The 53,167-nt window shown below is 39.7% G+C and carries 45 protein-coding genes and 3 tRNA genes; 39 read left to right on the forward strand and 9 right to left on the reverse strand.

Annotation, left to right across the window (positions count from 1 at the left end):
• Nucleotides 1–374 precede the first annotated feature (374 nt).
• The 16 genes from KKD20_02725 (at nt 375) to radA (ending at nt 19,293) form a co-directional block, all read left to right on the forward strand.
• Entirely contained in the window at nt 375–3,500 is a 3,126-nt protein-coding gene (locus KKD20_02725) for a hypothetical protein (protein MBU4332010.1), read from the forward strand.
• A 79-nt stretch (nt 3,501–3,579) separates the two neighbouring features.
• A complete protein-coding gene (locus KKD20_02730; GenBank protein ID MBU4332011.1) occupies nt 3,580–5,148 on the forward strand; it encodes a hypothetical protein in 1,569 nt (522 codons plus the stop codon).
• A 248-nt stretch (nt 5,149–5,396) separates the two neighbouring features.
• Entirely contained in the window at nt 5,397–5,834 is a 438-nt protein-coding gene (locus KKD20_02735; protein ID MBU4332012.1) for a PrgI family protein, read from the forward strand.
• Nucleotides 5,835–6,009: 175 nt separating this feature from the next.
• The gene (locus KKD20_02740; protein ID MBU4332013.1) at nt 6,010–6,684 is read left to right on the forward strand and encodes a TraC family protein; all 675 of its coding nucleotides are present in this window, start codon (nt 6,010–6,012) and stop codon (nt 6,682–6,684) included.
• Between the two features lie 304 nt (nt 6,685–6,988).
• Complete coding sequence (locus KKD20_02745) at nt 6,989–8,908, forward strand: ATP-binding protein (protein MBU4332014.1); 1,920 nt, start codon at nt 6,989–6,991, stop codon at nt 8,906–8,908.
• Between the two features lie 29 nt (nt 8,909–8,937).
• Nucleotides 8,938–9,372 carry a four helix bundle protein gene (locus KKD20_02750; GenBank protein ID MBU4332015.1) on the forward strand — a complete coding sequence of 145 codons (435 nt, stop codon included), beginning with the start codon at nt 8,938–8,940 and terminating at the stop codon, nt 9,370–9,372.
• A gap of 50 nt (nt 9,373–9,422) precedes the next feature.
• Nucleotides 9,423–10,022, forward strand: coding sequence for a hypothetical protein (locus KKD20_02755; GenBank protein ID MBU4332016.1), 600 nt, complete (start codon nt 9,423–9,425; stop codon nt 10,020–10,022).
• 81 nt (nt 10,023–10,103) lie between these two features.
• Nucleotides 10,104–10,736: a hypothetical protein gene (locus KKD20_02760; GenBank protein ID MBU4332017.1), complete on the forward strand. Its 633-nt coding sequence runs from the start codon at nt 10,104–10,106 to the stop codon at nt 10,734–10,736.
• A 280-nt stretch (nt 10,737–11,016) separates the two neighbouring features.
• Nucleotides 11,017–11,514: an NYN domain-containing protein gene (locus tag KKD20_02765; protein ID MBU4332018.1), complete on the forward strand. Its 498-nt coding sequence runs from the start codon at nt 11,017–11,019 to the stop codon at nt 11,512–11,514.
• Nucleotides 11,515–11,710: 196 nt separating this feature from the next.
• A complete protein-coding gene (locus KKD20_02770; protein ID MBU4332019.1) occupies nt 11,711–13,006 on the forward strand; it encodes a pilin in 1,296 nt (431 codons plus the stop codon).
• A gap of 367 nt (nt 13,007–13,373) precedes the next feature.
• A complete protein-coding gene (locus tag KKD20_02775; protein MBU4332020.1) occupies nt 13,374–13,883 on the forward strand; it encodes an NYN domain-containing protein in 510 nt (169 codons plus the stop codon).
• A gap of 458 nt (nt 13,884–14,341) precedes the next feature.
• Nucleotides 14,342–14,710, forward strand: coding sequence for a hypothetical protein (locus KKD20_02780; GenBank protein ID MBU4332021.1), 369 nt, complete (start codon nt 14,342–14,344; stop codon nt 14,708–14,710).
• A gap of 63 nt (nt 14,711–14,773) precedes the next feature.
• Nucleotides 14,774–15,838 carry a Fic family protein gene (locus KKD20_02785; GenBank protein ID MBU4332022.1) on the forward strand — a complete coding sequence of 355 codons (1,065 nt, stop codon included), beginning with the start codon at nt 14,774–14,776 and terminating at the stop codon, nt 15,836–15,838.
• 195 nt (nt 15,839–16,033) lie between these two features.
• Nucleotides 16,034–16,549, forward strand: coding sequence for an ORF6N domain-containing protein (locus tag KKD20_02790; GenBank protein MBU4332023.1), 516 nt, complete (start codon nt 16,034–16,036; stop codon nt 16,547–16,549).
• An 11-nt stretch (nt 16,550–16,560) separates the two neighbouring features.
• Nucleotides 16,561–17,793 (forward strand): hypothetical protein, encoded by a 1,233-nt coding sequence (locus KKD20_02795; protein MBU4332024.1) that lies wholly within the window; start codon nt 16,561–16,563, stop codon nt 17,791–17,793.
• 153 nt (nt 17,794–17,946) lie between these two features.
• A complete protein-coding gene (gene radA, locus KKD20_02800; protein MBU4332025.1) occupies nt 17,947–19,293 on the forward strand; it encodes a DNA repair protein RadA in 1,347 nt (448 codons plus the stop codon).
• A 3-nt stretch (nt 19,294–19,296) separates the two neighbouring features.
• On the opposite strand, the gene recG is transcribed toward radA, so the two are convergent.
• On the reverse strand, nt 19,297–21,543 hold the full coding sequence (recG, locus tag KKD20_02805) for an ATP-dependent DNA helicase RecG (GenBank protein ID MBU4332026.1): 2,247 nt from the start codon (nt 21,541–21,543) through the stop codon (nt 19,297–19,299).
• 16 nt (nt 21,544–21,559) lie between these two features.
• On the opposite strand from recG, the gene KKD20_02810 reads away from it, so the two are divergent.
• Entirely contained in the window at nt 21,560–21,700 is a 141-nt protein-coding gene (locus KKD20_02810) for a hypothetical protein (protein MBU4332027.1), read from the forward strand.
• Between the two features lie 60 nt (nt 21,701–21,760).
• On the opposite strand, the gene KKD20_02815 is transcribed toward KKD20_02810, so the two are convergent.
• From KKD20_02815 to KKD20_02825, 3 genes are all read right to left on the reverse strand, one after another.
• A complete protein-coding gene (locus KKD20_02815; protein ID MBU4332028.1) occupies nt 21,761–22,066 on the reverse strand; it encodes a hypothetical protein in 306 nt (101 codons plus the stop codon).
• A 147-nt stretch (nt 22,067–22,213) separates the two neighbouring features.
• Nucleotides 22,214–22,289: transfer RNA gene (locus KKD20_02820), tRNA-Arg, on the reverse strand.
• Between the two features lie 146 nt (nt 22,290–22,435).
• Nucleotides 22,436–22,939 carry a hypothetical protein gene (locus KKD20_02825; GenBank protein ID MBU4332029.1) on the reverse strand — a complete coding sequence of 168 codons (504 nt, stop codon included), beginning with the start codon at nt 22,937–22,939 and terminating at the stop codon, nt 22,436–22,438.
• Between the two features lie 130 nt (nt 22,940–23,069).
• Here KKD20_02825 and KKD20_02830 point away from each other — a divergent pair.
• From KKD20_02830 to KKD20_02870, 9 genes are all read left to right on the forward strand, one after another.
• Nucleotides 23,070–23,159, forward strand: a tRNA-Ser gene (locus tag KKD20_02830).
• A 48-nt stretch (nt 23,160–23,207) separates the two neighbouring features.
• A tRNA-Ser gene (locus KKD20_02835) sits at nt 23,208–23,297 on the forward strand.
• 48 nt (nt 23,298–23,345) lie between these two features.
• Nucleotides 23,346–23,663 (forward strand): hypothetical protein, encoded by a 318-nt coding sequence (locus tag KKD20_02840; GenBank protein ID MBU4332030.1) that lies wholly within the window; start codon nt 23,346–23,348, stop codon nt 23,661–23,663.
• Between the two features lie 149 nt (nt 23,664–23,812).
• Nucleotides 23,813–24,025, forward strand: coding sequence for a helix-turn-helix domain-containing protein (locus KKD20_02845; protein MBU4332031.1), 213 nt, complete (start codon nt 23,813–23,815; stop codon nt 24,023–24,025).
• Between the two features lie 4 nt (nt 24,026–24,029).
• The gene (locus KKD20_02850) at nt 24,030–26,003 is read left to right on the forward strand and encodes a site-specific DNA-methyltransferase (GenBank protein MBU4332032.1); all 1,974 of its coding nucleotides are present in this window, start codon (nt 24,030–24,032) and stop codon (nt 26,001–26,003) included.
• 4 nt (nt 26,004–26,007) lie between these two features.
• Nucleotides 26,008–28,896: a DEAD/DEAH box helicase family protein gene (locus KKD20_02855; GenBank protein MBU4332033.1), complete on the forward strand. Its 2,889-nt coding sequence runs from the start codon at nt 26,008–26,010 to the stop codon at nt 28,894–28,896.
• An 84-nt stretch (nt 28,897–28,980) separates the two neighbouring features.
• Complete coding sequence (locus KKD20_02860; protein ID MBU4332034.1) at nt 28,981–29,394, forward strand: sensor histidine kinase; 414 nt, start codon at nt 28,981–28,983, stop codon at nt 29,392–29,394.
• A gap of 87 nt (nt 29,395–29,481) precedes the next feature.
• Nucleotides 29,482–30,366 (forward strand): SdiA-regulated domain-containing protein, encoded by an 885-nt coding sequence (locus tag KKD20_02865; protein ID MBU4332035.1) that lies wholly within the window; start codon nt 29,482–29,484, stop codon nt 30,364–30,366.
• Nucleotides 30,367–30,393: 27 nt separating this feature from the next.
• On the forward strand, nt 30,394–30,906 hold the full coding sequence (locus KKD20_02870) for a lamin tail domain-containing protein (protein ID MBU4332036.1): 513 nt from the start codon (nt 30,394–30,396) through the stop codon (nt 30,904–30,906).
• 126 nt (nt 30,907–31,032) lie between these two features.
• Here the strand turns inward: KKD20_02870 and KKD20_02875 are convergent, their stop codons facing one another.
• The 5 genes from KKD20_02875 to KKD20_02895 all read right to left on the reverse strand — a co-directional run bounded on the left by KKD20_02875 (nt 31,033) and on the right by KKD20_02895 (nt 37,822).
• On the reverse strand, nt 31,033–31,812 hold the full coding sequence (locus KKD20_02875; GenBank protein ID MBU4332037.1) for a hypothetical protein: 780 nt from the start codon (nt 31,810–31,812) through the stop codon (nt 31,033–31,035).
• Between the two features lie 496 nt (nt 31,813–32,308).
• Entirely contained in the window at nt 32,309–34,975 is a 2,667-nt protein-coding gene (locus KKD20_02880) for an ATP-dependent Clp protease ATP-binding subunit (protein MBU4332038.1), read from the reverse strand.
• 140 nt (nt 34,976–35,115) lie between these two features.
• The gene (locus tag KKD20_02885) at nt 35,116–36,018 is read right to left on the reverse strand and encodes a hypothetical protein (protein MBU4332039.1); all 903 of its coding nucleotides are present in this window, start codon (nt 36,016–36,018) and stop codon (nt 35,116–35,118) included.
• Between the two features lie 273 nt (nt 36,019–36,291).
• Nucleotides 36,292–37,188 (reverse strand): M48 family metallopeptidase, encoded by an 897-nt coding sequence (locus tag KKD20_02890; GenBank protein ID MBU4332040.1) that lies wholly within the window; start codon nt 37,186–37,188, stop codon nt 36,292–36,294.
• A gap of 76 nt (nt 37,189–37,264) precedes the next feature.
• Complete coding sequence (locus KKD20_02895; GenBank protein MBU4332041.1) at nt 37,265–37,822, reverse strand: LemA family protein; 558 nt, start codon at nt 37,820–37,822, stop codon at nt 37,265–37,267.
• A 350-nt stretch (nt 37,823–38,172) separates the two neighbouring features.
• Between KKD20_02895 and pilM the strand changes: the two genes are divergently transcribed.
• The 13 genes from pilM to KKD20_02960 form a co-directional block, all read left to right on the forward strand.
• Nucleotides 38,173–39,399: a pilus assembly protein PilM gene (gene pilM / locus KKD20_02900; protein MBU4332042.1), complete on the forward strand. Its 1,227-nt coding sequence runs from the start codon at nt 38,173–38,175 to the stop codon at nt 39,397–39,399.
• Nucleotides 39,400–39,654: 255 nt separating this feature from the next.
• The gene (locus KKD20_02905) at nt 39,655–40,887 is read left to right on the forward strand and encodes a hypothetical protein (protein MBU4332043.1); all 1,233 of its coding nucleotides are present in this window, start codon (nt 39,655–39,657) and stop codon (nt 40,885–40,887) included.
• An 18-nt stretch (nt 40,888–40,905) separates the two neighbouring features.
• On the forward strand, nt 40,906–41,577 hold the full coding sequence (pilO, locus tag KKD20_02910; protein ID MBU4332044.1) for a type 4a pilus biogenesis protein PilO: 672 nt from the start codon (nt 40,906–40,908) through the stop codon (nt 41,575–41,577).
• 202 nt (nt 41,578–41,779) lie between these two features.
• Nucleotides 41,780–42,133 (forward strand): hypothetical protein, encoded by a 354-nt coding sequence (locus KKD20_02915; protein MBU4332045.1) that lies wholly within the window; start codon nt 41,780–41,782, stop codon nt 42,131–42,133.
• Between the two features lie 285 nt (nt 42,134–42,418).
• Nucleotides 42,419–44,143, forward strand: a complete 1,725-nt coding sequence (locus KKD20_02920) for a GspE/PulE family protein (protein ID MBU4332046.1) — start codon at nt 42,419–42,421, stop codon at nt 44,141–44,143.
• 108 nt (nt 44,144–44,251) lie between these two features.
• Complete coding sequence (locus KKD20_02925) at nt 44,252–44,632, forward strand: response regulator (GenBank protein ID MBU4332047.1); 381 nt, start codon at nt 44,252–44,254, stop codon at nt 44,630–44,632.
• 210 nt (nt 44,633–44,842) lie between these two features.
• On the forward strand, nt 44,843–45,913 hold the full coding sequence (gene tadA / locus KKD20_02930; GenBank protein ID MBU4332048.1) for a Flp pilus assembly complex ATPase component TadA: 1,071 nt from the start codon (nt 44,843–44,845) through the stop codon (nt 45,911–45,913).
• 96 nt (nt 45,914–46,009) lie between these two features.
• Nucleotides 46,010–47,215, forward strand: coding sequence for a type II secretion system F family protein (locus KKD20_02935; GenBank protein ID MBU4332049.1), 1,206 nt, complete (start codon nt 46,010–46,012; stop codon nt 47,213–47,215).
• A gap of 166 nt (nt 47,216–47,381) precedes the next feature.
• Complete coding sequence (locus KKD20_02940; protein MBU4332050.1) at nt 47,382–50,912, forward strand: right-handed parallel beta-helix repeat-containing protein; 3,531 nt, start codon at nt 47,382–47,384, stop codon at nt 50,910–50,912.
• A 183-nt stretch (nt 50,913–51,095) separates the two neighbouring features.
• Entirely contained in the window at nt 51,096–51,338 is a 243-nt protein-coding gene (locus KKD20_02945; protein MBU4332051.1) for a hypothetical protein, read from the forward strand.
• Nucleotides 51,316–51,588, forward strand: a complete 273-nt coding sequence (locus tag KKD20_02950; GenBank protein MBU4332052.1) for a type II toxin-antitoxin system mRNA interferase toxin, RelE/StbE family — start codon at nt 51,316–51,318, stop codon at nt 51,586–51,588. The genes KKD20_02945 and KKD20_02950 overlap by 23 nt, the downstream gene beginning before the upstream one ends.
• Nucleotides 51,589–51,692: 104 nt before the next feature.
• A complete protein-coding gene (locus tag KKD20_02955) occupies nt 51,693–51,848 on the forward strand; it encodes a hypothetical protein (GenBank protein ID MBU4332053.1) in 156 nt (51 codons plus the stop codon).
• Between the two features lie 164 nt (nt 51,849–52,012).
• Nucleotides 52,013–53,167 (forward strand): ATP-binding protein (locus KKD20_02960; protein ID MBU4332054.1); only part of this gene is annotated, 1,155 nt, incomplete at its 3' end.

Consider the following 53,167-nt stretch of genomic DNA (forward strand, 5'->3'; position numbering starts at 1 on the left):
TTAATGCTTTTTTGCTTTAATGCTTTAATGCTTTTTTGTTTTAATGCTTTAATGCTTTAATGCTTTTTTGCTTTAATGCTTTTTTGCTTTAATGCTTTTTTGTTTTAATGCTTTAATGAAGTCTGTGGATAGTTTTTTTGTAGCTTTTATGGTATAATTTATACAGGACAATTTATAATTGTAAATGGCTAAAGTCGGTGTATTCATGACTAGTATTATTATTTTAACTCCGCCTTGTTTTTGCGGTAAGTTTTGGATATAGAAATAAAGTAGAAATAGAGAAATTAAGAAATTAAGAAATTAGAAATAAAGGGTAGGGTTGATGGTTAGAAATAAATTTTCTCAATTTCTCAATTCCTCAATTTCTAAACCCCATGCACATAGAAGTCCGAAAAAAAGCAATCAACTTTCTTAAAATCCGTCGTCCCTGGTTAGCAACGGTTGTCTTTTTTTCGGTTTTTTGTTTGGCCCTTCTGATTAGCCAGCCAGCTTTTGCCTTTAATCTTCCGTGGGAGAGCCAGATTTTAGGTTTTTTCGGTACCATCCTCTTATTCCTTATTGGTCTTTTGGGTAAACTTTTAATGGTGGTGATTGACATTTTGATTAAGATTGCCGCTTATGGTGATTTTGTTAATTCCGGGGCCGTGGCTAAGGGTTGGGTAGTTTTGCGGGATGTTTGCAATATGTTTTTTATTGTGATTTTGTTGGTTACGGCTTTTTCCACGGTTTTAAGTATTGAGAGATATTCGTACAAACGTCTTTTGCCCATGCTTTTGATTATGGCGGTTTTGATAAATTTTAGCAAAACCATTGCCGGGGTTTTTATTGATATGGCCCAGGTAGTGATGATGACTTTTGTTAATGGTTTTAAGTATGCCGCGGCTGGTAATTTAACCACTGCGTTTGGTTTACAGGGTTTATTAAAATATAAAGACAATGTAGAAGACGTCGACCTTTCTGGTACACTTGCCTCTTTAGTTTTAGCTTTAATTATGCTTCTTATCGCCGTAATTGTTACAGCTGTGATTGCGGCGGTGTTGATTATTAGAATTATTGCTTTGTGGATTTTGGTTGTGGTTTCGCCCATTGCCTATTTAGCCGCTGCCGCGCCAGGCGGCCAGAAATATTCTGGCATGTGGTGGAGTAATTTTACTAAATATGTAACCATCGGCCCAATTTTAGCGTTTTTCTTGTGGCTTTCTTTTGCCATTATGGGAGACTCTAATGATATCGATACTATAAAGACTAAGTATGGAGGCGGCAAGGATGCGAAAGGAAACGAAACAAGCATTTCTGCGGCTGCTTCCGAGGCCAGTAGTTCGGAAAATATGCTGGGTTTTGCCATTGCCATTGCGATGTTAATGGGTTCTTTAATGGCAGCCCAACAGTTAGGCGGCGTGGCTGGCAGTATGGCTGGTAAGTGGCAAGGGAAGATTTCCGGGGCAGGGAAGGCGGCGTTGGGGGGGTTTGGAGCGGCTAGATATGCAAAAAGGAAAGCATGGGAGGGTACAAAGGCTGTGGCGGGATCTGGTTGGAAAGCGACAAATATTCCGGCAGCTGCCTCTGCTTTAAAAGAGTGGGGTTTAGGGAAGGTTAAAATGGATACAAAGTCAAGAGAAAAAAGAGCTAAAGCAGACGAATTGCGTCGAGCTAAATGGCAACAAAGAGTTGGGGTAGATACCCATGCAGTAGCAAGGGTTAAGGCCAGGCAAATAGAAGAAGGAGCTGACGAGAAGAAAAAGGCAGGGGTGAATACTTTGTCTTCAGTAGACAAGGAACTTAAAAAAGCTACTGGTATTGACAGAGAGATGCTGATAGTATTAAAAGCAAAATTACAAGGGTTTAAAGATGAAAGAGAAATAGAGGAGGCTGTTGGTGGTGATAAAGTATTGGATGCATTAGTAAGAGCACAACTTAAAGATGAGGATCTTAAAAGGCCGCAGTATGATGAAGATGATAATTATATTAATAAACACGAGAAAGTTAGAGAGGATATGAAAGGCAAGAGCCAAACTGATGTTGCTCGAATAGTTAGTAAGGTAACTAAGGGTGTAATGGTTGACAGTGAAGGGCATATTGGTTCATCGTATATTGCTAATCAATTGCAAGGGATGACTGATGATCAATATGATAGGTTAGATGCTCAAAGTCAGGAAGACGTTTTGAAGTCTTTAGCGTTTTTGGCTACTAATAAGAAGGCTCAAGAAGCTCATGATGTGAGTGGCGATGAGATGAAAAAAATGTATGAAAAAAGATTACACCAAAGTCAGACAGTCACAGATAGAGATGGTAGGATTAAATTTGATAGATTTGGTGTGGAAATGCAAAGAGTAACTAATGGCGAGGATTTAGGCGTAAGCGTTTTAGGGAGCGAAATAGAGAAGGAACAGGAAGAAAGGAACAGAAAAGATATCGTGAAAAAGCAAGCGCGGGAACGAAAAGAGGCAGTTAAAGTGGCCGGTGAATCTGGCAGAACGGTTAATATAAGGCAGGAAGAAAGGAAGATGAGTGATATGGATAAAGCAATGATGCGGATTGCTGATAAAGCAGGAGCAGACAAGGGAAAAATTTTTGAAGAATTAGCAGAAGCGGTGAGCAGAGACGATATTGACATTAAAGAAGTGGAGAAAAAATTAGAAGAAGCAGAGAGGATTCTTTTAAAAAATGCCAACGGGGAGGAGGGTTCGGCCGGGGTTTTGGACGAGAATGGCAAAGCTCTTTCAGAAAGGAATTTAGTTGATAGGCATATAAATCAGGTTCGGAAAATTATAGGTAAAACCAAGAAGTCAGCTGAAGAAGGAAAAACAAAAGGAGAGGAAGAAATTGAGAAAGAAATAAAAGAATTGGAAGGAGAATTAGAAGAAGTTAAATTGTACAGCGATTATGGAACTACTGGCAGTGATTCAACGAAAAAGGCAATAGAGTTGGAAGCTAACATAAAAGAGAAAAAACAGGCTGCGGTTTCTATAGGGCAGACTTCAGCAAGGGAGAGAGGAATACCAATTAAAGAAGAGACTAAAAGGGCAGTTCAGAATTTTAGTAAAATATATAGTTCAAAGCAGGAGAGAATCGCGGATTTAGAGCAAGGCATTTATGATAGATCAATCAGGCCAGAAATTGAAGAAGGTCTGTCTGGCGTCAGAACTAATATGGAGTCGTTAGGCAAGAAAGTTATGAGCACTCAAGAAAGGACTGAGGTGATAAAAAAAGAAAGATTGGCTTTGGACAATATCGTTAGCAAGCTTTCAACAACAAATTTTGATTTTGGTATTCCAACCAGATACCCAGAGCTTTTAGATAAGAACAGAAAATTAGGAAAAGCCATGAAAGGGTTGATGGAAAAATTTGATAGAGTTACATTAGGGGAGATTTTAGAAAGAATTAAAGAATTTGAGAATGATGTTGCATCAGGCAGTTATAATGATTATGAGCGGCTGGGCACTTTAGAGTCGCCGCTGGAGGAGATAAAGCGGACGTTTAAGAAAAAGAACACCAATTAAAAATATATGAATATGGCGATGGCGGTATAATGGTTGGGTTTTTTGGAAATAGTGGAAATTTATTAAGTGTTATAGTATTATGAATTATTCAAAAGAAAAAATTGAAGAATTTTTAACTTCTAACAGGACCCAAATGGAGGTTAAAAATTTGATTACTAAATTTAGTTTAAATGAAGATTCCGATAAGATTCTATTTTTTATTAGAGAGGTTTCCCAAGGAAAGCGGAAGTTTAATTTAATGCCTTTGTTTTTGAATACAGAATTAGATATTGAATTTCGCAGGGCAGTGGATATCGGCTATGAATTTATTCAACAAATTTTTAAGCCTATAGAAAAGGATTTAGAAAATTATTTTGCCGGCCAGAAAAGCCAGAAAAGAAAAGTACAGGATATACAAAAAATAAGCGGAAAAACTTCTACAGATAAAGACCAAGCCCAGGCAGAAACCCAAGAAATAGACCAATTAAAAACCAGTATGCCGCGGACAGCAGGGGGTGCTCTTAATCATGAACAAATTGCAAGCCAAATTTTTGAAAAATTAAAATTTTCCACTCAAAACAAGGTTCTGGAATCCCGTTTTAAAAATGTTATTATTGCTTTTCTTAAAGATATCCGCGGCGCCATAGAGACCCGCGAAACCTTAATTCGTTCGCAAAAGGTAGGCGGATTGGGATTTAAAGAGCCACAAGCTGATAAGATAATGGCTACTCTAAAACAGGAGGCGAAAAAAATAGCCAGCAAGGCGGAGTTAAGGAGCCAAGTTAGGTCAGCGGATAGACACTTGGTGTCTCGGAAGACACCAAGTGTCTTGGGGAGCGAATTGGCTCAGCTAATCGTTGGCGGAAGGGCAATACCGCCAGCCAGGCCGGAGACAGAAAAAATAGCCAAGGGAAAAGTTACGGAAAAGTTTAGAAAAGAATTTGAACAAGTAACCGAGATTGCTAAAAATCATTATCCGTTAAAAATGGAACCAGGGCGAACCCTGGAGGTGCCAGAACAACTTAAGTCTGGACACAAAATAGAGGCACCAGAAGGGCCGCAAAAGCACAAAATACCACAAAAACACGAAGTGCCGCAAAAGGCTGGGTTAGAGACGAAACCAGAGATGGCTAAGCCGCGGCGGATTATTTCGGATTTATCAAAAAGACAAGGAACCCAAACTCCAGCGGTCAAACCAGAGCCAAAAGAACCGCAGCCAGTCATACCCAAACAACAGCCAGCACCGACAACAGAGAGACCAAAGCCAACTATTAAGCCATTCAAACCCAGATTTGATAACCTAGTTCCTTCAGATCAAACTTCAGACTGGCAACCAAAGTCAAAATTAGTAGGTCCGATTGAAGAAATTCGAGGCTTGACCTTGGCGGATTTTAGACGATGGTCAGAAGATCCGGAAAAATCAGCCGAGCGTTTAAAGGAAAAAATAGAACTCTTGGCTGAAGAATCTTTAGAAAAGCAGGCTTTAGGTGTCAGGGCTTGGCGGGCCTCGGAAATTTATAGTCTTTATTTAGAGATTGGTCAAGAAAGTATGGAGCAGGGAAAATCAGTAGAACAAATAATTAATGAGAGTAAAGCCGAAGGCAAGGAGCCTTTGAGCCGGGCGGAATTTGAAGCGATTGCGGACTTGAACAGGGAGTTGCGGTTTTAGACGAGAACAGCGTATTTTTTTAATCATAGTTGGTAGCGGTTTTCGGTGTTTATTGTAACTCGTTGTAACTAGCTCGTCTCGCTGCGGCTCGCCTCGCGTAATACAATAGTAATACAGTGGTAACTCAATTGTATTACTATCGTATTACAACTGTATTACAATTGAGTTACAACGAGTTACTACGAGTTACCCTAAGATTAAAAAATAGAAAAATTTGGTAATCCACTTAAATATAATAACATCCACGCATGCAGCAATTCACCGTTCCCCAATTTATAGAAAGAGAAACCCAAGTGATTGGCAAGATTAGCGTTAGGCAATTTTTATTGCTGATGGTCGGCGGCGGTTTTATTTTTTTGAGTTTTAAGCTGTCAGATTTGCCGTTATTCTTTGTGCAAGCTATAATTATTATAGGCCTCACGGTTCTTTTTGCTTTTGTTAGGATTAATGGCCAGCCCTTTCATTATTTTTTACTAAATTTTTTGGAGACCCTTAAACGACCAAACTCCAGGGTCTGGAACAAGGCAAAATTTGGGGCCCAGGAAAGCGCAATGGTAAAAGAATCCGAAGACAAAGACCAGACCAAAGATCAAAAAAGGCGGAGCAAGGGTCCGTTATCTGTCTCGCAACTCTCCCGACTTTCTTTAATCGTTGATACCGGGGGGGCTTATCGGGAAGAGGAATAACATTTAAACATTTTAATATTTAAACATGAAAACAAGGGAACAAAATTGTTAAATTGCTACATTGTTGATTACATTGCTAAATTGTTATACCGTCACGATTTGACCGAAAGCAATTTAACAATTTAACAATATAGCGAGTATTGTATTTAATGTATAATAGCGTTGGTAGTATCTTATGCCTAAATTAGCCAAATCAAAACCAAAACATTCCACTCAGCAGTTCCTTGATATTGCAGAAATTCGTGATGATGTGGTGATAATGAAAGACGGGAGCTTGCGAGCGGTGATATTGGTTTCCTCTATCAATTTTGCCCTAAAAAGCGAGGAAGAACAGAATGCCATTGTGGGCGCTTATGTAGGCTTTTTGAATTCAATAGATTCCCCTTTGCAAATTGTGATTCAATCGCGGAAATTAGATATTGATGCCTATCTGGAGGACTTGCAGCGAGTGGGGAAGGAGCAGAGCAATGAATTGCTCAAAATGCAAACCCAAGAATATGTCCAGTATGTTAAAGAGTTAGTAGAGATGAGTGAGATTATGACAAAACATTTTTACGCAGTGGTAAGTTATAATCCTCTGGCGGACAAGCATCAAGGGTTTTTCACTCGCCTGTTCGGAGTTTTTGCGCAAGCCAGAAAGATTAAATTAAGCCAGAAAAAGTTTGCAAAAGACCGGGAAGAATTATCCAAGAGAACAGGTTTTATTATTAATTCGCTTACTAATATGGGCCTTGGCGCGGCCCCGCTGGATTCCCAGAGTTTAATTGAGCTTTATTATAAAACATATAATCCCGAGATCAGTGAAGACCAGAAGATGGTGGACGTTGATAAGCTTAGACTAGGGGAGTAACGTAGGTTAATAGAGTTAATAAAGGCAAGCGCGAAATAATTGATAATTAATAATTGATAATTGTTGATAGTTGGCAGATTAGATGTTAATAGAGTTAATAAATAGTTAATAAAAGTTAATAACGAAGAAATTAAGAAATTAAGGGATAACGAGAACATTGTTAATAAAGTTAATAAAAAGACGGAATGTTTCACAAATTTATTAACTCTATTAACCCTATTAACAATTTATTAACCATATTTTATTAGCCACATCATTTTTAAGATGATAAATAAAAATATGAAAGATGAACATATAATAAATTATGGCTTTTAAACCAACAACAGAACAACCTATAAAAGTAGGGGAAAAACAGGAGATCACGACTACCGAAAAATTGAGAAAGGAACAGGAGGGGGTGCAAGTGGAAAAAGAAACCCTTAAAGCAGAACAGGCTTATCTTCAGGGAACAGCTGTAGTAAGGGATTTGATTGCCCCGACCTCTATGCAGATTACCCCGCATCATTTAGAGTTAAATGATAAGTTTGTGCGTACTATATTTGTAGTCACCTATCCGCGATATGTAGCGGTTGGCTGGTTTGCGCCAATCATCAATTTGAGCGCGCCTTTGGATATCTCTATGTTTTTTTATAAAATTGAGAGTTCGTATATTCTTAAAAAATTAAGAAATAAGGTCGGGCAGATCGAAGCTGATTTGGCTGCAGATTTGGATAAAGGGGCCCCAAGAGACCCGGTCAAAGAGACAGCCCTAAGGGATGTTGAAGATTTACGGGATTCTTTGACTCAAGGCACCGAATATTTTTTCCGGTTTGGACTATATGTTACTATTTATGCCAATACCAAAGAAGAGTTAAACACCCTTAGCCGACGGGTTGAAGAGGCCCTGGGCTCCAAACTAATTTTTACTAAGCGGGCTTTGTTTCAAGTAGAGCAGGGTTTTAACTCCACCTTGCCATTGGCTAACGACGAGTTGCAGATTGGTTTTAATATGAATACTTCGCCTTGCGCGGCTTCGTTTCCTTTTGTTTCCAGCGATCTTTCCAGTGATAACGGCATTTTATATGGCATAAATCGCCATAATAACAGCCTGATTCTTTTTGACCGTTTTTCCTTGCAGAACGCCAACGCAGTAGTGTTGGCCACTTCTGGCGCGGGTAAAAGTTACGCAGTTAAGTTAGAGGTTTTAAGAAGCATGATGTTGGGTACTGAAGTGATTATTATTGATCCAGAAATGGAATATAAACATTTATCAGATGCGGTTGGCGGCGCTTATATCAACATTTCTTTGAATTCCGATTCCAAATTAAATCCCTTTGATCTGCCCAGACCGACTGGCGGAAAGATTGATACAGCCAGTATCCTACGTTCAGCAGTAATCACCTTGAAGGGTTTGTTAAAAATAATGATTGGTGTGCGTGATGAAAATGGCCGTCCTGATTTTACGCCATCCGAGGATGCTTTATTAGACAGGGCCCTTTTAGAAGCATATGCCAAGGTTGACATTACGGCTCAGACCAACCTCAACCAGGAGGTTAATCCGCCTGTGATGTCGGATTTACTGGATGTTTTAGAGAGTATGTCTGGCGGTGATGATTTGGCGGCCCGGCTTAAAAAATATACTGAAGGCACATTTTCTGGCTTGCTTAATAGTCCAACGAATATTGATGCTCATAATCAGCTAGTTGTTTTTTCGGTGCGGGATTTAGAGGACGAGTTGCGGCCAATGGCAATTTATACGATTGTCAATTACATTTGGAACATTGTTCGCAGTGAGACAAAAAAGAGAATTTTAACTATTGATGAAGCTTGGTGGTTAATGCAACATGAAGATAGCGCTAAATTTATTTTCGCGTTGATAAAACGTTGTCGGAAATATTATTTGGGTGTTACCACTATTACCCAAGATATTAATGATTTTTTAAGGTCCCCTTATGGCCAGGCCATTGTTAATAATTCGGCAATGCAGTTATTGCTGAAGCAATCCGCCTCGGGCATTGATTTGATTGCTGAGACATTTAAATTGACTCAAGGTGAGCGGTATTTATTATTAGAATCTGGCGTGGGGGAAGGCATTTTCTTTGCCGGCGCTAAGCATGCGGCCATCAAAGTCGTTGCTTCTTATACGGAAGACCAGTTGATTACTTCTGATCCGCGGCAGTTGCTAGAGATTGAAATTGCGAAAAAAGAGTTTGAGGAGGAGATGGGGGCGGCAGGTGGTACATAAGCATAGTTTTGGCTTGGTAATTTTATAATTTGGATTTAAGATTAAAAGTTAATAGAGTTAATACAGTGGTTAATAAAGTTAATAAAAGAAAAGAAACGCCTTACAAGTTTTATCAATTGGATATTTGGAAAGATGGTTACAAATTAGCAATGGAGGTATATGATATAACCGACAAATATCCTTCAGAAGAAAAATATGCACTTACCAGCCAATCAAGAAAGTCAGTCAATTCCGTGATTGCTAATATTGCCGAAGCTCATGGTCGCTACCGCTATGCTGACAAAATGAGAGTCCTATATATTGCAAGGGGAGAGGTTCAAGAAACCCAAAGTCACTTAGCGGTTGCTTGGGGAAGGAAATATATTGATATTAAAACTTTTCAAAATCTAAGTCGTCGTTATGAGAAATTAAAAATAGGAATTAACAATTACATCAATTCCATACAGAGAAAACAAAAACAATAAATAATGGATTTATTAACCTTATTAACTTTATTCACCCTATTAACAACATCATGTCTAAACGAACCAAAATAATTCTAACTATCATCATCACAATCCTTCTGGTATTGTTGGTATTTATAATTTACCTGAATTACGAGAATATATTAGAGCTGTTTGAGAATCAGCCAGTTGTTTTAACCAACCAAGAGAAAGAGATGCCAGAGGAATCACCGGGTTTGCCGGAAGAAGGGGCGCCCATAATGCCACCGCCAATAGCTGTCAGCCCAGAAGAAGTCAAACGAGGTCAACTCGCTCAATTTTCCTCATCATTTGCCGAAAAGTTTGGCAGCTATTCTAGCCAAAATAATTATCAGAATTTTAAAGAATTAAAAGTATTTATGACGCCTCAAATGTGGTCTTGGGTTGAAAATAATCTTATTATTTCCGGGGAAGGTGATAAAGATATTTATTATGGCCAAACCACCAAAGCCCTTTCCACGCAAGAGAATAGTTATGATGCGGTTGGCGGCAACGCAGAGTTTTTAGTTAAATGCCAGCGGCAGGAAGCCGGGGACAATTTTGTAAACCCCCGCGTGTATTATCAAGACATTACCATTGAGCTCGAGCGATATGGCGATAATTGGCTGGTAGCTGCTGCTTACTGGCAGTGATCACCACTAGAGCATGAAAGCACTAGAGCATTAAAGCAAAATTGCTTTCATGCTTTCATGTTTTAATGTTTTAATGAATATATGGCAAATGAAGAAAAGCAAATTAGACCAGAGCAAGAGCCAGATGTAAAGCGGAAATTAGAATGGCAAAAAAGGCAAGCAGGTTCTATCCAGCCCATAGGCGACATACCTTCGAGGGAGGCAGAACAGGGAGGGGGAAAACAGGAAAGAGAAGCTCAAGAAAAGAGTTTAGACCAAGAACAGCCAGAATTAAAATCTACTGGCGAGCGGCATTTGGCCCAGATTTTAAAAAATCAGCGCGAAAAGGCTTTGCATTCGCAGAAAGCTAAGCAGGCGCAGCAAAAATTGGAAAGCATTGAAGGTGTAGAGAAAACATATAAAGGGATTAAGAATATTATTCGCGTAATAAAAATGGTTACCGGCGGGCTTGGTTCAATTGGTGAGATTTTTGCCTCTGCTCCCTCGTTTATTTTGATCGCACATCTGGAATGGCTGTATTCGTTCTTTAATAAAAAATATAAAATTGCCTGGTGGGAAAAAGCTTTTGTTCTGATTGCTGATTGCATTATTGGTTTGATTTTCTTGTTTGTTGTTTTACTGGTGGCAATCCTGGCTTATGTTTTTGCAAATCCCATAGAGACAGTTAAAGAAATAGGGCTTGGGGGCCTTAAGGAAATAATAGGAGGGGAGTGATGCAGAAAATATTGTTACATTGTTACATTGTTACATTGTTAAATTGCTTTCGGTCAAATCGTGACGGTATAACAATTTAGCAATTTAGCAATTTAGCAATGTAATCAACAATGTAAAAATTTAACAATTTTGTTCCCTTGCTTTAATGTTTTTATGCTTTCATGTTTTTATGTTCAAAGACAAACTTTCTAAAATTTCAGAGCTCCTTAAAAATAAAAAAGTCGGGGTTTTTTGTGATGACTCTAATCTTTATCATGCTTATCAAAAATATGGCTGACGCATTGATTTTGGGAAGTTTAGAAAGTTATTAGAAGATAGCTGTGATTTAAAATTTATTCATTATCACCTTGCAATTCCTGATAAAAGCGATAATGTATTTTTAGGAACAAAAAGATTCTTGGCTAAAATAGGGCGGTTCGTCACCTTGAAGAAGAAGCCAATAAAATATACGCCAATTGCCGGCAAGGTGATGAAAAAAGCCGATGTTGATGTTGAGATTACTATAGATGTTGTTAGGAATGTTGACGATTTAGATGTAGTTATAGTGGTTAGTGGAGATAGTGATTTTGTTGAGCTCAAAAATTATGTTGTTTATGATAAAAAGAAAGGCATTTTATTTATTGGCTATGAAGAAAATATGGCTTGGGAATTACGGCAGTGCTGGCACCTTTATTTAAATAGGATTAAAAATGAGGTGATTTTGAGACAAAAAAACAAGCCCCGGGTTTTATCCCGGGGTAGCGTTGCTGTTCCTTGGTCAAAAGGCCAAGGAAAGTGATATCAATATCACTATTACAAGTATAGCAGGTTTATAAAAAAAGTCAAGCTTTAGATGTGGATAACTGACGAACATTAAAATACGAGAACACCAGAACATTAAAACACGAGAACATGAAGTCATTAAAGCAATTTGTTTTAATATTTTAATGTTTTAATGATTTCTTGCTTTAATGTTTTAATGCTTTTATGCTTTTATGTTCAAAGACAAACTTTCCAAAACCTTTTTACTAATTATTATTTTACTGGTTGTTGTCCAAGCAGGGATTTTGTTGTTGGTTAATACTGTTTATGCGGCAGATGAGAATGCGGGGTTGTGGTGGACAAAAGAGGAGTGTGCCAAAAAATGCGGAGAACTTTTAGCTAAAGAGGGCAAATCACCCGTTGATAATCATAATTTTTTCTCAGAGGGTGGTTGTATTGATAAAGATATTGGAGATACAAATCAAGGCGTAATTTGTCTTGTGCCCCCCCCAGAAGTTAAATTAAGCGTTCCTCTAAATAGCCTTGAAACCCAAACAGTTCGAGGTATTGGCGATTATATTGCAAAGCTTATTGAATGGTCTATTATCACACTTTCTATTTTAGCCGTGGTAATGATTATGGTGGCTGGGTTTCAATGGATTGCCGCGGCTGGCAATTCCGCTACTATTGGTAAAGCAAAGTCTCGGATAATGAATGCGATTATTGGCTTGGTTTTGGCTTTGGGGAGTTTTGTTTTGTTAAATACTATTAATCCTAAATTGGTTGAGTTTGAGGGGGTGAAGGTTAAGATGATACCGACGATACATCAGAGTGCGATGTGGTGTAAGGACTTGAGTTTGACGGAGAGCTTAACCTTAAAATGTAAAACCGAGGGAGCTTGTGATCTTCCCCAAATTACTATTAAGAAGGATGACAATAAACACGATGATATAGGGTCATGTGGGAAAGAATATGTGTCTACATATGCAATAGAAGAAACTAGAAATATAACCTGTTTAGGTAACGATTGCCAACCAACTGGCGAAAAATGCCTTGCCAAGCAGGAAGATGAGGATTATGCTTGTGTGCAGGTCACCATTTATGGGGATTTGAAAGGAAATAAGAAAGTACGGGAAATTTGGGCTTATGCAGAATGCGAAGAAGAAATAAAAGTACTGGGTGTAGAGGGGATGGTTTTAGGAAATGGGTCATCCTATGCTTTCGGACTTAATGTGATTGATTTGGAAGAGTATTGTTGTAAAGCACGGGGGTTAGAACATTGCGGAGGCGACTCCATGGCAAAGGGTTTTTTCTTGGGTGTATTGATGGAGGATAACTGGGATACTGATGATTGGATTGCTATTGATGCGGATGGGAATGCTTTTCTGAATGAGAAGGGTGAGAATGTAATACCAGCCTATGTTTCAGAACACTGGCGTGATGAGTGGATTGGTTTATTTCTTTTAGAAGGACAGATAGATGTTGGCGTGAAAGTAGATATTGATACTACGGATATTAAAAATAGATAAATTTTTTAGCCGACATGCGGTTACGCAACGGCAGCGCAAAATAAAACGACTTACGGCATACACACAACGGCTCCACGTAGAACATGGAGCCAGCAAGCAGCAAGTTAATATAGATAGTTTTTAATGGTGCAAATAGTCTTCCAAGTAAACTCTAGTTAATGGTGCAAATGGTGTAAATGCACCATTAGAGCTTTTCCGCCCCCCGCTGGCTCTTGGTTCTACCCCGCTGGCTCTTGCCCCCGCTGGCTCTTGGTTCTACCCCCGCTGACATCCCCGCTGGCTCTTGGTTCCACCAAGAGCCGATATGTGGAGAAGGACAGGAATTAGTGTTTTAAAGAATTTCATTTTAAAACAAAGTTTAAAAAACATGATTTCAAAATATATCAAAGGAAAAGTTTATGTTTTTATAGATGTTGAGAATGTTTTTTATTCACAGGATACATTGGGCTGGAAAATTTCTTATGAAAAACTGATTAAATATTTTAAATCAGAGTGTGGGGATAATACAAAATGTTTTGCTTATACTGGAGTTGACAAAAATAATTCCGGACAGAAAAAATTTCTTGATATGCTTGATATTAATGGATACATTTTGAGAACAAAAGAGATAAAAAAGATTAACACAGGGCATGAAAGATATAAATGGAAAAGTAATTTAGATGTAGAGATTGCTTTAGAAATAGTGGAGTTAAGGGAGAGTTACGATACTGCCATTTTAATGAGCGGTGATAGTGATTTTGCCGCGCCCATAGATAAAATAAAAAAAGATAGAAAAAGAATTATTGTGATGTCCACTAGAGGTAGGGTAGCAAGAGAACTCATAGAAAGAGCTAAATTTGTTGATTTAAGGAAATTAAAAACAATAATTAGCCAGTAGTTAGAGAAACTCATCATAAATAAAAAAATCTGGAGCTATCCCCTTGCGGGGATACTCCAGAGTGTTATCACATTAAACAGTATAGCATACCCATATTTTTTGTCAACCCCCACTATGTGGATAACCTCCCGCTGGCTCTTGGTTCCACCAAGAGCCGACATGCGGTTACGCAACGACTGTGCAAAACGGAACGACTAACGGCATACGCATAACGGCTCCAAGTAGAACTTGGAGCCAGCAGCCCAGCAACCAAACACCCACACTAACAATCAATGACCATAAAAAATATGCCATCACCCAGAATTCATATTAACGATAAACGGTTAGTACATTTTATGACAATAACTGTAATTGAATGGATAGACATTTTTACTTCGGATAAATATTTCAAAGTACTATCCAACAGTTTAAATTATTGTGTAAAAAATAAAGGATTGATTGTGTATGCATTTGTTTTTATGACCAACCATACACACCTTATTGTTGCGGCTCAAGATGATTTAACTGTGTCGATTAGAGATTTTAAACATTACACAACAACAGAAGTTAAGAAATTACTTAAGTTAGATAATCGTCATTATATTTTAAGATTGCTGGAGCATTCGTATTCAAGGAAAAAAGGAAGTGAATTTCAAATTTGGCAGCGGGAAAATTATCCGGAAACAATAACAACTGATAAGTTTTTAGTTGAAAAAGTTGATTATCTTCATAATAATCCGGTTGTGAAGGGCTATGTATTAAAACCAGAATGGTGGCACTATTCTTCAGCAGGTTTTTATGTGGGACAGAGGGCATGCCCGGTTAATCTGACCTATGTGTTTGATTAATTTGTACTATTAATACATAATGGTGTATTTTATAAACCATATTTATAAAAATACTAAACCAACATGTTCAAGCCCAAATATACAATTACCCATCCTATTCTTAATAATTTTTTGGACATCGCCGAGGTGCGGTCATTGGTTTTACATACTTTGATATTACCTCGCGAGGAAGCCAGGTTAAGGCGAGAGGCCTTGGTGCGGATGATTCATTCTTCAACGAGCATTGAAGGAAATATTTTAAATCGTTATGAAGTGGAAAAAGTGTTGGCCGGTAAAAAAGTGGATGCGCCCAAGCGAGATGTTTTTGAAGTCAAAAATTATCGCGATGCTTTGCATTATGTTTTCCAATTCATCCAAAAGAAAAAGCCAATTACAATCCAGACAATTCTAGAAATTCATCGATTAGTTACCAAAAATACCCTTACTCAAGATAAATGTGGAAAATTCAGAAAAGACAAAGTTTATGTGGTGAGCCGTCGAGGCAGTAAAATTATTAAAGTATCATATACTGGCCCTGACGCTAAACAGGTTCCAAAATTAATTAAAGATTTAGTGGTTTGGCTTAAGAAAACTAAACAAGATAATATTTGCCCGATAATTGTCGCTGGATTAGCCCATTCAGAAATCGCGGCTATTCATCCTTTTGCTGATGGCAATGGCCGGACAGCGAGAATTTTAGCTACTTTGATTCTTTATCAGCGAGGTTATGACTTTCGGAAACTATTTGCTTTAGAAGATTATTATAATCAAGATAGGCCGGCCTATTATAAAGCCATTCATCTGGGTAAAAATTATCAGGAACGTCTACAAGCTGATTCAACCAACTGGCTGGAATATTTTATCAGTGGTTTTAATTTTGAGATGCGGAAAATAAAAGATAAAATAATTCCCTTGAGTTTGGATGTAAAAATGCGCAAAAAACTTGGCGGTCCGGTTTATTTGGATAAGAAGCAAATCAAGATTGTTGACTTTATGATGACAATGGGTCGAATTGACAGTAATGATGTGGTGGATATTTTTAATATTGATAAAAGAACGGCTCAACGTTATATCAACGAAATTCTCAAGACAAAATTAATAAGAAAAGAAGGTCAGGGACCAGCCAGTTTTTACACATTAAATATTTGATGTCGCGATTTTTGTCGCGATTTTGTCGCTTTTGCAAAATTAACTTCTGATGCTTAATGAGCCGCATTTGAGCCAGTAATTATTTGTTTTAAATATTTGATTGCGGGATTTTCTGCGGGATAATTGCGGGATTGTAGATGTCCGTTATTTGTCCGTATAGCGAACCAACTGTTCAAAAATAAAACAACAAAAATTATGTCCACGAAAATTATTATTCCCAGTGAAAGAGTAACCAATAAAATTATTTTTATTCGCGGCAGAAAAGTGATGCTTGATCAGGACTTAGCCGAGCTTTATGGCGTTGAGACAAAAGAACTTAAAAGGGCCGCAAGAAGAAACACCTCCCGTTTCCCGGTTGATTTTATGTTTGAGTTAACACTGGAGGAGTATCAATTTTTAAGGAGCCAATTTGGCACCTTAAAAAGAGGCGAGCATGCAAAATATTTACCGTATGCATTTACCGAACAAGGAGTGGCTATGCTTTCCAGCGTTTTGAACAGCGAGAGAGCAATTCAGGTTAACATTCAAATTATTAGGATTTTCATAAAACTAAGAGAGATGCTCTCAACTCACAAAGAATTACGGGAGAAGATTGAGAAAATGGAGAAGAAATATGATAAACAATTCAGAGTAGTATTTGAGGCGATAAAGCGATTGTTGGATAAGAAGTCAGAGCCAACAAAAGAAATAGGATTTAAAGAAAAAAAATAGATAATATTTTTATGACTTTCAACTACAAAAAATTTTTCATCCTGCTTGGCTTCATACTGATAGTTCTTGCTCTGGGCTATGGGATTTATTATGCGTTTTTTAGAAAGCCAGTACCTGGACCATTGGTCAATGTGAATGAAGAGTACCCAGGAATGCTGCCGAATATCGGGCCATATGTTAATCAGCCGCCGTATGTAGAAGTTAATGAAGGATTGCCGCCGGTTACAGAAGTGCCAATTAAAGAAGAAGAGCCGTCAGAAATTGCTCAAGGAGGATTGACCGAGGTTAAAGAGGTGACAGCTGTGCGGGCCGAAGGAGCAATGGCGCAGGCTGATGGAACAATAGCTTATTATAATCGCGATGAAAGCAAATTTTATCGAATTGGTCCGGATGGCGAGCCAATGCCTTTGACTGACAAATTGTTCCATCAAGTGAGCAAAGTTAATTGGGCGCCCAATGCCAGCCGGGCGGTTTTAGAATATCCCGATGGTTCCAAAATAATGTATGATTTTGACAATGAAAAACAATATACTCTGCCGAAACAATGGGAAGATTTTTCTTTTGCTCCTTCTTCTGACGAGATTGTTTTTAAACATCTGGCCCAGGATAAAGAGAATCGCTGGTTAGCCGTGGCTAAAGCTGATGGCAGCGGGGCGGAAGCTATTGAACCTTTGGGCGAAAACGGCGATAAAGTTCAGGTTACCTGGTCGCCAACCGGACAAGTAGTAGCAACCTTTTGGGAATCAATGGATGCGGAGCGCCAGGAAATATTTTTAATCGGCCTGCACGGCGAGAATTTTAAATCAATGATTACGCACGGCCGGGGTTTTGAATCTCAATGGACTCCGCAGGGAGATAAATTAGTCTACAGCGTTTATAATTCCGAAGCCGGGTTCAGGCCAACCTTGTGGGTAGCAGATGCTCAAGGGGACAGCATTGGCATGAACAGGAAATATTTAGGGGTGGATACTTGGATTGATAAGTGCACCATTGGTCGTGATAATCAGACTGCTTATTGCGCCGTGCCGAGCTATTTGCCTGAAGGCGCCGGGCTTTATCCTGATTTAGCCAATGACATTCCTGATTATTTCTATAAAGTTAATTTAAAAACCGGCACTAAAAGTTTATTAGCCCAACCTAATGGCGACTACACCGCCGAGTCAGTCTTTTTATCGCCGGATGAGGGATATTTATATTTTACGGATATTAATACCGGGGCGTTGAGTAAGATTAGGTTGAAATAGAAGTAGAAGTTAATAGAGTTAATACAATGGTTAATAAAGTTAATAATAAACAATGAGTTTATTAACCTTATTAACTTTATTAACAATTTATTAACCCGTCATAAAGCTAAACCGTCTGGACTCCCAGACCTTTTTTTGTTAAACTTGATTAATATGGCTATCAAATCAAACACAATCTATGAGTGCTCCAAATGCGGGGCTCAATATCCCAAATGGCAGGGGCGATGCAGTGAGTGCGGCGCTTGGAGCACAATCGGAGAGTCGGTGGCTGCGGTGATCAGCGAACAAGCCGTTTTGGCTAAGCCGGCTCAAGTAGTAGATTTCTCACAGGTGGAGGCCAAAGACGTTGAACGGATTACTACGGGCATTAATGAATTTGACCGAGTGCTTGGCGGAGGCATTGTGCCGGGCAGTTTAGTTTTGCTTGGGGGTGAGCCGGGCATTGGCAAATCAACCCTTGTTTTACAAGTTATTTCTCGTTTGCTTGAAGGTGAGATTTCTGCCTTGCCGGCAGGCGGGCGTGAATCTCGCCTTCAGAATGTGGTGTATGTTTCTGGCGAAGAATCAGCCGAACAAATAAAATTGCGGTTTGATCGTCTTGGGCTCAAAGCGAAAAATCTAAAATTTTTAAATGAAACAGAGATTGAGATTGTTTGCGCTACGATTAGAAAAGAAAAGCCTCAAGTAGCCATTATTGATTCCATTCAAACAATGTATTCCGGTGAACTGCCTTCAGAGTCCGGCAGCGTTAATCAAATTCGTGCTTGCACGGCTAAATTAATGAAAGTAGCCAAGGAAAATAAAATTTCAATTTTTGTCATTGGCCACGTTACTAAAGAGGGAGTGGTGGCCGGACCTAAAACTTTAGAGCATCTGGTGGACACGGTATTATATTTAGAAGGCGACCGGTATCATGATTTGCGGATTTTGCGCACTGTAAAAAATCGTTTTGGCCCCACTAACGAAATCGGGGTTTTTGAGATGACTTCTCAAGGCTTAGCAGAAGTGAAAAACCCTAGTCAAATATTCATAGACAAAGCTAAGCCCGCGCGTCCGGGCGTAGCAACCACTTGTGTGATTGAGGGGAGCCGCCCCTTTTTAATAGAAGTTCAAGCATTAGTAAGCAAGACCGCCTTTGGCTATCCCCAGAGAAAAGCCTCGGGTTTTGGCCTGAATCGTTTGCAACTGTTTTTAGCGGTTTTAGAAAAGAGATATGGTTATCGGTTTGGGGATCAAGATGTTTTTATTAATGTTTCCGGAGGCTTAAAAATAAAAGAGCCAGCTTGCGATCTGGCGGTTTGTATCGCTTTAATTTCTGCCCTGAAAAATACAACCATAAAATCAGGCACAGTTATTTTTGGAGAGGTCAGCCTTTCGGGCGAAGTGCGTAAAGCTAGCCAGCAAGAAAGGCGCGTGAGCGAGGCCAAGGGTCTGGGGTATGATAATGTAGTGAGTGATGTTGATGATATCAGCAAGGCGGCTGTTGCCGCCTTAAGTTAGAGGCTATTCCAAGTGCACTGATTGTTCAAAATTTTCAACTTTTTCTTTAAGCCCCGGATATTGCAAAAGCTCCGGGTTTTTTTTAATAATTTTTTCTGCTTGTTCGCGGGCTTGTTTGATAATATCGTAATCAGTTAACTTAGCAATTTTTAAACTGGAAAGGAATCCCGATTGATTGGTGCCGTAGATTTCTCCGGGTCCGCGGATTTCCAAATCTTTTTCCGCCAGCTCAAAACCATTTTTGGCCTGAATAAGCGCATCTAACCGTTTTTTTGTTTTTAAGGAAGCGGATTCTGTAAATAAAAAACAATATGATTGATGATCGCTTCTGCCAACCCGGCCGCGAAATTGGTGGAGCTGGGCCAGGCCAAAACGGTCAGCGCCTTCAATCATCATTACTGTGGCATTAGGCACATCAATCCCCACCTCAATTACGGAAGTGGCTACCAGAATGTCAAGTTTTCCTTTCCAAAAATCTTGACGAATTTGCTCTTTTTCTTTGGTTTTAAGTTTACCGTGCAAAAGTCCGACGCGCAGGTGAGGAAAAATTTGCTTATCTATTTTTTCATGCTCGGCTGTTGCCGCTTTAACTCCAAGCTTATCAGATTCCTCAATCAGCGGACATATCACAAACACTTGCCGGCTGGCTTTGATTTGTTCCTGGATAAAATCATAAGCCTTTTGCCTATTAGTTGGGTCCACAATTTTAGTGGTAATGGGCTTGCGGCCAGTTGGCATTTGGTCAATCACTGAAAGGTCAAGGTCGCCGTAAAGCGTCAGGGCGAGAGAGCGGGGGATGGGCGTGGCGGTCATTGAGAGGAAGTGGGGGGTTATTGAAGTCTGATGGGATTGATTTTGTTGGGGTGGGATTTTATTACCTGAAGATTTTAATTCATTGTTCGATTGTTCTATTGTTCGATTGTTAAGGTCTGATTGTTGTTTTAACTTCTTGCGTTGCTCTACGCCAAAGCGGTGTTGTTCATCAACGATAACTAGATCCAGTTTTTCAAATTTTACATCCTCTTGGATTAAGGCATGAGTGCCGATTATGAAATCTGACTTCAATAAGCCATCTTTCTTTTTTACGCTCTTTTCCGTTCTTGTGTAAATATCAACTTTAATTCGTTTATCATTCTTTCTTGCCTTATCCATTCTTCCGACTTCATTTTGTCCCACTTCATTATTTTTGGAATTTGGAATTTGGAATTTATTTGTATCTTGTATCTTGTTAATTATTGTTTCTTGTTTTAGAATTTTTTTAATGTTCTCATAATGCTGTTTAGCTAAAATCTCTGTGGGCGCCATAAGGATTGTCTGAAACCCGCTCCAGATTACATTAAGCGCGGCAATCACGGCTACCATGGTTTTACCGCTGCCAACTTCGCCTTCCAGCAAGCGATTCATTGGAGTATTTTTTTCTAAATCCTTAATAATTTCCCAGGCGGCTTTTCGTTGGGCATCTGTAAGTTTGAATGGCAAAGAATCAACAAATTTTTTAGTTTTTTCTTTGTGAAACTGGATGGCAGATGCTTTTAATTTTTGGAGCTCTTGTCTGGTGCGCTCGCTTTGAAGTTGGATTAAAAAGAGTTCGTCAAATTTGAGCCGGGTCTGAGCTTTTTTAAGCATGGCTTGAGAGGCCGGGAAGTGGATTTGTGAAAGAGCCTGGGATAGGTCTATAAGTTGTAATTCTTTTTTTGTTTCAGCTGGCAGAAAATCAGCCACCTGCTTAGTGAGCGGCAATGCGGTTTTTGTTAAAAAGCGAATTTGCTTTTGGGTGAGATGTTCCGTAACCGAATAAATCGGCACCAGTCTTGCTGTGTGTGTTGTTTCTTTTTTCCAGGCTTCAATTTTTTCATACGAAGGATTTATGAACTGAATGCCCCAGTTATCATAATCAACTTTGCCGGCAATATAGACTTGGTCGCCGGGTTTTAGAACTTTAGTGAGGTAAGCTTGGTTAAACCAAATAACTTTGATTTGTTCGGATTCGTCAGCCACAATTGCTTCGGTAATAATTTTTCTTTTGACAGGGCTGCGTTTATTTTGGATGATTTCAATCCTGCCTTTGATGGTGGCGGTTTGCTCGGGCTGAAGCTCGGCAATGGGTAAAATTTTACTAAAATCATCATAGCGAAAAGGGTAGTAAAATAATAAATCCCGGGCAGTTTCAAGGCCGAGTTTTTTGAGACGAGAGGCAGTTGTTTTGCCCACGCGAGTGAGCTCGCTGACTGGGGTGGTTAGAGATAGCATAATTTTAGTTGTTGTTGTGAGCAAGGCCGCAACTTTGTCATTGCAAGGCGGGCAAAGGAGCGACCAAAGCAATCCCATCTTCAACGTTGTCAATGACATTGATTGTTATGTCGTCCGCAATGACAGGAATGATTATAGTTTAGCAGAAATTTTGTAATAAAAAAAGAGCGAAGGGACCAAGCCCAACGCTCTAGTTTTTAAAAGATCGAGATTTTCTTCATGAGATGTGGACTGTGGTCAGCTGGCCATCTTTTTTTTGAACAATGACATCGCCGGTGAAAATGTACCCCGCTTTTTCGGGATAGAATTTTCGTTTACCCTCCAGGCCGCTAAGATAGATAAAGAAACCCTCTTCATCTTGGCGTAACGGGACCGCCTCTCCCTTATGTTCCTCATATTCATATAATTCAATTTCTTCATCCACTTGTTCTACAGCGCAAACCCCTCTAAAGAAACCCTGCTGAGACAACTCTCTAACAATTTCCGATTCAGCAGGACCTCTCATATTGCCTAAATACGCCATGGTAATGCCCTCCTTTTGTTTTGGGGTTGATGCGGTGGTGAGACATCTTTCTCCTAAGTGTTATTCTAATACTATATTATTTTGAAAATAACACAAGTGGATAATTTTTTATGCTTGATGCCAACATTTTTAATGCCAAATAATAACTGGCGTGCCTGGCAGGATTTGAACCTGCGACCCCCAGCTCCGCAAGCTGATGCTCTATCCCCTGAGCTACAGGCACATAAGTTAAGATACAAGGATGCAAGACACAAGTTACAAAAAAATTTCAAGAAACAAATCTCAAATTTCAAGCAGCCCAGTTTATATCTTGAAATTTGTAATTTGGAATTTTTTTGTATCCTTGTTTTTTGTATCTTGGATCCTTGTTTATAATTTCAACCGTCGACTCAAAACATCAGCGAACGGTTCCTCTTCTTTAGTTAAATCTTCATCAAGAAAGTCCAAAAGAACCTTTCGCACATCAAGGGGGTTTTGTTTTTCTAGGGGAATTCGTAAGTCCGGTTTAACAGAAGACTTAAATGAGATATAAAGATTTTTTACTTCTGGCGGTTCGTAAATAAGCCAGAAATTTTTGAGCGATTTGTAATTATAAAATTTTTCACCAATTTGCAGGCCGTCTTCAGTGACTTCAAGGCGAATATCTAGCGGCTGGCGTCGGGAGTGCAGATACATAATTACAGCGCTCATAATAATAATGATAGCGAAAAGAAGATTGAGCGTGAAAAAACAGTAAACCAAGAGGCCGGCCATCACCAAGCCAATCCAAAAATACCAACTCTTGCTTCGTTCATATTGAGTGAATTCTGGAAAATTCCAAGAGAGCAAGATTTTGCCGTGAGGAGACTTTTTTGTTTGTTCTTGATTTGGCATAGGAGGGGTGTATAAGTTATTGGTTATAGGTTATTTAGTTATGGCTTATGGTTACAGTATAGCTTAAAATCAGCATAAAGGCAAATCCGTGATTGACAAGGGACGGTTTTAGGGTTATTATGTATAAAGTGGAGAGGTGCCTGAGTGGTTGAAAGGGGCACCCTGCTAAGGTGTTAGCCGCGCAAGTGGCTCGTGGGTTCGAATCCCACCCTCTCCGCCACACGAAGCTCTGCATTAGCAGAGCGAAGTGTGGCGATTTTAAGATAATGGAGAGGTGGCAGAGTGGTCGAATGCGACAGTCTTGAAAACTGTTGGGCCTTCACGGGTCTCGTGGGTTCGAATCCCACCCTCTCCGCCATGCCGAAGCCCGAAGGGCATAGGGTGGCGAAAAGGGACGCTCAGCGTCTTGCCAACTCAAAACAAACGTGGCGACCCGGTAACAAAACGCTCCAACAAAATTGGCGCGTTTTTTTGTCTCAATTTACTCTTGGCACGAAAAATACAAGCAGGAAAAATTCCCTGCCTGCCGGTAAAGCTGACACAGCTAAGCAAAAGTTCAGCCTATCTCTGTGTAGGCAGGCTTTCCCTCAACCCTCATTTTTACCCGTCCGTAGTTTTAACGAAGGATGGCCTTTTTGCTTTTTTGTTTCAACGCTCGCAGGGCGGGCGCGGCGGCTTTAGAGAAAGAGAAAAAAAAGAGTCGCCCTTGCCTGCCCGCTCATAGCGTCGCGAAGGCGGGACCCAGCCAATCCATTCGCGGGCAACGCTAAGAACCCCCTTTATTTTTGTTGCCAGAAATTAAAATATTTGGTATCATAGCAATAGATTACCGAAGATACATCGCTATTACTTTAATTATAGTAATATATTACAATGAAGTCAAACAATAAATCCATAATAGCGGAAAATATAAAGAAATACCGTAACAAGTTAGGTGTTTCCCAAGATCGGCTCTCAAAATTAGCCGATGTGACCTATAACACGATTATTAAAATTGAGTCTGGCGCAAATAAAAATCCGACAATAGAAACTTTGTCTAAAATTGCCAAAGCTCTTAGTGTTGGCGTTGATGATTTAATAAAGTAAAATTATGAACAATAACGGCATACATCGTAAAAAGGATTCGGCGCGGATTGTCTGGGACTCAAAGCCCCACCGCGCGCCGAACCCCAAAGACATTGAATTTCAAACCGCGGAGGTGGTGCTTCCTAATCCCGAGACTGCCGGGCAGTTGCCGATGTCTTTCCGCGATAATCTTCTCGGCGAAGAAGAACTGGACAAGCAGAAAATGAACCGCCTTATTTGGGGCGACAATCTGCTGGCGATGCAAGCGCTTTTGAATCAGGGCTATGAGGGCAAAATAAATCTTATCTACATTGACCCGCCGTTTGATTCTAAAGCGGACTATTCGCATAAAATAAAACTCCCCGCCTCCGCAAATGCTACGGCGGGCAAGGGCGATTTCGAATTTACAAAAGAGCCGAGCGTAATTGAACGGCTCGCCTACAAGGACACTTGGGCCGGCGGCACGGACAGCTATTTGGATATGCTCTACCCGCGCCTGCAACTGATGAAGCGCCTTCTCGCGCCGGACGGTTCAATTTATGTGCATCTTGATTGGCATATCGGGCATTATGTAAAAGTGATGATGGATGAGATTTTTGGGAAAGATAATTTTATAAATGAGGTTGTTTGGAAAAAATATTCTGGGGTAAAGAATCAGGCTAGTCAAAAATTTACCACCCAAACTGACAGTATATTTCTGTATTCAAAAACGGATAAACACATTTTCAATCAACTATACCGAGAAATGACTGAAGGGTATATTAAAGGCGAGTATAAATATACCGACGAAACAGGCAGGAAATATGCACTTTTGCGAGGCCGAGGATACCAACAGTCAGGGCAAAATAAACGAAAATATTTAGATGAAGCAAAAGGTGCGCCCATAACAAGTTTGTGGGACGATGATGATTTGCAATTAAATACATCCAGCGCGGAACGTACCGATTATGATACTCAAAAGCCAATTTCTTTACTCGAAAGAATAATAAAAACATCAACCGATGAGAATAATCTTGTCGCAGATTTTTTCATTGGTTCCGGCACCACTCTTGCTGTTGCCGAAAAACTCAACCGCCGATGGATTGGATGCGAACTTGGCAAAGTTGGTATACAGGTTGCGCGCGGGCGGCTTGTTGAGCAAAAATCAAAACCATTTCTGATTGAAAATATCGGCAACTATCAGCGCGAGATGATTTATCTTGGCGGGGCGCGGATTTACGAAATGCAGAAAATCATTTTGAAACTATACGGCGCAGAGCCAATGGCAAACCGCAAGGATTTGGGCGTAAGAAAAACCGAAGATGGAACATTGGAACTGGTTTATTGCGGCTATCCGGACAGAGCAGTCGCGGCGCATAAGATTGAGGATTTGGCGATGGAAGCGCAGACACTTGACGGCGCGGGATATAAACGGCTCGTAGTGTTGGCGTGGGATTATGAATATAATTTTGACGAATTACTCTCGGCGCGCGTTAAAGCTGCAGGCAAGGATATAAAAACGGAAATTGTCAGTCGCCAAATCCCGCCAGACATTTATGAGTATTTGAAACAGGCAAAATCCGAACAAGACATTGAACGGCTCTCGGACAAAGTGAAGTTTTTGGAAAAGCCGTATTTGAAATTAAAAAAGCCGGAGGTGAAAGGCAATTCGGTCGCCATTGGCATTGAAAAGTATGTGCTATACGATTTTCCGCTCGGAAACGGGAAGAAAGCAGATGAAGATCGCGAGGAATTGATGCGCCTTGTTAAAGATAATTTTGCTATATTGATTGACTATTGGGCCGTGGATTGGGATTACGACGGACTCACTTTCAAAAGCCAATGGCAAGATTTGCGCGGTTTGGGACGAAAGACAAAAGTGGTGACGACGAAAAAAGAGCATACCTATCCCTCGACTGCGCTCGGGACAGGCGAAAAAGCGGGAAAACATACTATTGCTGTGCGCGTAGTGGATATTTTCGGCAACGACGCAACAGCAACGATTGATATTAAGACATAATTATATGGCAAAGAAAATCAAAAATAATCCGCTCAACGAATTGCCGCTTGCCGCCGCGCTTGAGGGTGAAGTCCGCGCTTGGGCGGATCAGGGCTGGCAGGGCGTAACGCAAACTACCTACGAACTTTTGGCGTATTGGTTTAATCGCGGGGAAGAAACTGATGAAAAATTTCACGATTGCCAGCGCCGAGCAGTAGAGACGATTATTTACTGCCACGAGGTTTTGGGTATTGAGACGCTGAAGCAGGCATTTGAAAAATTTGCTCCCGAAGCGCTGGCGGCAAGCGCGGCTCTTTCGGAAGAAGTAGAGAGTCTGCCATTTGCGAAATACTGCCTCAAGATGGCAACTGGAACCGGCAAGACCTGGGTTTTGGCCGCGCTTTTGGTGTGGCAATATTTCAATGCATTGAATAACGAACGGCCGGGCAAACTTGCCCGCCGTAGCCTCGGCGCAGGCGGGTACTCCGCGCATTTTTTGCTTGTCGCGCCTGGACATGAAGTATTGAACCGATTGCTGGATATGTTTTTGGGTAAGCACGACCCGAAAACCGGCAACCGCGATAAATCAAAATCGGATTTTGAACGGCCGCTTTTTATGCCCGAAGGCGAGCGTTTTCGCAATCGTTTCCACTTGCAGATTTTGGAACCAGCGGATATTCGGCCAAATTTTACACCGCCGGACGAGCCGTTTGCGTATATTACAAATTGGCAGCAGTTTCGTTTGAACGAATCCAGCAATTTATGGGACCAACTAACTGGCGCTGATGTGGAGGAACAACCGCGCGGCGAGATTATTGCCGATTTCCTCTCCGAGTATTCGGATTTGATAATTTTTAATGACGAAGCGCACCATGTCCACGGGGCTAAAACCGCCAAGGGCGAGGAATTAGTGTGGCGAAAATTTCTAACCGTTTTGTATAGCCGAATGGCGGAAAAACGCGGCGGCGAGAAAGGCGCATTTTTACAAATTGATTTTTCCGCCACCCCTTTTTACGGAAGCGCGGAGAAAAAAGAGTATTTCCCCCATATTGTTTATGATTTTAATTTGGTGGAAGCAATGAAGGCAATGCTCGTCAAGCAGATATTTTTGGAAGAACGGCAGTCGCTTGCTGGCGCTGGATTGAAAGCGCTTAAACCAACGGCCGAAAGAGAGCAACCGGACGATGACCACACGCGCGGGAAAATTGTTGGTTTATCCGAAGAACAAAAACTACTTTTGGATATCGGCAGAAAGAAATTAGAGCAAATCGCTGTTGAGTTTCGCAGAAAAGAATTGGATAAAAAACCTGTGCTTTTCGTGTTGGCAGAAAATACCGAAGTTGCGGATTTGGTGGCAGAGCATTTGGCGAATTTAACCGACGAGCGCGGCAGAAACTATCGTAATCAGATTCTCGTGATACATTCCAAAGTGAAAAAGGGCGGCGGGACAGAACTAACCGATAAAGAATGGGAGGAATATCGGCTGCCGCTTGAGACATTAGATGAACCGGAAGAAATAAATCCCGTTAGAGTGGTGGTAAGCGTTTTGATGTTGCGCGAGGGTTTTGATACTCAAAATGTCGCGGTTATTGTTGTTTTAAGAAGCGAAAATATGGTTAATTTGCTTTTGGAGCAAATCGTTGGTCGCGGTGTTCGGCTGATGTTTCCAAAATATAAATATCCAGAACTTGCGGATTTGAAGCGAGAAGCGCGGGAGGATGTGATAAATAAGCGTGTGCCCAAAAACTCTTTTGATTTTCTGTTTGTTGTTGAACACCCAGAATTCAGAAAGTTTTACGAAGAACTACAGAAACAAGGATACGCGATCGGTATCGGCGATTCTTCGGGCACGGGAACAACCGGGGATTTGGTTTTGTCGGAAGCTACGCCGGAGAGAATTAAAAAATATGACCTCTCTTGGCCGATACAAGTGTATGAGCAATCGCCCAAATTTGATTTTTCCGCTATAGATATTTCAAAACTGCCAAAATATTCAATCCCGTTTGAAACACTTAAAAAACAACTTTCCCAAATCGCCGTTACTGAAACGAACGCCGAGACCGGAGGAAAAATCAAAACATGGAAACTAGATAACAAGTATTTCGATTATGCCCATTTCTTACGCCAAGCAACGATGGCGGTAGCTTCCGAGCGTGGCGCGCATATTCTCACGAGCAAAATGGCGGATATTACCGGAATTATTGATGAGTATGTGAGTAAATACATATTCGGTGGCGAAATCGATTTTCAAAAATCAGAAAATTATACGGTTCTCAATTATGCGCCACTTTTTGATTTCGTCGTTGGGAGCGTCAAAAGGATTTTGCTTGACGGACTCGGCGCGATTCAATACGAAGTAAAGGCGGGGAAAGTCGGCAGGTTAAACGATGTAAAAAAGATATATGTGCGCGAGTCGCTCTCTGTTCCTGTGGAGCGTTGTATTTATCCGCTTTCCGCATATTCACGATTAGGAGAAGGTTTTGAGAAAAAATTTATGGAAGAAACTTTGGACAAGTCCGCCGAGGTAGAGGCGTTTGGTAAAATTCAGCAGAGAAAACATCCGCTTAATATTTCCTATCGTGATAAAGACGGGATCAAGCGCGACTATTTTCCAGATTTTATTATCAAGACGAAAGATAAAATGTATATTGTGGAAACAAAAGCTGAAGATGAAATACAGAAAGCGGAAGGCAGCGAAAAAAACTTGATCGTTTTGAAGGCGCGCGCGGCGGTGAGTTGGTGCAAAACGGCAAGCCAAGTAGCGTTGCCAGACCAGCCGCAAGATTGGGAATATTTTATGCTTTCCGAAAAAACATTCAACGAAAACCGACAACTGGGTTTTGACTCGTTGGCAGGATTGGGGAGATTAGATTTGGAACGACTTTTGTTGAGTGAGGCAGGGAAATTGTTTTAGGCGGCGCGCCAGCTTTGCGGGCGCTCTTGGTGTTACTCTTGATGATTTAATCTAAGCAAACTAACTGGCAATCAAATAAAATCAATGAAACCTTACGCAAAAAGTAAAGAAGTTGTTCTTGAAAAAAGCGTTAAAGGTGAACTCTATATAAACGGAAGTAAAGCTAACCTCAAACGCCTACTAATCAATCTTATTCATAACGCCATTGATTACAACAAGCCGCGAGGAAAAGCGACAGTGTCTTTGCGGGCAAGTGGAAATCAAATTGAATTAAAAATTGTGGACACAGGCATTGGCATTAAAAAAGAGGATTTAAAAAATATTTTTGACCGTTTTTATAAAGCAGATCAAGCGAGAATTAAGCAATCAGGCGGAGCCGGACTTGGCCTTTCCATTGTAAAGGAAATTGTTGAATTACATAATGGAACAATCGAAATAAAAAGCGAAACAAATGTGGGCACTGAAATTACTGTTATGCTGCCGTTGGTTTATTCATAGAATCTTCATTTTAATATTTTATACTAAAAACAAAGTTGATTTTTTTATTTGAAAAAAATTTTATAAAAGATCGCAAAGTAAGAATATATGCTAAAACAACTGACTAAATCAAAGAGAGTGTTAATTTTAATCATAATTTTTGCTGTTTTATTTTTGTCTTATTTTGGATACACAAAAATATATCAAAAAAGAAATATTCTAACTCTGCCAAGCACTTTGCACGAAATTTCCGGCATATCATATTTTGATAAAAATATAATTATTTGCGAGCAGGATGAGCTGGGCGATATATTTTTTTATGACTTGAAGAAAAAGGAGATTATTAACAGGATTAATGTTGCCTCGCCGGGGGACCTTGAAGACATCACACTAGCGAATAATGATTTTTACCTACTCCGTAGTGATGGTCTGTTATACGAACTCACAAATTATCCGTCGAAGCCTACAACTACTTTATATAATTTAGACCTTGGAGCAAATAATAGCGAGGGGCTGACCTTTGATAGAAAAATTAATAGTTTGCTCATTTCAACCAAAAGCAATGTTGGCAACACTAAAACTGAAAAAAAATCTAACAAAGATGAACGTTGGATTTATGCCTTTGATTTAGCCACTAAAAAGTTAAAGGAAAATCCGTTTTTGATTGTCAATGTCAATGATATTATAAGTTTTATGCAGAATTCAAGCAGGGATATAGCCACTAATAATAAAGGCAAAATTAAAATTCATTTTAGACCATCAGGCCTCGAGGTTAATCCAGAATCTGGCAATATTTATATCCTCTCCAGCATTGATAATTTACTGGCAATTTTTGACCGTCAAGGTAAAGTTTTGTCAATTGAACAATTAGACCCGGACATATTCAATCAGCCGGAAGGGATCACCTTTGACAGCAATGGGGATTTGTTGATTTCCAATGAGGGCGGTAAGGGCGAGCCAAGTTTAGTCAGGCTGAAACCAAAGGAATTTTAAAATATTTTTATACCTATCTAAAAATTTATGAGAATAATAAGCGGGGCCATTTTTCTATTTTTAGGATTATTTTTTATAACCGGTTGCAGCCAAAATCGTCCTAATAAACTATATATAAATGAGTTTATGGCCAGCAATAGTTCATTTTCTACAGATGAATTCAACGAGAATGACGATTGGATTGAAATTTATAACCCGAATTCTCATCCAGTTGATATTGGAGGAATGTATATTTCAGATAGCAAAAATAATCTAACAAAACAGCAAATTCCTACAACTGCATCTGAGCTAACCACAATTGAACCCAATAATTTTTTGGTTCTTTGGGCTGATGGGCAAACCGAACAAGGTGCTTTGCATCTTGGCATAAAACTTTCTAATTTGGGAGAGGATTTGATTTTAACGGCGCCAAATGGCTTTATTGTTGATTCTTATAATTACAATTCTCAAAAGGCAAATGTTTCTATGGGACGCAAACCTGATGGCAGTAATAATTGGGTGACTTTTGAAACACCTACGCCCAGTGCTTCAAATAATTGATTTTTCCATTACGGTATTTTTTATTTTTCACGATTATGTTGACAATATCGTGAAAACCGGATTTTCGTCAAAAAAATACCGCCAGTTTAAAAAACTTCTAAAACTTTTCAAACTCTTCAAACATTTTCAATCCCTTGCCAAACAAAATACCCAAACCTCTTTCACTCCAGCTATTTTCAAAGCTTTCGCCGCCGCATTAGTAGTTGCTCCGGTAGTCAACACATCATCAATCAGGACAACAGTCCTGTTTTTTATTTGTATGTCATTATTCAATTCGGCCGCATCGTCATTCGTAGCATTTGCCTGCCCGCCATCAAGTTCGCTCGCAGGCGAAGTTGGGCGGGTAGATTCGGATATAATTCGCCTGCCCTGCTCTCGAGAGCCTCCCTTCGGTCTTGAGCTCAGGGTCGAAAGACGACCCTCATGGAGAGGAGCGGAGTCGAAGGGTAGATTCGGATTAGTATTAATTTCAAAGGCGTTTTTTATATTGGCTTCCCGGTCCTTGCTTTTTAGCTTCATCTGGGCGCTGGTATATCTTTTACGAATTAAAACATTAGCGGCCACTGGCCAGCCAAGGTATTTTCCCAATCCACGGGCCAAAATTTCAGCTTGATTAAAACCCCGTTCGCGCAGGCGTTTGGAGTGAAGAGGAACAGGGATGAGGAGAGGCGTATTGTTTTTGGAATATGACGCGAACAAAAATCCCGGCGCCATTTTCAGGAGCATCAAATTATACGGACTCAAGCCTTTTTTTAAAATTGATTTTGGCAGGATATGATTTTGAAGTTGTTTTAAAAATTTTGCCATCAACCAAGCCAGGGGTGGACCTAAACCAGTAATAAATTTGTATTTAAAAACATGAATCGCTTGTTGGATTAAATCGTCTTCATAAGAAGCAGCGCACATAGCGCCGTTAATATAGGTTTTACCCAAGCACTCTTTATGGGTTTTGCCAAAAATCGTTGGTTTGCCGCAGACTATACAGGGAAAATCGGTTTTCGTGGTGATTGCCATTAAACAATCATTACAAAGCCAAAAGCCTTGTTTGCCGCAGCCCAGACATTCAATCGGGAACAGGCAGTCCATCGAGGATTTTATTATCCATTTAATTACATTCATGATTAACGATTTAAAAAAAGTTAGCCGAAGCTAACTTTTAAATTTATCATTTGCCATTTTTCATTTATCATTTTTGGTGATTGATTAATAGGGTTGTTAATAAAGTTAATAGAGTTAATAATTCAATTTTTTTATCAATTTTATTAACTATTATATTAACCTTATTAACAACATATTAATTCCATCAGATGATAAATGATAATATGCCAAATGGATAAATTTTTTGAGTACCCAGTCAGAGCAGTCAAGACTGCCTAACCACTGTCAAAACAGCGTCGAAATATTAATCTTTCTCCAACACCAGCTTCTTCCCTTTATAATCCACCTTGACTATATCACCTTTGTTAAACTCATCCTTAAGCAATTTTTCGGCCAAAGGATTTTCAATTAAATCCGAGACGGTTTTTCTGATAGCCCGGGCGCCTTGGTCCGGGCTAAAACTATATTGGGCAATAAATTTTTTAGCCGAAGTTGAAATATTGATGCCCAAATGGCGCTCGGTTAATTTTTCGGCCAGGTCATTTATTTGGAGCTCAACAATTTTTTGCAAGTCAGAGAGTCCGAGCGGTTTAAAAAAGATGGTTTTATCAATGCGGTTTAAAAATTCTAGATTAAATTTTTTCTTGAGTTCGGTTGAGATTTTTTCTTTAAGATTTTCAAAATCAACAGTTTCTTGGGAGCCAACCGAGGAAAACCCAATGGCTTGTTGGCGATTAAATTCGTTCAAGCCGACATTGGAAGTCATAACAATAATAGTGTTTTTGAAATTTATTTCTTTACCCGTGGCATCAGTCAAGCGGCCATCTTCTAAAATTTGTAAGAGCAAGTTATGAATTTCAGGATGAGCTTTTTCAATTTCATCAAAAAGAATAAGAGAATAAGGCTTGTTTTTTACAGCCTCGGTTAATTTGCCGCTTTCGCGATAACCTACATAACCAGCCGGCGCGCCAATGAGTTTGGAGATACTAAAGCCTTCGGCAAATTCGGACATGTCAAACCTGATCAGAGCATGCGGGTCGTCAAAAACCGTTCTTGCCAAAGTCAAAGCTAATTCGGTTTTACCGACACCAGAGGGCCCCAAGAATATAAAAGAACCTAAAGGCCTTTTAGGGTCAGCCAGGCCAATAAGATGTTTGCGGATGGAGCTTGAGACCTGGGAAATAGCTTCGGTCTGGCCAATAATTTTCTTTTTTAATTCTTTTTCTAATGATATAAATTTTTGTTTGTCGCCCAAGGAAAGAACACTAAGCGGCAGGTTGGTAATTTGAGCGACTATTTTAACGACATTTTTTTCGGTGATTTTGCCGATCATTTTTGTCTGGCTTTTTTTGATTTTTTCTTTAAGTTCAAGAATACCTCGGGTGATTTCGTTTTCCCTTTTTTTAAAGAAGAGCGCTTGGTCAAAATTTTCTTCTTTAATAGCCAACTGCTTGTTTTCTATCAATTTCTTTTTAATATCTTCAAATTTGGCAAGTTTTTTTAATAGAGGATCAGCCCCGGATTTAACTTTGACTTGGGAGGAGGCTTCATCAAGCAGGTCAAGGGCTTTGTCGGGAAAGAACTTATTTTTAATATAACGTTCACTCAAATGGACCGCGCTTTCAATGGCTTCGTTAGTAATGTGTACCCGGTGGTATTTTTCGTAATTTTTTTTGACCCCGCCCAAAAGCTCAATGGTTTCTTCAATTGAGGGTTCGTTCACAAAAATAGTTTGAAACCTTCGCTCCAAAGCAGAGTCTAGTTCAATAAATTTTTTGTATTCAGCCGGAGTGGTGGCGCCGATTAAGCGAATTTCACCTTTGGATAAAGCGGGTTTTAAGAGGTTGGCGGCATCAAGGGTGCCACTGCTGGAGCCAGCGCCAACGATATTGTGGACCTCATCAATAAACAGAATAATTTGGGGATTAGCTTTGACTTCTTCAATAACCTGTTTAAGTCGATTCTCAAATTCACCGCGATAGATTGAGCCGGCTAAGAGTAGGCCCATATCTAGGGTAATAATTTTTTTGCGGGCCAAGATCGCGGGCACTTCGCCTTGGGTAATTTTTTTTGCCAGGCCTTCAACAATCGCTGTCTTCCCAACGCCGGGGTCGCCAATGAGCAAGGGATTATTTTTAGTCCGGCGGGCTAAAATATTAATCAAGCGGTCAACTTCTTGCTCCCGGCCGATTAAAGGGTCAATATTTTGTTGAATTTTTTCATCAGTTAAATCGCAGGAAAAGAATTTTAGAATTGAGCGATCAGGCACAGCTTCGGGTTCTTTGGCCGCTACATTTTGTCCGGCGCTTGATTTTGAAAAAGGGTCGGTTATTTCGGAAAACTTAGAAGTGGTTTCAAGAATATTTTTTAAGTGGCGCGTTAATTGGCTGGGAGCAATGTTGCTTTTTGATAGTATCTGGCTAACAAAATCATCATTTAATTCTAAAACTCCAAAAAGCAGGTGCTCGGTACCAATATATTTATGTTTAAAAGAAGCGGCACAGCTAATTGCTTTTTGGATAATTTTTTTTAAGTGCGGTGATAATTTGATATCAATCAATTTTGTCGCCTTTTCGTTTTTTTTGTTGATTTCCGTTGAGTTGAATTCAAATAAAGGATTTTTAATGATGGTGGTTAACCTATCATCAGGGCAGTGATTTTTTCGATCTAAAGCTGACGATTGCTGTGCCGGGCGATTATTATTTTTGGGCGGAGCCAGCTCCTGATTGATAATTTTTTTAAAATTTTCGTCCAAACCATTTTTTTCCAGAATTACTTGTTTGATACTAGTGAGTTTAATTCCTGTTTTCTCCAGAATCTTGGCGCTTAAACTGCCTTTTTGCTCAATCAAGGAAATTAAAACATGCACAGGCTCAACTGTTGAGCCGTTTAGTCTGTTAGCTAAAAATTGAGCTCGAGAAAGAGTTCGGAGAGAGTTGGTAGTGAAAATTTGGAGGATAGGGTTTGTCATGGCTTTTAAAAATACAAGAATAAACTGCTATATTGTTCTATTGTCCGATTGTTCTATTGTTTAACTGTCAACAATTGAGCAATCGAACAATCGAGCAATGAAGTGTTAAGACAATTTAACAATGTTTGTTTATTTTTATATTATTTTATTTTTATATTTTTAACAAGCCTAAGATTTTCGTAAACCAAGAAAGTAAATAAGGCGGCTAGAGGAGGAACAATGAAAAGCGCGACCAGTGGCCCTAAAAGCGGTATTATATTAACTAATATCGCAGCCAAAGATAAAAGCAGGAAAAAGATAACTAGTTTGGAAAAAATAGCGAACCAATAACCGCGAGTTAAGCGCCAGCTATTTTCCAATGCTTGGATAATTTTTTGATTTTCAATAAGCACTAAGTACGGCGCAGGAAATAATTTTATACTCATCCAAAATAGGCAACCTAATGATAAAAGAGTCAGAACCCCCAAAGCGATTACGGCAGTTTCATTAGTTAAAACTTCCCTGGGGGTCGCCAGGGCGTAAAGCAGGCCAAGGGCGATAAGAGGCAGGCTGGCTATCAGTCCAGTTAAAATTTTAACTAGCATAAAGGGCAATAATTTTTTGAAAGCTTTAAGAATGATATCTTTTAAAGATAGCTTTGTTCCCAAATTATAGATTTTTAGAATGAGAGAAGCTTGGAATAAAAGCTTAGTAATGATTTGAGCTAAGATAAATATCACATAAGTGATAATTAACGGTAATCCGATGCTTATAAAAGAGGAAAATTTTTGATTTACTTCCTGGATGCTTGATGAATCCCAAACAGTTACGAGAGAGATGCCAATGGCAATGATACTGAAAATAAAGAAGGCAGCCACAAAAATTGTCGTGAGGAGTATTAAACTTTTAGCATTTTGTTTAAATAGATTTAAACAAGTGGAGAGCAGCCAGGCAAGGGTTTTGAATTTTGGCCGTGAATATAGGGGCGGAACAAGGGGTGGGTTAGGGGATTGCGTGGGAGGCGGGTAAGCGTTTGTTTGATTTTGTTGTTGGTTTTCGAACATTTTAAGGAAATTAAGAAATTAGAAATTAAGAAATTGGGAGCTCTAATCATCTCTAATGAGCTCGAATATCTCGAATAGTAGTCGGAGTGACAAAACGGGCCGCCTTTCGGCCCCGAGCTCTCCTCGAGTCTGCCGTTCGAGGCTCTGAGGAGCCCTCAGGCTCTCGAAGAGAGTCTCGGAGTCGAAGACAAGGCCGAGGGGCAGTGAGTTTTGTTATTACTGGAGACTATGATAACGAAGCTCGCAAACTCGCTTCGTCAGTCCATTAGTTTTTCATGCCATCCGCCTCAACGCCCTCACTCTTTCCTCAATCGGCGGATGCGTGGAAAAAAGTTTAGCCATACCCTTGCTCGCCTTGGCGCCAAAGGGGCTGGCAATATACAGATGAGCTGTGGCATTGTTGGCGCGGAGCAGGGGTTGTCCAGAGGAAGAAATTTTTTCTAAAGCCCGGGCTAGGCCTTCTGGATAGCGGGTGAGCAAAGATGCGGAAGCATCAGCTAAAAATTCTCTTTTTCGCGAGATAGCCAATTTTATCAGTTGAGCGATGAGGGGAGAGAGAATCATCAAAATAATTCCCACAATCATTAAAATCATTCCCAATTGACCGCCCGAACGGCTGTTACGACGTCGTCCCCCGCCAAAAAACTGGATGCGCCAGAACCAATTTGCCAGCAAAGCAATAATCCCAACCAGAACAACAACCAGAGTCATTAGCCTCATGTCGTAGTTTTTAATATGCGAAAGCTCATGAGCAATCACTCCTTCCAGCTCTTCGTTTTCTAGACGTTCTATGATTCCAGTAGTCAGAGCAACAGAGGCATGTTTGGGGTCGCGGCCAGCGGCAAAAGCATTGGGAGCCGGGTCGTTGATTATGTAGATCTTGGGTACTGGCAAGCCAGCAGTAATACAGAGGTTTTCCACCATTCGGTACACATAAGGATTGTCTTGTTTAGCAAGGGGTTTAGCGCCGGCAGTCCAAAGAGCAATCTTGTCGCCCTGGTAATAGCCTACAAGAGCCATGAGAACAGAAATTATCAGAGCTAAAACTAAGCCCCAATAACCGAATTCTGTAAGTTCGCCAAAAGCCCAGCCGATCCCGGCGATAATTATAATGAATAAGGCGATGAGGATTATTGAACGACGTTTATTGGATTCTATTTGTCGATACATTGATTAGTAATAAAGTAATAAAGTAATAAAGTAAATAGGTACTCGATTACTTAATTACTAGTTTACTTAATTACTTTTAGAACTTAACCTTAACATTCTCCCGTTCACCGGCTTCCGTAATTTCAAAGAATTCAAACTTTTCAAATTTCAACATTCCTGCCACCACATTGTTGGGGAAGACTTCAATCTTCGTGTTAAAGTCGCGAACATTGCCGTTGTAAAATCTTCGAGACGCTTGGATTTTATTCTCGGTGTCAGAGAGTTCATCTTGCAACTTAGCAAAATTTTCACTGGCTTTAAGGTCAGGATAATTTTCCGCTACAGCAAAAAGAGTTTTCAATGTTCCGCTTAAAATGTTTTCTGCTTTGCCTTTTTCTTCTGGCGAGCCGGCTTGCATAGCTTGAGTGCGGGCTTTGGTAACCTTTTCAAAAAGTTCACGCTCATGCTTGGCATAGCCTTTTACGGTTTCTACTAGATTAGGAATAAGATTGTAACGCCGTTTAAGCTGGACATCAATATCAGACCAAGCTTCGCGAGTTCGATTCCGAAGTTTAATTAGTCCGTTGTAAACCGCAATTAACCAGAGAATAGCTATGACAATTACTCCTCCAATGATCCAAAATAAGATGTTCATAGGGTGTTTTAAAGTTAATAATTAGATTATTTAATTTGTTGACTTAGCAAATTTATTATATAATAAAAGCAAGGGTTTTGTCAATAAAACATTAAAGCAATAAAGCATTAAAACATTAAAGCAATAAAGCATTAAAGCAATAAAACATTAAAACAAAAAAACATTAAAACAAAAAAACATTAAAGCAATAAAACAATAAAACATTAAAACAATAAAACAAAAAAACATTAAAACAATTTGCTTTAATGCTCTCGTGCTTTAATGCTCCCACTGTTATCCACATGTTTCTTGTTTTAACTAATCTATGGTATAATTCTAACATAAAGAGTTAAAAAAGCTTTGACTTATTTATGGGTTTATTTTCTAAAAGTAAAAGTTACTTAGGCGTGGATCTTGGCACCGCCAGTGTTAAAATTATTGAGCTGGCTAACCAGGATGGCAAGCCGCGGCTTTTAACTTATGGCTATCTAGATTGGTCAACCGATATCATGAGAAACACCGCGCCTGAAGCAAAGAATAAGGTTGCTGCGATGATTAAGGCCATTTGTGAAAAATCACAAACTCGGAGTCGCAAGGCGGTTACGGCCCTGCCGAGTTTTTCAGTATTCAACTCCATCATCAATTTGCCAAGAATGTCCAAAAAAGATTTATCCTCGGCTATTTACTGGGAAGCCAAGAAGTTTGTGCCAATGCCAATAGAAGAGGTGATTTTAGATTGGAAGATTTTAGAGCCAGAAATTTCTAGCAATTATCACACCATAGATAACAAAAAGAAAGAAGAGTATTTTGTCAAAAATCAGGAAATGGCTGATTCTGACTTTAAAAATAAATCCCCAAAAGAAAATAACGAACCCTCTCAAAAAAGTGATAATAAAAATTTACGCATCCTTTTGACTGCCGCCCCTAAGAATTTGGTTAAAAAGTATATTGATATTTTTGAGCAAGCCGAGCTCGAACTTTTGAGCTTGGAAACAGAGTCTTTTGCTTTGGGTCGCAGTCTTGTTGGGGGAGACAGGGCCACGGTAATGGTTATTGACTTGGGGGCAACCACCACTGACATTATAATAATGAAATCCGGTATTCCGCTTTTAAGCCGCAGTATTGATATAGGCGGCATGACCATTACTAAATCTATAGTGAATACTTTAAATATAGGCGAGAAGCGGGCCGAGCAGTTCAAGCGGGACATTGGTATTTCTTTGGCGGCGGCTGCCGGTTCTTTGGCAGATCAGACCCAAGGACAACTTTCTAATGGGTTTAATTCCGCGGCTAAAGGATGGGGAGGGGTACCGCGGGCCATCCGAGAGGTTATGGATTCATTAATTAATGAAATTCGTTATTCGTTAGATTTGTATCAAACCCAAAGCGGCGAACATGTAGAGAAAGTCATCCTTTCTGGCGGTTCAGCATTTTTACCAAATTTATCTGAATATTTTGCACAAATGCTTGAGATTAAGGTTTTTATTGGTGATCCTTGGAGTCGGGTAATTTATCCAACAGAACTAAAATTTTCGCTTGAAGAGCTGGGCCCATGCTTTGCCGTAGCTATTGGTCTGGCAATGAGAGAGATAGAATGAAATATCATTAAAGCATTAAAGCATTAAAGCATTAAAGCATTAAAGCATTAAAGCAAAAAAGCATTAAAGCATTAAAGCATTAAAACAAAAAAGCATTAAAGCAAAAAAACAAAAAAACAAAAAAGCATTAAAGCAAAAAAGCATTAAAGCATTAAAACATTAAAACATTAAAGCAATTTGCTTTAATGTTCTCGTGCTCTCGTGCTTTAATGTTCTCGTACTCTCGTGCTCTTGTGTTTTAATGTCTTAATGCGTATGACAGATATCAATTTTTTACCCGAAGAGCTTCGGGAAAAAGAAAAAAAAGAAAGAGCATTCAGTAAAATCAGAAAAGGAGGGGAAAAAGTTGAATTAACTCAACCCCTACCCCAGACGGAAGAGAAAATACTGAAAATTAAGCCCTTATCTCGGCGGCCTGGTTTTTTATTGAAGACAAAGATAGCCCTGGGTTCAATCCTTTTAAAATTAAAAAAGAAGAAGCCTCACCAACAAGAACCAAAAAAAGGAGACGGAGATAATTTGAAATCCCCAGAGCCCGATAGTGGAGCGCAACCGGAAGAAGGACAGGAGAATTTTTGGCAAGCCGCCTTCCGGGCAGAACCCAAGCCCCAGATAGAGCCAATATCTTTCCCCAAAGAAACTTTGTCGGAGCGCGCTAACCCCCCCCTCCCCCCCCCAAAAGCGGTGGTCACACCCAAAAAAATTGTTATGGCGGCCAAGAAAGAATTTCCTAGTGAAAGCAGGGCAGAAGAGGGCAAACAACCCCAGAAGAATTTGCTTCTAACGTTTAAAAAGGGGCTGGTTTCGCTATTCTTAAAAAGTAAAAGAATTGGCATGAAGACCAAAAGCAAGGAGAAACGCTTTACCTCGGGGGAAGGGTTGGCCAAGCAAAGGTCATCAGAGATGTCGGTTAATTTAGTGCCATTGGAAATTTTTCTGCGCGATCGCCTGAAAGAGAGGATAGCGGTTTTACTGTTGGTAAATTTGGGTTGTTTGGTAATCATTGGATTAGTTTATTTAGTCATTTTATCCGCTCAACCCGCGCCTTCAGACACATCAGACACAATAGAGCAACTGGAAAAACAGGTGGGTGCGATAGATGAGCAGATAGCCGAACTCCGAGAAGCTCAACATCAATATTACCAAATCCAAAATAAAATTGAACTGGCAAGGGAACTGTTTGATAATCATGTTTATTGGACAAAGTTTTTTAAGTTTATAGAAGAGCACACAATGCCCGAGGTGGCCTATCTAAGTTTTGGCGGTGACGTGGGGGGAGCCGTGAATCTGAATGCTGTGGCCCTGGACTATTATACCCTAGCCCAGCAATTAGTTGTTTTGCAAGAAGCGACTGATTTTATAGGTTCGGTGGAGATTAACTCGGCCTCTCGGGTAACGCTAGATAATCAGGAGGAGGGGGCCGAGGAAGAAGCTTCATTGGTGAATTTTAATATCAGATTAGGAGTCAAACCCGAGGTTTTTAAATAAATTATTATCACACTTGTTATGCCCCAGGAAACCCTCAACAGCAAACAAACAAAGAATATAAGTTTGATTGTTGTTAATTATTTTAAATTTGTCTTGATTGCAAGCATTATTTTAGTTTTTGCTTTGGGCTATTTTTTGTTTTTGAGGCCAAGATTTAAACAAACCGAACAAGGACCGAGCGAAAGGCAGCAAGTTTTAGAAACCCAACTGTCAGCTAAAATCAAGACTTTAACGCAGCTGCAAGGATTTAGAACCATGTTAGATAGCTTGTCTGATGAGAACAAACGGCGGTTGAATATTTTTTTGCCGAGTGAAAAGGAGACCCCAGAATTATTTGTTCAGTTGAATGCTTTGGCGAGAGAGAATAATTTATATTTGGATTCAATAGAAATTAAAGAGGTTGGAGATGCTAAAATAGGAACCTCGCCCTCTTTGCCAAATCGGGAGGACGAGGCAGCCGCTGGCCCGGATCAGGCAGAATTAGACCCGGCTTTATTGGGCAGCGATGCCAGCTCTCTTAAATTTTTAGATATTAACCTTAGCTTATCGGGTGGCCATTACTTTGATTTAAAAAATTTCTTGCAAGACGTGGAAAGAAATTTGAGGCTTCTAGATGTTACCTCGGTTAATTTTATTGGTGAGGGCGATTCTTTTGTGGTTAATATGGGGGCATACTATATAGAAGAATAACTAAAGCAATCAAAAATAAAATAATATAAAAATAAAATAATATAAAAATAAAATAATATAAAAATAAAATAATAAACGAACATTGTTAAATTGTCTTAACACTTCATTGCTCGATTGTTCGATTGCTCAATTGTTGACAGTTAAACAATAGAACAATCGGACAATAGAACAATGCAACAGTTTATTTTTATATTTTTAAAACATGTTATCCAGAAAAAAATTAGATTATAAAAAAAAGTTGATTTACACCATAATTATCCTCTTGAATTTTTCCATAGTAGGTTATTTGGTGTTTGCCAACCTTTTAAGAAAGCCCGCGGTTCCGTCTCCTTTGGATATGCCAGACGTCTATTCGGACGAAATGATTGAAGGGGCAGCAACACCGGTGACTGATTATTCGCAAGCGCCGGCTGTCGGGGAAGGGGCCGCTGTTTTGGTTTTTGATGATCCGATGTTTCGTGGTTTAAAGATATTTGGTAATTTACCGATCAAAATTGACAAGGTGGGCCGGACTAACCCCTTTGATTTATTCGAGGCGGCTATACCTAAGGAGTGATCGAGTCAACCCCAGGATTAAGGTTGAAAAAAGTTAAAGGTTCGTCATTTAAGTCTAGTAAAAGATTTACTATTCGTTATTTACTATTTACTATTCATCACGAATTATGACGAATAAATAGAGAATGATAGTATCGGAAAAAACATTAAATGGGACAAAGTAAGAATAATAGAAGCAAGGAAAAAGAATACTATCAGCCAAAGGCTTGGACCAGAGGCCCATCCGCCTTTGGAGGAGACCAGCCTTTGGCTGGAATAATAAATAGTAAATAATAAATAACACGATATGTCAAAGGATTTATTTCAATATTTAGTAAACGCTGGTTTAATTGACCAAACTCGATTGCCAAAGCTGGAGCAGGGATTGGCTAGCCGGCAGGTTTTGGAAATAGAAAGATTTTTATTAAAAAATAAACTTGTTTCTCCCAAGGCCTTTTTAAAAGCGAAATCCGAATTTTTTCATCTGCCTGCCTTAGAGATGACTCCTAAACTTATTACTGAAGAGATTTTGGGAATTATTCCGGAGCAATTAGCAGATAATTACAAAATGGTCGCTTTTGACAAACAGGATAATGTTTTAAAAGTGGCTATCTCGGACCCCAGTAATCTGCGGGCCAGAGAGGCGGTAGAGTTTATTGCTCGTGGTAAAAATTTAAAATTAGAATATTTTGTTGTTTTTGAGAAGGATATTGATACAGCATTAAGGCAGTACGGCAATCTAAAAGTTGAAGTCAAGGAGGCCCTGGAACAGGCTGAAGACAAGTTCGCCGCCACCGGCAAAGAGCCTATCAAAGAGGAGCTTGACGAAGTTATTAAAAGCGCGCCGGTTTCCAAGATGGCCTCGGTTATATTTAGGCATGCGGTTGAGGGCCGAGCGAGCGATATCCACATTGAAGTAGATCAAGAAAAAAGCCGAGTGCGTTATAGGATTGATGGAAAACTGCATACCTCTATTGTTCTGCCAAAATATATTCATGCCGCGCTAGTTTCCCGCATCAAAGTTTTAGCCAATTTAAAAATTGATGAGAGCAGAATTCCCCAAGACGGTCGCATTCGTCAAAAAATAGCTGGTAAGCAAATTGATTTTCGGGTTTCCACCCTACCCTTAATTGACAATGAAAAAGTGGTGATGCGGGTCTTGGAAACTTCATTAGGCGCCCCAAGTTTTGACGAATTGGGTTTTAGCGGTATGGGTTTAAAGATTATACAAAAAACCTTAAAAGAACCCTACGGCCTATTTTTGGTGACTGGACCAACCGGGAGTGGTAAATCGACAACGCTTTTTTCGGCCCTAAGCGAACTGAACAATGAGGAAATTAACATTACCACGCTTGAAGATCCGGTTGAGTATTATATTGAGGGCGTGAATCAGTCACAAATTAATACTAAGGTGGGCTTTACTTTTGCTACTGGTTTACGTTCTATCCTTAGACAGGATCCGGATATCATTATGGTGGGCGAGATTAGGGATAATGAGACTGTTGAATTAGCTATTCATGCCGGATTAACAGGCCACCTTGTGTTGGCCACTCTTCATACCAATGATGCTGTCAGTGCAATCCCTCGGCTGATGGATATGAAGGCCGAGGCATTTTTGCTTTCCACCACAGTAAATGTTGTAGTAGCCCAACGTTTAGTAAGAAAAATTTGTGAACATTGCCGTCAAGAAATCGCGGTGCCAAGACGTTTGCAAGAGGAAGCACATAAAGAGCTGGGTAATATTCCCATACTGAAGGACTATTGGTCCGGAGGATTGGATAACTTAAAATTCTATCGAGGAAAAGGATGCAGTCACTGCGGCGGCATGGGCTATCAGGGCCGGATTGCCATTTTTGAGGTATTGGAGATAACGGATAAATTAAAAGAAATTATTGCGGCGGGCTATCCTGCGGAGGAGGTAAAAAAGGAAATCCTAAGACAGGAGATGCTTTCTATGAAACAAGACGGAATAATTAAAGCCCTTAAAGGGCTGACCGCGCTGGAGGATATTCTGGAGGTGACCGCAACCTAGTTACTAGTTATTATTTATTATTTACTATTCAAATATAATAAAATTAAGACTTCGGGATTCGTGAAAAGAATAGTAAATAATGAATAGTAAATAATAAATCAGAAGGGTATGCATCCCCAAAAATTTAAAATTTTACTTATTGAAGACGACTCCTTTTTAGCTAATCTTTATATTGGTAAGTTTAGTAATGAGGGTTTTGCGGTTATCCGGGCCAGTCATGGCGAAGAGGGTTTGACATTAGCCAAAAAGATTAGGCCGCGAGCGATTCTATTGGATTTGCTTTTGCCGGGTTTGGACGGGTTTTCTGTGCTTCAGAGTCTTAAGAAGGACCTGGCCACCCAAGAGATTCCAGTGATTGTTTTAACTAATTCAGGCGAAGAAGAAAATATTAATAAAGCTTTGGACTTGGGAGCAGCTGATTATTTAATCAAGGTTAATTTTTTGCCTTCCGAGGTCGTCGAGAAAGTCAGAGGAGTTATAGCTGAATGATTTTAAATTACATAGGGGACAGAAAATGCTTAATTTATAGATCGGTTAATAGGGTTAATAAAGTTGTTAATAAGGTTAATAGACCCGTCGTCGTTATTAACCATTGTATTAACTTTATTAACAACTTTATTAACTAAGCTTGGTCGTTCCAACAACCAATTTCAGAATAGACCCCAATAATTTTTTTCTTTAATTATTTATACAAATCCCATGCAGGCGCAAGATAAAATTATTTTGGATAAAATGCTAACCAGTATTGCTGAACAGCGAGCTTCGGATTTGCATTTCCTGGTGGGCAGCCCCCCCGTATTACGGACAGATGGTCGATTGAAGCCGCTTACTAATGAAATTGTGATAACATCAGATTTCATTGAGCAAGTTGTGTTTTCTATTTTAAATAAAGATCAGCAAGAAAAGCTGACCAAAGAGCGGGAAATAGTCATAGGTTACGATTTTAAGCCGGGTTTGCGTTTTCGAGTGAGTGTTTTTTATCAAAAAGGAAACTTGAGCGCTTCTTTTAGGTTGATTGTTACCCCGATAAAGACCTTGAAAGAATTGGGTATGCCAGCAGTAGTACAAGAGTTTGTTAAATCTAAAAAGGGTCTTTTGCTGGTTAGCGGCCCCTTTGCTTCTGGGAAATCAACAGTTATTGCGGCGATGATTGAAACAATAAATAAAAGTAAGTCACGGCATATCGTGACCCTGGAGGAGCCGATTGAATATGTATTTACTAATGATAAAAGTATTATTGAACAGCGGGAGATAGGCCGAGATGTTACTTCTGTAATGCAGGGCCTGGAATTTTTGGAGGAGGGAGACGCAGATGTCATAGTAACTCCGGAAGTGGAGGAACCGGAGGTGTTTTTGCAGCTTTTGGACTTGGCGGAATCGGGTCGTTTTGTTATTTCTCAGTTAGCCTTGGATTCCGTTCATAAGGCAATGGAGCGCATCAACAATATTTTTCCTAAAGATAAGCAGGATTTACTGAGGTTGATGCTGGGAGATAATCTGGTGGGAATATTAAGTTTGAGATTACTGCCGCGTTTGGGCGGCGGATTAATTTCTATACCAGAAGTTCTAAAAGTCAATTCAGCTGTTCGTTCGATAATCAAGGAGGGCAAGTATTATCAGCTACGGAACCTCATGCAAATTTCTCAAGCCGAAGGCATGAAAACATTTGATCAATCATTGGTTGAATTAGTGAGCAGCGGACAGATTCTTTTGGAAGTTGCCCTTGAGCAGGCCAGTGACCCGGCAAGTTTTAGAACAACGGTTAGATAGAAATAAAATAATATAAAAATATAAAAATAGACGAGACGAGATAAATTTTTATTATTTTATTTTTATATTATTTTATTATTTTATTTTATATTCCCAATGATATTTCATTATCAAGCAAAAGACAATGAAGGACTTCTGGTGAACGGTACCGTAGAAGCCAATAATGAAAAAGTAGCAATAGAGAGCCTGCGCGAGAAGGGCTATACTATTGTTGGCCTAGAGCCAGGGGAAGAGACCCCAAAGACAGCAGGGTTTTTGGCTGTGCTTAATAGAGTTAAAAGAAAAGAGATTGTTATTTTTTCCAGGCAGTTGGCAGTAATGGCGGCGGCTACCGTGCCCATTGTTCAGGCCCTAATGATTTTGGTCAAGCAAACCAAGAATCCCGTTTTGAAACTAATAATCTCCGAGGTGGCTGATGATGTTGATGGCGGTTCTAAACTATCTAGCGCTCTGGGCCGCCACCCCAAAGCTTTTTCCAATTTTTATGTCAGTATGGTTAAGACCGGCGAGACTTCCGGCAAGTTATCAGAGGTTTTGAATTATTTGGCGGACCAGGAAGAAAAAGATTATGATTTGGCAGCCAAAATTAAGGGGGCGATGATTTATCCGATTTTTATAGTTTCTGGCTTGGTTTTAGTGGGGGCCGCGATGATGATTTTTGTAATCCCTCAATTAACCGCTATCCTAAAAGAATCAGGGGCAGACCTGCCTTTATCTACCAGGGCTTTGATTGGCTCCAGTGATTTTTTTTCTGCTTATTGGTGGATTATACTGATTGTTTTAGTGGCGGGAGCAGTAGGTTTTAAATTGCTGTTAAAGATTGCCAAATTAAGATATTTTTTTGACTGGTTGAAACTAAGGATGCCGATTTTTGGCAAACTTTTTCAAAAAATTTACTTAGTGCGTTTTACAAGGAGTATGTCCACCTTGGTTGTTGGCGGCGTTGCCCTGCCCGCGGCTCTAGACATTGTTAGCGAAGTAGTTGGCAACAGGGTTTACCATGACTTGGTTATTGAGACTAACAGGGAGGTTCGGGATGGTAATCCCATGGTTTCGGTTTTTGCTAAAAGTAAGGCAGTGCCACCGATGCTCTCTCAGATGATAGGCGTGGGCGAACAGACCGGCAAGCTGGATGAGGTTTTAAATCGACTTGGTGATTTTTATGCCCGCGAGGTTGACAATATGGTTACTAATTTGGTGACTTTAATTGAGCCTTTGATTATGATTTTTATGGGCGTGGGCGTGGGTATTATGGTAGCTGCGATTTTATTGCCGATGTATAATTTAGCGTCAAGCTTTTGATTTATTTTACTAATTTACTAATTTATTGGATTATGGTTGGTGATGAACGCAAAGAAGGTTCGTATGCATCGATTGAGAATTTAAATAAAATTAGAGCATATTTATTAGAAAAACAAAAAAAATAAATTAATAAATTAGTAAATTAATAAATTAATAAATTAAACCAATGTTAAAAACTACAATCCTAAAAATTTTAAAACATCCCCGAGTTGTATTTTTAATGATTGTATTATTGCTTGTTCTGGGCAGTTTAATTAAGGCGGTGACTGCGGCTTGGACCGAACCAACGGCTGATCCACCGGATGAGAATGTAGCCGCGCCGATCAACATCTCGGATATTGCTCAATATAAAAAGGGAGCGCTTAGTATTGGAGTGGATGTCTTACCAGTAGAAACATTGGAAGTTGCAGATATAACGGGTGGCACAGCCCGTGTTCGAATTTCAGACATTGTCCAAAACCCCGAGCTTCAACTTCAATATGGGAGTGGGCCAGATGAGCATTGGGCGATTTATAGTAATCAGGATAATGCAGATAGTTTAAATATTTGGAGTTATAATGCTGGCAGTGGCGGCAACAGAGTGACGATTCTTCAAAACGGCAACGTGGGGATTGGGCCGACAAATCCGAGCGAGAAGTTGGAAGTATCTGGAAATATAAAAGCTTCGGGTACGATTTGTGATAGTGTTGGCTGTATTGGTGGCGGTGTTGCTGGTGGTGGTAAAACCGGCCCAACCCTGATCGTGGCTGCTAATGATTCCAATGACAAAACCAGGGCGGATTATGTCTGTGATGGGACAGATGATGAAGTCCAGATTAATCAGGCAATTAGCGCCCTTCCCGCGGCAGGCGGGACCGTGTATCTGCTTGAGGGAACTTATGTAGTTAATCCTCAGACCTTGATTTCTGGGACAACCTACTATGCTATTAGTTTGAATTCAAATGTGGCTCTTATTGGTTCAGGCGCAGGAACCGTGATAAAATTAAAGGATAGCTGGAACGGCAATGGCCGCCTTATAAATGCTAATACAAAAAACTCAATCCTATTGCAGAACTTCAAGATTGATGGGAACAAGGGCGGTCAGTCAGGAGGAAGTCAAGATGGCATTGTGTTCACCACTGTCACTAAATCCAAGATTAATAAACTCTGGGTAGAGAATGTTGATGTAGAGGGCATTGCTTTTAAATCCTCTTCTAATAACAATATCATTTCTAGCTGCCATTTTGTTTCTAACAGTGGCAGCGCTATTGATTTTACCTCCGGGTCTTATAACATCATATCCGGCAATAATATTCAGTCAAGCGGCGGCAGCGCTATTGATTTTACCTCCGGGTCTTATAACATCATATCCGGCAATAATATTCAGTCAAGCGGCGGCAGGGCTATTGAGCTTAAGGGCAGTGGCAATGATTATAACATCATTTCCGGCAATAATATTCAGTCAAGTAGCAATGCCGGGATAGATATTTGTGGCGGCGCTGATTACAATACCGTCTCTAATAATAATGTTTCTGCTAATGCGCGCGGTATAGTTATTTATAACAGTAGTGACAGTAATACCATTTCCGATAATGTTATTGTCTCGAATAGTTCATACGGTATCCAAGTGCATACTGGGAATTATAATGCCATTGTTGGCAATACGCTTAATAATAATGGCGGAACCGGCACTGCTTCTTCTATACATCTGGATACAGCGGATACCACTCTTATTTCATCCAATAATATCTATGATTCAGCAGGCACTGGCTATGCAATCAAGATTGGCGCTGGCGCCGATAACAACATCCTGGTCGGCAACCGCTATTCCGGCACAGGCGCTTCTTCAATCAAAGATCAAGGCATTAACACGATCTACAACGCCCAGCTAGCTGGCTCGTCAGGAAGCGACTTGATACTTAAAAGCTCCGGCAACGTCGGCATCAACACAACAGCCCCCGCGGCTAAATTAGTAGTCAAGGGGGATATGACCGCCTCTAAGGTCAATAAGGTAATCGTGGTGGATGGGGTCACCTATAGTGCGGATGGCTCGGGGATTCAAGCGGCCATCAATGCCTTGCCAGCTGGAGGCGGCAAAGTCTTTCTGCCTGAAGGAACCTATACGATTAGCGCAACTTTAACCCTGGCCTCCAATGTTATCCTGGAGGGTGCAGGTAAGACCGCCACTATCCTCAATCTGGCTAATGGAGTTAATGCCGCGGTTATCTCGGCTACAAATGCCAGCAACATCCGCATCGCCCTTTTAAAGATAGATGCCAACAATACCAACAATAACTGCAGCCACTGCCATGGCCTTTATTTAACTAACGTGGATTACTCCACCATCGACAATATCTGGTTAGAGGACTGTGAGGACGATGCTATCTACTTCTATAGTGGCTCCAATAACAACGCGGTGACCAACTCTACCTTCAATGCCAATGCCGAGAGTGCTATTCATGTCTACTCTTCATCCTATAACACTATTGCCAACAACAATGTAGTTTCCAATGGCGACCGGGCGATTGAGCTTTATCCTTCCTCTACCTATAATACGGTTTTGGGAAACATTCTGAATTCTAACTCCGGCACTGCCGTCCATCTTTGCGCTTCATCGAATTATAACGTCGTCGGCGATAATGTGATTAAAGGTAACAGAAACGGGATAACACTAGATAGGGGGTGCCATAACAATACTATTACCGGAAACAACCTTAGCGCCAATACAGGTTACGGTATTGCGCTTACTTCTTGTGGCGGAGATAATAATGTGATTTCCAACAATGTTATCTATGATAATGGTGCCGCCGGCGGTTATTCTGGCATCTATTTAGCCAATACGAATGATGGCTCAGACAACAATATTATTGCCTCCAATGTTATCTACGATTCCGCAGGGACTGGATACGCCATAAATATCTCTGGCTCCTATAATGATAACAATGTCCTTGTTGGCAACCGAATCACCGGGTTTGCCTGGACCACAAGCAAGATTAGAGACCTAGGCGCAGCCACCATCTATAATGCCCAGTTAGTGGAGGACCACTTGGTGCTTAAACCCACTGGCAACGTCGGCATCGGAACAGCAAAACCAACTAATAGCAGATTGGTTATTGAAGGTGATGGCGGCGGTTCTTATCAGGGACAATCAGGCTATGACGTTTCCATTGAAGGTAAATTGTATGTTACCGCCGGTTGTGCTGGAGATATTACTTGTTCAGATATTGCGGAATTTATATCAGCGCCAAAGGATGAGCCGTTTGAATCCGGAGATGTGGTTATTATTAATCCTGGTTCCAAAGAGTATGTCACAAAATCATATAAGCCATTTGATTCACGGGTTGCTGGTATCTTTTCTGCCCAGCCAGGTTTGTTAATAAGAGGAGGGGAGGGCATGAGTTTTGGTAATCCTGATTTTAGCAAGCACGGTGCTTTTGAGCATAATGGCTCCATACCCCTAGCTTTAGCCGGTCAAGTCCCAGTCAAAGTCACAAGTAAAAATGGTTTTATTAAGAAAGGGGACTTGCTTACAACCTCTTCAATCCCCGGCCATGCGATGAAATTTGCCTTGTTAGAGTTTACTGGCGAAGAGTCTTCGCAAGAATTGGCTAATAAACTCAATAAAAATGAACAAAGGAGAAATTCAATCCTTGGCAAAGCCCTGGAAGCCTGTTATGAGATTACTTGTAAAATCATGGTTTTGGTGACTTTACAATGATATATATATTTGCTTAAAATTATAATGGGTGCTAAAATAAGAAACCAAAGTTAATTATTAATTTGGGAGGTGAGGAGTCTTTACCGTGACATTTAAAACTTATGGAAACTTTAAATAATTATACTCAAAACTAAAATGAAGTGTTGAAATTAAACTTTAAAATGGTTATAATATAATAAACTCATGAACAACCAACTTACAAAAAATATAACTTTACCAAAAATCTTGATTCGCAAACAGCAAGGGGTGGTAGTTTTGCCTTTGAGAGAGTACAAAGAGTTTTTGAGGTATGAGCTGAAAAAAGAAAATATTGATGAAATTGTCGAGGAAGGACTAAAAGAAGAAAAAGCAGGAAAGACTGAATCAATGGAGAGCTTTCTTAAGAGAGATCACCCAAAACTATATGAAAAACATTATAGAGATTAAGGTTGGTTCTCGATATAAAAAATCGTTTAGGAGGCTTTCTTTGAGGATACAAAAAGAAGCTCTCCAAAAAATAAATATTTTTAGAGTCAATCCATTTGACCTTCGATTAAAAACCCACTCATTGTCTGGAAAATCAAAAGATTGCTTGGCTTTCTGGATTACATATTCTTATCGGGTTAAATTCATTTTTCTCTCTAAGAGAGAAGTTTTGTTTTTAGATGTTGGTACTCACAGGATTTATAAGAGATAACCCCATTAACATTTTTTGTGAGTTTGAATTTATGGAGATTACTTACGACTCAGGAGCTGATGCTTTAAACATCACTCTAAAAAAAAGGAAAAGTAGCCAAAACCGTGGAACTTGCTCCAGAGATAGTTTTAGATTTGGATAAATCCGGCAACCCACTTTATTTGGAAATTATTGGAGCCAGCGAGAGAATAGGCCAGAAAAGAGTCAGTGAGGTAACAATGAGGCATTTAGTTCCACAGGCAGTGCTATTAGCTCAATAGTTATTCAAGACATCCAAGGTCATTGAATGATACCAGATGTCCGAGGTAAAGCCAGCCCTTTCAAGCGGCTGGCTTTTAGCTTGAGGGGGGTTGTGGATAAATCGCCTTGACAGCTTCAACTTTTTGCTATAAGATATAAGCAGAAAGTTTAACTTTTTGCCACTATGTTAAAACAACTATTACCGCGGACAATCCTGTTGGAAATTGCCAAGAACTTGGATAATCCCCAGGCTTTAATAATTGTCGGTTCGCGGAGAACAGGAAAGACGTCCTTATTATACCTAATTAGGGATTTACTAATTCAGAAAAAAAAAGTCCAATCAAAAAATATCCTTTATTATGACTTGGAAAACGAAATCATCAGGCAGGATTTTCAAGTTAAAAATTTTGATTTAATCGCAAAAAATTTATTAGCCAAAACAAGCGCAAAGAAAAAATCATTTGTTTTGCTTGACGAAATTCAATATTTAGACAATCCAGCCGGGCTCCTTAAATATCTGAATGATCATTACGGACAATTAAAATTTATTGTTTCTGGCTCTTCGTCTTTAAAGATAAAAGAAAAATTTAGCGATTCAATGGTTGGCAGAAAAAAGGTTTTTCAGCTTCATCCTTTAAGTTTTAAGGAATTTTTAGAATTTAAAGAAAAACAAGAATATCTTAAATTGCTGCCCAAAGTTGATTTAACTAATTTAAAAATTAGCTGTTTTGAATTATTGCCGAGCAGTAAGCAGGAGATTCAAAGATTGTTTTTAGAACTTTTAACTTATGGCGGCTATCCGGAAGTTGTTTTAGCTCCTGGCGAGCTTGAAAAAAAAGAAATATTGTCAGAAATTTATACTTCTTACCTGCAAAAAGACATTAATTATTTATTTGATATTGACAATGTTGAAAAATTTAATAAATTAGCCCAATTGTTTTCGAGTCAAATTGGCAGCTTGGTAAATTTTTCTGAATTGGCCAATACTCTGGGCAGCGCCCGAGCCACAATTGATAGATACTCCTTTTTACAGGAAAACACTTTTCTTTTAGAATTTTTAAAACCGTTTTCATCTAACCTTAGAAAAGAATTAACAAAAATGCCGAAAGTTTTTTTTGAAGACACTGGTTTGCGCAATAGGATAGTTAACAATTTTAGTCAGGACGAATTAAGGCCAGATATTGGAGTTTTGGCTGAAAATTTTATTTATTCTGAATTAAAAAAATCTTATAATCTGCCATTATATTTTTGGCGAACGAAAAGTAAATCCGAAATAGATTTTGTTCTAAAGCTCCCAGAAGAATTATTGCCAATCGAAGTTAAATACCAAGACCTCAAA

Source organism: Patescibacteria group bacterium (genome assembly GCA_018896645.1).
Classification (GTDB): domain Bacteria; phylum Patescibacteriota; class Patescibacteriia; order UBA2591; family JABMQE01; genus JAHIMF01.

What these genes read in the sequence shown, in the direction of transcription:
- KKD20_02735 (MBU4332012.1), top strand. Translation starts at nt 5,397, where the DNA reads ATGCAGCAATTCACCGTTCCCCAATTTATAGAAAGAGAAACCCAAGTG.
- KKD20_02885 (MBU4332039.1), bottom strand. Translation starts at nt 36,018, where the DNA reads ATGTTCGAAAACCAACAACAAAATCAAACAAACGCTTACCCGCCTCCC.
- KKD20_02825 (MBU4332029.1), bottom strand. Translation starts at nt 22,939, where the DNA reads ATGCCAAATCAAGAACAAACAAAAAAGTCTCCTCACGGCAAAATCTTG.
- KKD20_02785 (MBU4332022.1), top strand. Translation starts at nt 14,774, where the DNA reads ATGTTCAAGCCCAAATATACAATTACCCATCCTATTCTTAATAATTTT.
- tadA (MBU4332048.1), top strand. Translation starts at nt 44,843, where the DNA reads ATGCAGGCGCAAGATAAAATTATTTTGGATAAAATGCTAACCAGTATT.
- KKD20_02875 (MBU4332037.1), bottom strand. Translation starts at nt 31,812, where the DNA reads ATGTGCGCTGCTTCTTATGAAGACGATTTAATCCAACAAGCGATTCAT.
- pilO (MBU4332044.1), top strand. Translation starts at nt 40,906, where the DNA reads ATGCCCCAGGAAACCCTCAACAGCAAACAAACAAAGAATATAAGTTTG.
- KKD20_02770 (MBU4332019.1), top strand. Translation starts at nt 11,711, where the DNA reads ATGTTCAAAGACAAACTTTCCAAAACCTTTTTACTAATTATTATTTTA.
- KKD20_02880 (MBU4332038.1), bottom strand. Translation starts at nt 34,975, where the DNA reads ATGACAAACCCTATCCTCCAAATTTTCACTACCAACTCTCTCCGAACT.
- KKD20_02760 (MBU4332017.1), top strand. Translation starts at nt 10,104, where the DNA reads ATGGCAAATGAAGAAAAGCAAATTAGACCAGAGCAAGAGCCAGATGTA.
- KKD20_02920 (MBU4332046.1), top strand. Translation starts at nt 42,419, where the DNA reads ATGTCAAAGGATTTATTTCAATATTTAGTAAACGCTGGTTTAATTGAC.
- KKD20_02950 (MBU4332052.1), top strand. Translation starts at nt 51,316, where the DNA reads ATGAAAAACATTATAGAGATTAAGGTTGGTTCTCGATATAAAAAATCG.
- KKD20_02815 (MBU4332028.1), bottom strand. Translation starts at nt 22,066, where the DNA reads ATGGCGTATTTAGGCAATATGAGAGGTCCTGCTGAATCGGAAATTGTT.
- KKD20_02940 (MBU4332050.1), top strand. Translation starts at nt 47,382, where the DNA reads ATGTTAAAAACTACAATCCTAAAAATTTTAAAACATCCCCGAGTTGTA.
- KKD20_02870 (MBU4332036.1), top strand. Translation starts at nt 30,394, where the DNA reads ATGAGAATAATAAGCGGGGCCATTTTTCTATTTTTAGGATTATTTTTT.
- KKD20_02780 (MBU4332021.1), top strand. Translation starts at nt 14,342, where the DNA reads ATGACCAACCATACACACCTTATTGTTGCGGCTCAAGATGATTTAACT.
- KKD20_02860 (MBU4332034.1), top strand. Translation starts at nt 28,981, where the DNA reads ATGAAACCTTACGCAAAAAGTAAAGAAGTTGTTCTTGAAAAAAGCGTT.
- KKD20_02755 (MBU4332016.1), top strand. Translation starts at nt 9,423, where the DNA reads ATGTCTAAACGAACCAAAATAATTCTAACTATCATCATCACAATCCTT.
- KKD20_02895 (MBU4332041.1), bottom strand. Translation starts at nt 37,822, where the DNA reads ATGAACATCTTATTTTGGATCATTGGAGGAGTAATTGTCATAGCTATT.
- KKD20_02790 (MBU4332023.1), top strand. Translation starts at nt 16,034, where the DNA reads ATGTCCACGAAAATTATTATTCCCAGTGAAAGAGTAACCAATAAAATT.
- KKD20_02935 (MBU4332049.1), top strand. Translation starts at nt 46,010, where the DNA reads ATGATATTTCATTATCAAGCAAAAGACAATGAAGGACTTCTGGTGAAC.
- pilM (MBU4332042.1), top strand. Translation starts at nt 38,173, where the DNA reads ATGGGTTTATTTTCTAAAAGTAAAAGTTACTTAGGCGTGGATCTTGGC.
- radA (MBU4332025.1), top strand. Translation starts at nt 17,947, where the DNA reads ATGGCTATCAAATCAAACACAATCTATGAGTGCTCCAAATGCGGGGCT.
- KKD20_02775 (MBU4332020.1), top strand. Translation starts at nt 13,374, where the DNA reads ATGATTTCAAAATATATCAAAGGAAAAGTTTATGTTTTTATAGATGTT.
- KKD20_02850 (MBU4332032.1), top strand. Translation starts at nt 24,030, where the DNA reads ATGAACAATAACGGCATACATCGTAAAAAGGATTCGGCGCGGATTGTC.
- KKD20_02945 (MBU4332051.1), top strand. Translation starts at nt 51,096, where the DNA reads ATGAACAACCAACTTACAAAAAATATAACTTTACCAAAAATCTTGATT.
- KKD20_02795 (MBU4332024.1), top strand. Translation starts at nt 16,561, where the DNA reads ATGACTTTCAACTACAAAAAATTTTTCATCCTGCTTGGCTTCATACTG.
- KKD20_02925 (MBU4332047.1), top strand. Translation starts at nt 44,252, where the DNA reads ATGCATCCCCAAAAATTTAAAATTTTACTTATTGAAGACGACTCCTTT.
- KKD20_02745 (MBU4332014.1), top strand. Translation starts at nt 6,989, where the DNA reads ATGGCTTTTAAACCAACAACAGAACAACCTATAAAAGTAGGGGAAAAA.
- KKD20_02725 (MBU4332010.1), top strand. Translation starts at nt 375, where the DNA reads ATGCACATAGAAGTCCGAAAAAAAGCAATCAACTTTCTTAAAATCCGT.
- KKD20_02865 (MBU4332035.1), top strand. Translation starts at nt 29,482, where the DNA reads ATGCTAAAACAACTGACTAAATCAAAGAGAGTGTTAATTTTAATCATA.
- KKD20_02845 (MBU4332031.1), top strand. Translation starts at nt 23,813, where the DNA reads ATGAAGTCAAACAATAAATCCATAATAGCGGAAAATATAAAGAAATAC.
- KKD20_02890 (MBU4332040.1), bottom strand. Translation starts at nt 37,188, where the DNA reads ATGTATCGACAAATAGAATCCAATAAACGTCGTTCAATAATCCTCATC.
- KKD20_02915 (MBU4332045.1), top strand. Translation starts at nt 41,780, where the DNA reads ATGTTATCCAGAAAAAAATTAGATTATAAAAAAAAGTTGATTTACACC.
- KKD20_02905 (MBU4332043.1), top strand. Translation starts at nt 39,655, where the DNA reads ATGACAGATATCAATTTTTTACCCGAAGAGCTTCGGGAAAAAGAAAAA.
- KKD20_02740 (MBU4332013.1), top strand. Translation starts at nt 6,010, where the DNA reads ATGCCTAAATTAGCCAAATCAAAACCAAAACATTCCACTCAGCAGTTC.
- recG (MBU4332026.1), bottom strand. Translation starts at nt 21,543, where the DNA reads ATGCTATCTCTAACCACCCCAGTCAGCGAGCTCACTCGCGTGGGCAAA.
- KKD20_02730 (MBU4332011.1), top strand. Translation starts at nt 3,580, where the DNA reads ATGAATTATTCAAAAGAAAAAATTGAAGAATTTTTAACTTCTAACAGG.
- KKD20_02855 (MBU4332033.1), top strand. Translation starts at nt 26,008, where the DNA reads ATGGCAAAGAAAATCAAAAATAATCCGCTCAACGAATTGCCGCTTGCC.